Raw genomic sequence first — 57,317 nt, forward strand, 5'->3', positions numbered from 1 at the left:
GCCGGGCATGGCCACAGCCAGGGAGCCGCCTGTATGCCGGGTGGCGGCTACGCCTTACCCGGCCTACAAACTAAGCACAGCGCAAGCCGGGGAATTTCCCAGGTCGCGGCGTTCCGCCTTACCCGGGCTACCGGACAGTGTAAACAGTAGCCCGGCTAAGCGCAGCGCAAGCCGGGGAGTTTCCCGGATAGCGTAAACCGCGAATAGCGCTTAGTCCGGCAGCGAACCGGCGAGGTTGCGCGCCGAAACGCTCTCGCTGACCGGCGCGGGCGGCTCCGGCGCCTTAGCCGGGGCGGCCGCTGGTGCGGCTGTCGGGGCGGAAGAGGCCGGCTGGATCTCAAGGAACGAGGCCAGCATCTTGCGCAGCGTTTCCGGTTTAGTGTCTTCCGCCAGCAGCGCCGCCAGCATCGACGGTAAGCGGCTGTCGACTTCCCCTAACGCCAGCCCCGCCAGCAGCGCCGTGCGCGACATATCGCCGCGGTCGCCGCGATGGTGGGCCTCAATTTTTGCGTCCGCGAAGCGCTCGCTGGCGCTGATATCCGGGCGCAGGTAAATCAGCACTTTTCTGCGTTCCAGAGTCATAGACGCTCCTTAGCCAATAATTTTCAGACCACGCACCAGGGCGAACTGCGGCTCTTCAGCCACCACGAAACGGTCCTGACGCAGGCCCATACGTTCACGAATAGCATCGGCAACCAGCGGCGCGCCACCGCCAATCACGATGGCATGCGAGTAGCCTTTAAAGCTATCGATAGCCGTCAGGACGCGGGTGGTCAGACGTTCGATGCTGTTAGTGATCACCTTTTTCACCTCAGAAACCGCATCCGGATCGTTGATGTTATCGGTCAGGTACGCTTCGTCATGGCGATTGATAATGATCTGGTCGACGTTATAGCTTGAGGTATCGGTGTTAGCCCGCGCCAGCGCCAGCTTAACGGCGTCGGTCACCAGCGATACGCCCAGCTTCGGGTCGCCGTAAATGCGCGAAACCGAGGTCATCTGCCCGGCGACCATCGAAATATCGAGCGTGGTGCCGCCGAGGTCGATAATCAACACCGAATGGGAGGGCTTGAGTTCATCGCACAGGCTAATGCCCGCCGGAATCGATTCCGGGCGCACGGTGACTTTGGTGATGTTGAACACCACGCCTTTATTCAGCTTAACTTCGCGCAGCAGGCTCTTTTTCTTACGCTCAATGTTGTCGAGGCGATATTGCGCATCCTCGTCATAAAATTCAGTCAGCGGCAGCGTCACGACTATTTCGACGTCCTGTGGCTCAAGACCGCTGGTCAGCAGCGCGTGATGGACAGCGATGGAGTTCAACGGGCTGTACTGCCAGTCAATATTATTGGTCGGGAGCGCATCGGGAGTGATCAGGTCGAATGAGTACTTTTCATCATCCACGGTGTAGTTAAAGGGCTTCCCGGAACCGAAGGTGGCAGACCAGCCGCGTTTAAAACTATTGGGGCTGATATGGGTGAAAGTTTCGCCATCTTGCTCCCACAGCATTTTGATATTGGTTGAACCATCATCGATAAAAATGCGCATCGCATTGCTCCATCACTGAGACAAATAAGAGAAAAATGTAACACCCAAAAAGAGTAGCAAGAGTTAAAAAGCAGCGCAAGAGCACGAAAAAGAGACAATTCTGAGTTTTAATTGAGAACAATTGGATCAAATAACAACTTCACGAACCTAAAGAGAGAATATTTTGAGACATATTAGAGAAATGCGATTTCTCTTTTCGTCCGCTTTCAACGCTCATTTTTGTCCAAAAAAGAGAGCATCCCTCCCCTCTTTCGTCAGCTGTTTTCGAACGCTTTTTACACCTGGTTGGGTACCACAATGGGCCGTTCCGGCTCAGCCACATTTTCCGGTACCCGGCGATATTTATCCAGCAGGTGAATCTGAATGCGACGCAGCATATCGCCGTTGAGCTTGTAATAGCGGAAATAGAGAAACAGCGTCAGGGCAAAAAAGAGCGTCGGCAGCGCAATCATAATCGCCTGCATCCCCAGCAGCGTCTGGGACGACTGGGCCACATTCGGCACATAACCGATGATACCGAGCACGATGGCGATAAACCAGGCCGCGAACGCCGAGCCCGCTTTCACCACCAGCGTCTGCACCGAATAGGCGATACTTTCGCAGCGGATGTTCATCGTATATTCGCCGTAGTCGACGGTATCGGCCACCATAATAACCTGCAGCACCCAGAACAGCGCGGTGCCGATATTCAACAGCACGCCGGCCAGCGAAATCAGCGCGACGTTGTAGACCCCGCTCAGCGCCATCAGCAACAGCACGCCGCAGCCCAGCACCGGCATGATCGAAGCGCCCGCCCACAGAATGCGCCGCGACAGCCCCTTCACCAGCCGCGGAAACAGCACTAACGTCAGCAGGTTCGCCGCGCCGGCGTAGGACATGTAATATGGGAACATCTCCGCGCTGCCAATCACGTAGGTAAAGTAGTAAATCGCAAAGCCAGCGATAATATTCGCCGCCGTGTTATAGGCCAGCGCCATGCCCAACAGGCAGGCCAGCTGATCGTTTTTATAGATCAACGCCACCATCTGGCGCAGTGAAAGATGGCTGGCATCCTCGCTCACGCCGCTATCCGAGGAGTAAACCTCGTGGACGTTACGCAGCGTGACGAGGGTGGAAACCACGAAGAAGGCGATCAACACCAGGGTGAACATCTGGAAACCGAAACCGCGGTCGGCGCCGCCCACGGCGCTGACAAACGGCAGCGTGACGCCGGCGGTGACGAATCCCGCCAGGCTGGCGAAAAAGCGTGGATACGGCACCAGCTGTTCACGTTCGCGTTTATCAAGGGTAATGGTCGGCACCAGCGACCAGAACGGCACATCCATGATGGTGTAGGTGAACCCCCACAGCAGGTAGGTCAGCCACACCCATGCCAGCAGCGCCCCGCCGGAGAAGTGATGGGCGCTGAACAGCATATACAGCACCACCGAGTTGGTTATCGTGCCAATCAGGATCCACGGTTTGAATTTCCCCCATCGCGATCGCGTACAGTTGACGATCCAACCCATGATCGGATCGGCTATCGCATCGAGGATCCTCGCCACCAGAAACAAGGTGCCGACCACCCCAACCGACAGTCCAACAATATCGGTGTAGTAATACATCAGGTACATGTAGACGATACCGATAGCGAAATCTTTACCAAAGGCACCAAATCCGTAGCTGAGCTTTGTTGTCATTGAAATACTCATAGGGTACAGGTCGCTGTCGCCAGCGCCTCCTTCAGTGTTTGATAGAGCATGCAGGACGCCGCCGGGTCGTTGCCCCCGGCGGCATGAGAAGATTAACGATGCAGCCAGGACGGCAGCCAATCGCCGTGGCTGGCGATCAGATCGTCCACCAGCGCGTAGATCTCTTCGATCCCCAGCACCGCGGCGGTGTGCGGATCCATCATCGTGGCGTAATAGACGTAATCGCGATTTTCGGTGAGGATCGCCTCCGTGAGCAGCGTCTGCACGTTGATGTTGGTCTGCATCAGCGCCGCCAGATGCGCCGGCAGCGCGCCCACTTTGGTCGGCTGAATGCCGTTGGCGTCCACCAGGCAAGCCACTTCCACGCAGCAGCCCTGCGGCAGGTTGTCGATAAGGCCGTCATTGCGTACGTTGCCATACACCACGCTTGGCTCGCCGGTCCAGATGGCGTTCATGATGGTGCTGGCATACTCACGGGATGGCTTCACCTCGATGCGCTCGCCGCGCTGATAGCTCTCCAGCTCCTGATGCCAGTTGGCCAGTTGCTCGACGCAGCGTTTCGGGTATTCATCCAGCGGCACTTTATAGCGGGCGATAAGGTCCTCGCGGCCCGGCTTGATAAACCATGGCGTGTATTCGGCAAAATGCTCCGATGACTCGGTCACAAAGTAGCCGAGCTTTTTGAACATCTCATAGCGGACGATATTTTCGCAGCGCGGGTTACCGTGCAGGTTAGGCTTCGGCGCGCGCCCATCGGCGTAGGCCTGCAGCAGGTCGGGATAGAGGCTGACATAGCTGCCGTCGGCGAGCTTTTTCTCCAGCGAGAGATAGAACGCCATATGGTTAATCCCGGCGCAGCGGTAGCGTAAATCCGCCGGGTTGAGGTCAAGATCGCGCGCCAGTTCTTCCGCCGTTCCCTGCACCGAGTGGCACAGGCCAACCTGTTTAATATGCGGGTAGCGGGCGTACATGGCCCAGGTGTTCATCGCCATTGGGTTGACGTAGTTAAGCAGGGTGGCGTCCGGGCAGACCTCGGTCATGTCGTCGCAGATAGCCCACAGGTGAGGTATGGTACGCAGGGCGCGCATAATGCCCCCCGGACCCAGCGTATCGGCGATGGTCTGCTCCAGGCCATGGCGTTTACAGACCTCAAAATCGGTGACGGTACAGGGCTCATAGCCGCCAATCTGGAAGGCGACCACAACGAAATCAGCGCCCTGCAGGGCGGTTTTGCGATCGCGATGGCAGCTGATTTCGCCCTTCGCGCCGACGGAATCCATCAGCTTGCGCACCACGGTATGCGACTCTTCCAGCCGGGTGTCATCGATATCCATCAGCGCGACATGCGCCGATTTCAGCGCCGGGCGCTGGAAAACATCACCGAGAATATTTTTAACGAACACCGTCGAACCGGCGCCGATAAAGGTAATTTTTGGGGCGGTCATTACGCTCTCTCCATCTGGTCATTGAACCCTTGCAGAGTGGCACGCCGTTCAGCGTTGCGCTGCCCTGTTCCCACCGGAGCATTCCCGAAAGCTCAGATCGGCCATTAAGCGCCACAAAATCTGAGTTTTCGGGAACAGATTGCGCAAAAAGGAGAGAAAATGGGCCGATTCTTCCGCTAAGCTGTCGTCAGTTCTGGCGAAAAATGCAGCCACTCTGACAATTCAGGAATACGCTAACGATGGAATACCGCTTCACCTCCCTGCCCCCCGATCCCTTTATGTGCAGCAGCGATGAAAAGCAGAGCCGCAGCCCGCTGGCGCTCTACTCTGAGTATCAGCGTATGGATATCGAGCTGCGCCCGCCGCACGCCATGCCTACCAGCCACTGGCATGGCCAGGTGGAGGTCAACGTGCCGTTCGATGGCGACGTGGAATATTTGATTAATAACGAAGTAGTGCGCATAGAGAAAGGCTATATCACCCTGTTCTGGGCCTGTACGCCGCACCAGTTGACCCGCCCGGGGGATTGCCAGCAGATGGCGATCTTTAACCTGCCGATGCATCTGTTTCTCTCATGGCCGCTGGACCGGGAGCTGATCAACCACGTCACTCACGGGATGGTGATTAAATCCCTCGCCACCCAGCAGCTGAGCGCCTTCGAGGTGCGCCGCTGGCAGCAGGAGCTGAACCACGACAATGAACAGATTCGCCAGCTGGCGATCGATGAAATCGCCCTGATGCTGAAGCGGCTGAGCCTCGCCGGCTGGCAGCCGATTCTGGTCAACAAAACCTCGCGCACCCATAAGAACAGCGTCTCGCGCCATGCGCAGTTTTATGTCAGCCAGATGCTGGAGTTTATCGCCGCCCACTACGACCAGGCGCTGACCGTCAATGCCGTCGCCGAGCACGTTAAGCTCAACCCGAACTATGCGATGGGGGTATTCCAGAGAGTGATGCAGCAAACCATGAAGCAGTACATTACCGCCATGCGTATCAATCACGTGCGGGCGCTGCTGAGCGATACCGACAAGACCATCCTGGATATCGCCCTCACCGCCGGTTTCCGCTCCAGCAGCCGCTTCTACAGCACCTTTACCCGCTACGTGGGGATGCCGCCGCAGCAGTACCGTAAACTCAGCCAACAGCGTCGTCACGGTCTGGCCTTGCCGGAGGCATAAAAAATGCCGCCGGGGTTTCCCCAGGCGGCATGATTAGCAGTGAAAACAGTTAGTCGTTGATACGCGGATGCTGCTGCACCAGACGCGACCGTTTTGCCTGCAGATCGGCGATCTCCTGATCGATATCTTCGATTTTTTGCTCGATATTATCGTAGTGCTCGCCAAGGATTTCTTTCGCTTCCTGAATATCCGACGCCGCCGGGGTCGCCCCTTTGAGCGGACGGTTAGCGGTCTCTTTCATTGACAGGCCCGTCGCCATACCCACCACCGCGATCACCATCAGGTAGTATGCCGGCATCATCAGGTTCTGGGTGGTCTCCACCAGCCACGCCGCCAGGGTTGGCGTCAGACCGGCAATCAGCACCGAGATGTTAAAGGCGCTGGCCAGGGCGCTGAAGCGGATGTGCGTCGGGAACATCGCCGGCAGCGAGGAGGCCATCACCCCGATAAAGCAGTTCAGCACCACCGCCAGCAGCAGCAGACCGGCAAAGATCAGGCTCGTCACGTTGCTGTTGATCATAATGAAGGCCGGGATCGACAGGGCAAACAGCGCCACGCTACCAATCAGGATAAACGGACGGCGGCCGAAACGGTCGCTGAGCATACCGATAACCGGCTGTACAAACAGCATCCCGACCATGATAGCGATGATGATCAGCACCCCATGGTCTTCCGAGTAGTGCAGGTTATGCGACAGGTAGCTCGGCATGTAGGTCAGCAGCATGTAGTAGGTCACGTTGGTGGAAATCACCAGACCGATACAGGTCAGCAGGCTGCGCCAGTGCTTAGTGGCAATCTCTTTAAAAGAGACCTTCGGCCCGTCCTGCAGACCTTCACGGTCGCCCTGCTCCATAGTGTCCACATGCTGCTGGAACGCCGGGGTCTCTTCCAGCGCATGGCGCAGATAGAGGCCGATGATGCCTAACGGCAGCGCCAGGAAGAACGGGATACGCCAACCCCACTCAAGGAAGTTCTGTTCCCCCACTACGCTGGAGATCAGGACCACCACGCCGGCCCCCATCACAAACCCGGCGATGGAGCCAAAGTCCAGCCAGCTGCCCATAAACCCGCGTTTACGGTCAGGGGAGTATTCCGCGACGAAGATCGACGCCCCGGTATATTCACCACCGACCGAGAAGCCTTGCGCCATTTTACACAGCAGCAGCAGGATCGGCGCCCAGATACCTATCGTGGCATACGAAGGAATAAGGCCGATACAGAAAGTACTTATCGACATGATCACGATAGTTATCGCGAGAATTTTCTGCCGACCGTATTTATCGCCCAGCATCCCGAAGAACAGGCCGCCCAGCGGACGAATTAAAAATGGAACGGAGAAGGTACCGAGTGCGGCAATCATCTGCACGCTTGGGTTGGCATCGGGGAAGAAGACTTTACCTAAGGCGTAGGCCACAAAGCCGTAGACGCCGAAATCGAACCACTCCATCGCGTTGCCCAGAGAGGCCGCGGTGATCGCCTTTTTCAGTTTACCATCGTCGATGATGGTCACATCCTTAAGGGTGATGGGCTTTATTTTTTTCCTTTTAAGCATATTTTTCCTCTGCTACTCCGCCTTGAATGCACGTCTCTTCGCCGAATGGCAAAGCCATTCGCAACGTGCGTCAGGAGCGGTGAATTGCTGTGCTCCTCATTTCAAGCGTAGCAGGTTTGCCTGCACTGTCTGCTGACAGAATGTACAACCGAACCTGTTGACGCCTGCTGTGGCTACTGGTGAATAAATGGAGCGGCTCATCGTCATAATTGATGAAATTGACCTGCTCCCCTTTTTTACCCTAACAGTGTTTATATCTGCGATCAACTTCACATAAATTTACCGCCTAATTACAGAGTCCCAGAAAATAAATAAGTTCATTTCCTGCCGATCGCCCGGAAATTATTTCGTCGATGTTGTTCCATCGCCGGCGGTTAATTTCAGCAATTATTCGCTTCTTCCCGGAATAGCGCCCCGGCTATTTTTTAGCAAAAAAACACCCGACAAAAGTGGGTGATTGCGCTATAATCATAGCCACTTTCGGCTCTCAGCCGCTGTTTAAAGGACCAACGTCCTGTTTTTCGACGACATCACGAGGAACGTCATGCAACTGCCACACTGCCCAAAATGCGATTCGACTTACACTTATGAAGACAACGGCATGTACATCTGCCCGGAATGCGCCCATGAGTGGAACCCTGCCGAAGCCACGGAAGAAAACGACGTTCTGATCGTTAAAGATGCCAATGGCAATTTACTGGCCGATGGCGACAGCGTCACGGTAGTGAAAGATCTGAAGGTTAAAGGCAGCTCTTCGATGCTGAAAATCGGCACCAAAGTGAAGAATATCCGCCTGGTCGAAGGCGATCACAACATTGACTGCAAAATTGACGGTTTTGGCCCGATGAAGCTGAAATCTGAATTCGTCAAAAAGAACTGATTTATTTCCGGGCAGGCGACGCGATTATTTTCCCCTATCGCCGTCGCCGCTCCCGATATCCTCACTGCCCTTCGCCTCCCTGCGCATCAGGTTATTTATCCCGCCAGCCGCCGCTATTTACGCTGCCGCCTGCAGCACTATTCCCGCCCCATTTTCGCGCTGCCGTCTGGCTCAATCCCGCTGTGGGCGACTACGCTTTACGGGTTACGGTCACTGAGGTATTCACCATGTCCTTAAGTCCCTACCTTGCCTTTGCGGGCAACTGCGCCGAGGCGATCGCCTTCTATCAGCAGACGCTGGGCGCCGAGCTGATGTTTAAAATGACCTTTGGCGAAATGCCGCCTTCGGCGCAGGAAGCCTCTGACGGCTGCCCGTCTGGCCAGAAGATGGCGGATGACGCCATCGCCCACGCCAGCCTGCGCATCGGCAACGGCGAGCTGATGCTAAGCGACAGCGCCTTCGGGCCCGATGTGCATTACGCCGGCTTCACCCTCGTCCTCGATCCCAACGATGTCGCTGAAGGCCAGCGCTGGTTCGACGCGCTGGCGGTCGGCGGGCGCATTGAGATGGCCTGGCAGGAAACCTTCTGGGCCCACGGCTTCGGCAAAGTCGTCGATCGCTTTGGCGTCCCATGGATGATCAACGTGGTCAAACAAGGCTGACCCCGCCAGGGCGGCCTGGCCGCCCTGTCATCCGTCTGGCATTAACTCTTCATCCTTTAGTCATCATCACTTAACAGAACTGCAACATAAACCGGTCAGGATCGGCTCACAACGCGAGGAGGCTCCTCGCCTATGCTGTGTGAGGCTTGATGACCATGCACCTGTCCAGACATCCGACCAGTTATCCCACGCGCTATCAGGAAATCGCCGCCCGGCTTGAGCAGGAGCTGCGCCACCACTATCGCTGCGGCGACTATCTGCCCGCCGAGCAGCAGCTGGCGACGCGCTTCGATGTAAACCGCCATACCCTGCGTCGGGCTATCGACCAGCTGGTTGAGCGCGGCTGGGTACAACGCCGTCAGGGCGTCGGCGTGCTGGTGCTGATGCGGCCGATCGATTACCCGCTCAATGCCCAGGCGCGGTTCAGCCAGAACCTGCTGGAACAAGGCAGCGATCCCACCAGCGAAAAACTGCTGTCGGTACTGCGCCCCGCCAGCGCGCACGTTGCCGAGGCCTTTGGCATTAGCGAGGGCGAGAATGTCATCCACCTGCGCACCCTGCGCCGGGTCAATGGCGTCGCCCTGTGCCTGATTGACCACTACTTTGCCGACCTGCGCTTCTGGCCTGTGTTGCAGACCTTCAGCCACGGCTCGCTGCACAACCTGCTCCGCGATCGGCTTGACGTCGAACTGACCCGGGTGCGCACCAAAATCAGCGCCCGTCGCGCGCAGGCGAAAGAGAGCAAGCTGCTGGAGATCCCCAATATGGCGCCGCTGCTCTGCGTGCGCACTCTCAACAGCCGCCAGGGCGAGCAGGCCGTCACCGAATACTCCGTCAGCCTGACCCGCGCCGACATGATTGAATTCACCATGGAGCACTGAATGCACTTCGATACCGCCACCCGCCAGCGCTGGATGTCCGTGCTGGCCCACAGTGAACCGCAAGATCTTCTGGCACGCATGCACGCCCTGCAGCTGGCGCCGGAGTATGAGCTGATCCGCTCTCCCGAGACAGGCCTGGTGCAGCTTCAGGCCCGGATGGGCGGTATCGGCGACCGTTTCTTCGCCGGCGACGCCACGCTCACCCGGGCGGCGGTACGTCTGGCCGATGGTACGCTCGGCTACAGCTGGATCTTAGGCCGCGACCGCCCGCACGCCGAACGCTGCGCGGCCATCGACGCCCTGCTGCAGTCGCCCCACCATTTTCACAATTTGATGGAAACCCTGATAACCCCGCTGGAAGCGCTACGCAGCGCGCGCATTGAAGCCCGACGCGCCGAAGTCAACGCCAGCCGGGTCGACTTCTTTACCCTGGTTCGCGGAGATAACGCATGACCTTACAACCCGCTTTTACCCTGGCTGTGCAGGATGCCCAACACAGTTTTCGTCGCCTGCTGAAAGCGATGAGCGAGCCGGGGGTGATTGTCTCCCTGCAGCAGTTACAGCACGGCTGGCAGCCGCTGAACGTCGCCTCCACCAGCCTGCTGTTGACCCTTGCCGATCACGAAACGCCGGTCTGGCTCGCCAGCGCCCTGCATAACGATCTGGTGGGACAGAATCTGCGCTTCCATACCGGCGCGCCGCTGGTGGACCAGCCGCAGCAGGCGGTCTTTGCGGTCGCCAATGACGGCATCAGCGCCGAGCAGCTCAACGTCCTCTCCGCGGGCACCGTCACCGCCCCGGAGACCGGCGTCACGCTGATCGTCCAGCTCGCCAGCCTGAGCGGCGGGCGCATGCTGCGCCTGACCGGGGCAGGCATTGCCGAAGAGCGAATGATCGCCCCTCAGCTGCCGGACTGCATCATTGACGAACTGACGGAGCGCCCGCACCCGTTCCCGCTGGGCATTGACCTGATCCTCACCTGCGGCGAGCGCCTGCTGGCGATCCCGCGCACCACCCACGTGGAGGTTTGCTAAATGTACGTTGCCGTCAAGGGCGGCGAGAAGGCGATCCGCGCCGCTCACGCCTTACAGGAACAGAAACGACGGGGCGATGGACGGCTTCCCGAACTGAGCGTTGACCAGATAAGCGACCAGCTCAATCTGGCGGTGGACCGGGTGATGACCGAGGGCGGCATCGCCGATCGCGAACTGGCGGCGCTGGCGCTCAAGCAGGCCAGCGGCGATAACGTCGAAGCGATCTTCCTGCTGCGCGCCTACCGCACCACCCTGCCGCGGCTGGCGGTTAGCGAACCGATCGACACCGCCGGAATGCGTCTCGAACGCCGCATCTCGGCAGTGTACAAAGATATCCCCGGCGGTCAGCTGCTGGGCCCTACCTACGACTACACCCACCGCCTGCTCGATTTTACCCTGCTGGCGAACGGCGACGCGCCGTCTGTGCCGAAAGCCGATAGCGAAGCGCCGACCTCGCCGCATGTTTTCAGCCTGCTCACGCAGCAGGGGCTGGCGAAGGCCGAGGAAGATCGCGGCACACCGCCCGACGATATCACCCGCACCCCGCCGGTCTACCCCTGCTCGCGTTCTTCGCGCCTGCAGCAGCTGATGCGCGGCGATGAAGGCTACCTGCTGGCGCTGGCCTATTCGACTCAGCGCGGCTATGGCCGCAACCATCCGTTTGCCGGCGAGATCCGCAGCGGCTACGTGCAGGTGGAGATTGTCCCGGAAGAGCTGGGCTTTAGCGTCAATATTGGCGAGCTGCTGCTGACCGAATGCGAAATGGTCAACGGCTTCGTCGCCCCGCAGGATGAACCGCCGCACTTCACCCGCGGCTACGGTCTGACCTTCGGCATGAGCGAGCGCAAAGCGATGGCCATGGCCCTCGTCGACCGCGCCCTGCAGGCGGCGGACTATGACGAAGAGATTGCCGGTCCCGCCCAGGATGAAGAGTTTGTGCTGGCCCACGCCGATAACGTTGAAGCCGCCGGCTTCGTCTCGCATCTGAAGCTACCGCACTATGTCGATTTCCAGGCCGAACTGGCGCTGCTGAAACGCCTGCAACGGGAGAACGAACGTGGCTAACCCACTGACTGGCTATAACTTTGCTTATCTCGACGAGCAAACCAAGCGCATGATCCGCCGGGCTATTCTCAAAGCGGTAGCCATTCCCGGCTATCAGGTGCCGTTCGGCGGTCGCGAAATGCCGATGCCCTACGGCTGGGGCACTGGCGGCATCCAGCTGACCGCCAGCGTCATCGGCGAGAACGACGTGCTGAAGGTGATTGACCAGGGCGCCGATGACACCACCAACGCGGTGTCGATCCGCCAGTTCTTTAAGCGCGTGACCGGCGTCGCCACCACTGAGCGCACTGAAGACGCCACCCTGATCCAGACCCGCCACCGCATCCCGGAGACGCCGCTGGTGGAGGATCAGATCCTGATCTATCAGGTGCCGATCCCGGAGCCGCTGCGCTTTATCGAGCCGCGCGAAACCGAAACCCGCACTATGCACGCCCTGGAAGAGTACGGCGTGATGCAGGTGAAACTGTATGAAGATATCGCCCGCTTCGGCCATATCGCCACCACCTACGCCTACCCGGTGAAGGTCAATGGCCGCTACGTGATGGACCCCTCGCCGATCCCGAAATTCGATAACCCGAAAATGCACATGATGCCGGCGCTGCAGCTGTTCGGCGCCGGGCGCGAAAAGCGGATCTACGCCGTGCCGCCCTATACCCCGGTGGAAAGTCTCGATTTCGACGACCATCCGTTTACCGTCCAGGAGTGGGATGAGCCCTGCGCCATCTGCGGCTCGCGCCACAGCTACCTCGACGAAGTGGTGCTGGATGACAGCGGTCAGCGGATGTTTGTCTGCTCCGATACCGACTATTGCCGCCAGCAGAGCGAGGGACAGAAAAAATGAGCCATCCGTTACTTGCCGTCAATCACCTGACCCATCTCTATGCCCCGGATAAAGGCTTCCGCGACGTCTCCTTCGAACTGTGGCCGGGGGAAGTGCTCGGCATCGTTGGGGAGTCCGGATCCGGTAAAACCACCCTGCTGAAGGCGATTTCCGCCCGCCTGACGCCGCAGCGGGGCGAGGTGCTGTACCAGCAGCGCTCGCTGTACGCCATGAGCGAAGCCGAACGCCGCCGCCTGCTGCGCACCGAATGGGGAGTGGTGCATCAGCACCCGATGGACGGCCTGCGTCGCCAGGTCTCCGCCGGGGGCAACATCGGCGAACGGCTGATGGCCACCGGCGCCCGCCACTACGGCAACATTCGCGCCACCGCCGAAAAGTGGCTGCAGGAGGTGGAGATCCCGCCCTCGCGCATCGACGACCTGCCCACCACCTTTTCCGGCGGCATGCAGCAGCGTCTGCAGATCGCCCGCAATCTCGTCACCCAGCCGAAGCTGGTGTTTATGGATGAACCCACCGGCGGGCTGGATGTGTCCGTGCAGGCGCGGCTGCTTGATCTGCTGCGCGGCCTGGCGGTGGAGCTGAATCTGGCGGTGGTGATTGTCACCCACGATCTCGGCGTCGCCCGCCTGCTGGCGAACCGACTGCTGGTGATGAAGCAGGGCCAGGTGGTGGAGAGTGGCTTAACCGACCGGGTGCTCGACGATCCGCATCACCCTTACACCCAGCTGTTGGTGTCGTCGGTATTGCAGAACTGACGCTGTTTTGCCGGGCGGCGGTTGCGCCTGACCCGGCCTGCAGATGCGTTATTCGTAGGCCGGGTCAGCGAAGCGCCACCCGGCAACTCAACCCCGTGAGGGCTAACATGATCCGCGTTGAAAACATTCATAAAACCTTTGTTCTGCACCAGCAGCACGGCGTGCGTCTGCCGGTGCTGGCCGACGCCTCGCTGACCGTTAACGCCGGGGAGTGCGTGGTGCTCCATGGCCACTCCGGCAGCGGCAAATCGACCCTGCTGCGCTCGCTGTACGCCAACTATCTGCCGGACAGCGGCCATATTCATATCCGCCACGGCGACGAATGGGTCGATCTGGTCACCGCCACGCCGCGCAAGGTGCTGGAAGTGCGTCAAACCACCATCGGCTGGGTCAGCCAGTTTCTGCGGGTGATCCCGCGCATTTCGGCGCTGGAGGTGGTGATGCAGCCGCTGCTCGACCTCGGGACGCCGCGTGAAGCGAGCGCCGCCAAAGCCGCCCAGCTGCTGACCCGCCTCAACGTTCCCGAACGTCTGTGGCATCTTGCGCCGTCGACCTTTTCCGGCGGCGAACAGCAGCGGGTCAATATCGCCCGCGGTTTTGCGGTCGACTATCCGATCCTGCTCCTCGATGAACCCACCGCCTCACTGGATGCCAAAAACAGTGCTGCCGTGGTCGACCTGATCCACGATGCCAAAGCGCGCGGCGCGGCCATCGTCGGGATTTTCCATGACGAAGGGGTACGCCGCCAGGTCGCCGACCGGCTGCACCCCATGGGAATGACAGCATGATTATCAATAACGTAAAACTGGTTCTCGACGACGACGTGGTACACGGTTCGCTGGAAGTCCAGGGCGGTCGCATTCTCGCCTTCGCGGAAAGCCAAAGCCGGCTGCCGCAGGCGCTGGATGGCGAAGGCGGCTGGCTGCTGCCGGGCCTTATCGAACTGCATACCGATAACCTCGACAAATTCTTTACCCCGCGACCGAAGGTGGACTGGCCGGCCCACTCGGCGATGAGCAGCCACGATGCAATGATGGTCGCCAGCGGCATCACCACCGTGCTCGACGCCGTGGCGATTGGCGACGTGCGCGATGGCGGCGATCGTCTTGAGAATCTGGAGAAGATGGTCAATGCGGTGGAAGAGACGCAAAAGCGTGGTCTTAACCGCGCCGAGCACCGTCTGCACCTGCGCTGCGAGCTGCCGCATCACACCACGCTGCCGCTGTTTGAAAAGCTCATTGACCGCGAGTCAGTGAGCATGGTCTCGCTGATGGATCACTCCCCGGGCCAGCGCCAGTATGCCGATCGCAGCAAGTACCGCGATTACTATCAGGGAAAGTACCATCTGACGCATGACGAGATGGATCGGTTTGAAGCCGAGCAGATGGCCCTGGCCGCCACCTGGTCGCAGCCCAATCGCCAGACCATTGCCGCCATGTGCCGCGCCCGCCGTATCGCCCTCGCCAGCCACGACGACGCCACCGAGGCGCATGTGGCTGAATCCCACCAGTTGGGTAGCGTGATCGCCGAGTTTCCTACCACCCTGGCCGCGGCGCAGGCTTCACGTCAGCGCGGGATGCACGTCCTGATGGGGGCGCCGAATATCGTGCGCGGCGGTTCCCACTCCGGCAACGTCGCCGCCCACCAGCTGGCGAACCACGGTTTGCTCGACATTCTCTCTTCCGACTACTACCCCGCCAGCCTGCTGGATGCCGCATTCCGCATCGCCGACGCCGAGGATAACGCCTTCACCCTGGCGCAGGCGATCCGTCTGGTCAGCAAACATCCGGCGCAGGCGCTGGGCCTTGACGATCGCGGCGTCATCGCCGAGGGGAAACGCGCCGACCTGGTGCTGGCGCACCGTCGCGGCGAGCATGTCCACATCGACCATGTCTGGCGCCAGGGAAGGAGGGTCTTTTAATGCCGGGGAAACTGATTTGGCTGGTGGGGCCCTCCGGCTCCGGTAAAGACAGCCTGCTGGCGGCGCTGCGCCAGCGCGAGCACCCGCAGCTGCTGGTGGCGCATCGTTACATTACCCGGCCCTTTAACGCCGGTAACGAAAACCATATCGCCCTCAGCGAACATGAATTTTTTACCCGCGCCGAGCAGCATCTCTTTGCCCTCAGCTGGCACGCCAACCATACTTACTATGGCATTGGCGTGGAGATCGACCTCTGGCTGCACGCCGGCTTCGACGTGGTGGCCAATGGCTCCCGCGCCCATCTGGCGCTGGCGCGGGAACGCTACGGCGAGGTGCTGGTGCCGATCTGTCTCGCCGTCTCGCCGCCGGTGCTGCGCCAGCGGCTGGAGCAGCGCGGCCGGGAAAATGCGGTGGACATCGCCCAGCGTCTGGACCGCGCCGCGCGCTATAAGCCAGACGATTGCCTGACGCTGAATAACGACGGCAGTCTCCGACAATCGGTCGATGAATTTTTCCGCCTGCTGCGCAGCCACGCGGTGCGCGAAGCGGATCCGCTGGTATAAACACAAGGTGACACGATGAGCCTGACCCTCCGCTTAACCGGCACCGGCGGCGCTCAGCTGGTGCCGGTCTTCGGCTGCGATTGCGCGGCCTGCCGCCGCGCCCGCCGTGAGGAAAGCCATCGCCGCCGCCCCTGCAGCGGGGTGGTGACGTTCAACAGCGCAGTGACGCTGCTGGACGCCGGCAGGCCGGATCTAATGGAACATCATCCCGCCGGCAGCTTTCAGCAAGTGCTGCTAACCCACTATCACTTGGATCATGTGCAGGGGCTGTTTCCGCTGCGCTGGGGCGTGGGCGGGCCGATCCCGGTCTATGGCCCGCCGGACGACGCCGGCTGCGACGATCTGCTCAAGCACCCCGGCCTGCTCGACTTCAGCCATACCGTCACGCCGTTTGTGGTGTTTGAGCTGCAGGGCCTGCGGGTGACGCCCCTGCCGCTCAACCATTCGAAGCTCACCTTCGGTTATCTGCTGGAGTCGGCCCACAGTCGGGTGGCCTGGCTCTCGGATACCGCCGGGCTGCCGGACAAGACGCTGAAGTTTTTACTCAACAATCGCCCGCAGGCGATGATCATCGACTGCAGCCATGAGCCGCGCGCGCAGACCCCGCGTAACCACAACGATTTCACTACCGTTCGCGCCCTTAACCAGGCGATAGGCTGTCCGCGAGTGATCCTCACCCATATCAGCCATCAGTTTGACGTCTGGATGATGGATAACCCGCTACCGGAAGGTTTCGAAGCGGGCTATGACGGGATGGAAATAGTACTGGATTAAGCGTCGGTCTGCAGCGGGGCGATCAATAGTCATCGTCCAGACGACGCTGATCGCTTTCTAACTGGCGGCGATCGCGATCGAGCTGGCGCTGGCGTTCATCCAGCTGACGGCGGCGATCGTCCAGCTGGCGTTGCCGATCGTCATACTGACGCTGGCTGTCACGACTCTGCTGGCGGCTCCCTTGATAGCGCCCGTCATCATAACGGCCATCGTCGTTGTCTCTGTCGTCGTCGTCACTGGAACGGCTACTGCCCGGGTTATAGGCGTCGTTAATGGCTTGCTGAATATTGCCGATCGCGTCATCGATAATATCGGCGCGAGCGGCCAGGCTGGTCAGCGACAGAGTGCAAAAGAGCAGTGCGGTTGCGTAACGTTTCATCGGGGCCAATCTCATCAGAGTCCTGCCGCTACCTTAATCAACGGCATGCCGCCCGGGTAGCGGAGGAATCTCAAATCCTCGCGTACGCCGCGCTTAGCGCCTGCGCCAGCTGGGCGCGGGTAAAGGGCTTACGCAGCCACTCCACCTCCGGCAGGGCCGGGTTCTGCGCCGGGCGCAAATCCTGACCGCTGATCAGCAGCACCGGCAGCGCCGGAAAGCGGCGTCGGGCGGTATGAATCACATCGGCGCCGCTCAGCGCGCCGGGCAGCATCAAATCGCTGATCAACAGGGCGATATCCGGCGAGACCTCCAGCAGCTGCAGCGCCTCTTCCCCGCTGGCGGTTTCCAGCGTCAGCCAGCCCAGCTGATGCAGCTGTTCGCACAGCGTCTGGCGAACATCCTCTTCATCCTCCAGCACCAGCGCCAGCCGCTCTCCCGCCGGGATGGGTTCGTCTTCCACCGGCGCCACCGCCTTCCCGACCTCGGTCATCGCCCGGGGCAGCTGCAGCCGCACCGTCGTCCCCTGTCCCGGCGCGCTCTCCAGCGCCACCCGGCCGCCCGACTGGCGCACAAAGCCATACACCATCGACAGCCCCAGGCCGCTGCCGCTGCCGGTGGCTTTGGTGGTGAAGAAGGGTTCAAACACCCGGGCTTTCACCGCCTGCGACATGCCGCTGCCGTGATCGATCACCTCCAGGGCCACCATATCCTGCCGCTGGCCGCTGCTGCGAGTGACCCGCTGATTCCAGGTGCGAATTTTAATGACGCCCGTGCGCCCGGCCATGGCGTCGCGGGCGTTCATCACCAGGTTGATCAGGGCGTTTTCCAGCTGGCCGACGTCTATCCATGCCGGCCATGCCGGCGACTGCGCCTCAATCTCCAGGCTCAAGGTCGCCGGCAGGGAGTGGCGCATCAGCTCGCTGAGGTTCTCCAGCAGCGGCGCCATCGCCACCGCCTGGGGATGCAGCGCCTGCTTGCGCGAAAAGGCCAGCAGCCGCTGGGTCAGCAGCGCCCCGCGTTCCGCCGCCTTCAGCGCCCTGGTGAGGCGCGGCGCATCCTGCGCATTCGGCTCCACCAGCTCAAGGCTGCCGATGATCACCGCCAGCAGGTTGTTAAAATCATGCGCCAGGCCTCCGGTCAGCTGGCCGACGGCCTTCATCTTCTGGCTGTGCAGCAGCGCCTCCTCCAGCTCCTGGCGCTTAATCCGATCGATCTCCATCTGGGTGGTCTTCTCTTTCAGCAGCCGGGTGGTGTGCTCCAGCGACGCCGTATTGCGGGCGAAAACGTTAAAGGCGCGCGCCAGTTCGCCCAGCTCGTCGCGCCGCTGCAGGGCCGGCACCGAGACGTTCGGCTCTCCCTGAGCCAGCCGCGACATCGCCCGCGAGATAGCGGTCAGGTTAGAGCCCAGGTTACGGTAGATGTACCACCCGGCGCAGCCGGTGATCGCCAGCGCCAGCAGCGCGGAAAGCAGAATAAACATGCTGATGGAGCGCAGCTCCCGATGGCTCTGCGCCGCCCGCTGTTCGGAGGCTTCCGCCACCCGGGTCACGTACTGATTGATGTCGTCGTTAAGCAGCGCGACCAGCGCTTTGATGTGGTACATGTACCAGCTGATTGTCAGGTCGCTCTCCTCCAGCTGGGCCGACAGCGGGGCCAGCTTCGCCAGCTCCCGGGTGACGTCGGGGAGAACAAACGCCAGCGCGGGATCGGCGCTATGGGCCGGCAGGTCGCCGCGCAGCTGGTCGAGCTGCAGGACGATCGACCGCGGCGTGACGGTATGGATCGCGGCGACGATCAGCCGGTCCATCTCGGCCAGCCGGCGAGGATCGATCGCCCGCTCCCCGCCGCGATCGTTAAGATCGGCGAGATGGCGCAGGTTGCTCTGATTCTGGTAAAGCGAACTCAGCAGCGCATTGCGCTGCAGATGGCGGCGCTGGCCGCGCTCCAGCATCTCCGCCACGCTCTGCTGCAGCGCGTTGCTGCGGCGAATAATACTGGCCACCAGCGCCTGCTCCTGCTGCGCCAGCGGGGCCGCCGCCAGCTGGGCCAGCGAGTGCTTCAGCGCCTGCTGCGTCGCCAGCAGCCGTTCCGCTTCGCTTTTGTACTCCAGCGCGCCCACCACCTGCGACAGGCGCACCGCCGCCGTGGCGACATTCGCCGTGTCCCGCGCCAGATCCATACTGCCGCGCATATCGTTGAGGGTCTGGCGCTGCACCTGCTCCTGCAACTGGCTGGCGTGGTGAAAGCCGAACACCGCCACGCCGCTCACCAGCAGGGTGACGACCACCATCAGCAGATTAAAGGAGAGCAGGCGGCCACGGGCGCTGGTGAAAAACGGGTGTCGGCGAGCGGTCATAGCAACTCCGGTGAAGAAACGGTCGGCAGATAGGCGTGACGGTGCAGAAAATGACGCCGCGTAACTGTGATCGCGGTTAACTATTTATCACTATGACAAATATGAATGGATTCTGACATCCTGCATTTATTTTCCGGTGGTGGACTGCAGCTATTGTTCTCGCAGACAGGAGCGCCGTGATGACCGCCACCCCGGTACTGGAAATGCGCCATATCGCCAAAGCTTTTGGCAAATTCTACGCGCTGAAGGGCGTCGACCTGACGGTCTGGCCCGGCGAGATCCATGCCCTGATGGGGGAAAACGGCGCCGGAAAAAGCACGCTGATGAAGATCCTCGCCGGCGCCTATACCGCCACCAGCGGCGAGATCCTGATCGACGGGAAACCGCAAACGATCCGCGGCCCCAAGGACGCGCTGGCCGCCGGGATCACGTTGATCTACCAGGAGATGCAGCTGGCGCCGAACCTGACCGTCGCGGAAAACATTTTCCTCGGCAGCGAGCTGGCGCGCGGTGGCCTGGTGCAGCGCAAAGCGATGCTCAGCCAGGCGCAGGCGGTGATCGACCGTCTCGGCGCCCAGTTCAAGGCCAGCGACCGGGTGATGACCCTGACCATCGCCGAACAGCAGCAGGTGGAGATCGCCCGCGCTCTGCACCGTCAAAGCCGCATTCTGGTGATGGATGAACCCACCGCCGCCCTCTCCTCGCGGGAAACCCAGCGCCTGTTCGACCTCATCCTGCGCCTGCGTGACGAGGGCATGGCGATCATCTATATCAGCCACCGCATGGCGGAAGTGTATGAGCTCTCCGACCGGGTCAGCGTCCTGCGCGATGGGCAGTATGTCGGCAGCCTGGTGCGCGACAAGCTCAATGCGCCGGAGCTGGTGCGCATGATGGTCGGCCGTCCGCTCAGCGATCTGTTCAATAAAGAGCGCGATATTCCCCGCGGCCAGCCGCGCCTGCGGGTCGAGGATCTGACCGATGGCGGCAAGGTTAAGCCCAGCAGCCTGGTGGTGCATGCTGGCGAAATCGTCGGCCTCGCCGGGCTGGTCGGCGCCGGACGCTCCGAGCTGGCGCAGCTGATCTTTGGCGTGCGCAAAGCCACCGGCGGGGTGATCGAGATCGACGGCGAGCCGGTGGTGATCCACTCGCCGCGCGAAGCCATCGACCATGGAATCGGCTTTCTGACCGAAAATCGCAAAGAACAGGGCCTGTTTCTCGAACTGGCGGCCCAGGAAAACATCACCATGGCGACGCTGGAGCGCGACGCGACCTGGGGGATGCTCAATCGCCGTAAGGCGCAAACTATTTCCGATGACGCCATCCAGCTGCTGAACATCCGCGTGCCTCACGCCCAGGTGCGCGCCGGCGGACTGTCCGGCGGCAACCAGCAGAAGCTGTTAATTTCGCGCTGGGTGGCGATTGGCCCACGCATTCTGATCCTCGATGAACCCACCCGCGGCGTCGACGTCGGCGCGAAAAGCGAGATTTACCGCATCATGAACGACATGGCGCGCCAGGGCGTCGCTATTCTGATGATCTCCAGCGAACTGCCTGAAGTGGTGGGCATGAGCGACCGGGTCTATGTGATGCGCGAAGGGACTATCGCCGGCGAGCTGCAGTCCGGCGATATCAGCCAGGAACAGATCATGACGCTGGCCACCGGCGTGAACGATTCTCACCTTAAGGCAGGGCAACTATGAGCATACCGAAAGAGACCTCCGCGCCGGTCGCGACATCCGCTTCGGCGAAAAAAATGCTGATGGGCGACCTGATGCAGACCGTCGGCATTCTGCCGATCCTCATCCTGATCGTCGCCGTTTTCGGCTTTATCGCCCCCAACTTCTTCACGGAAAGCAATCTGCTGAATATTACCCGCCAGGCCTCGATCAACATTGTGCTGGCGGCGGGAATGACCTTCATCATCCTCACCGGCGGCATTGACCTCTCCGTCGGCTCCATTCTCGGCACCACCGCGGTGGCGGCAATGGTGGTCTCGCTGATCCCGGAGTTGGCGTTGCTGTCGATTCCGGCGGCGCTGATGCTCGGCCTGCTGCTTGGGCTGTTCAACGGCGCGCTGGTGGCCTTCGCCGGGCTACCGCCGTTTATCGTCACCCTCGGCACTTACACGGCGCTGCGCGGCGCCGCCTATCTGCTGGCCGACGGCACCACGGTAATCAACTCCGATATCAGCTTCGAGTGGATCGGCAATGACTACCTCGGCCCGGTGCCGTGGCTGGTGGTCATCGCCCTGGCGGTTATCGCGGTGTGCTGGTTTATCCTGCGCCGAACCACCCTTGGGGTGCATATCTACGCGGTGGGCGGCAACATGCAGGCGGCGCGGCTGACCGGCATCAAAGTCTGGCTGGTGCTGCTGTTTGTCTATGGCATGAGCGGCCTGCTCTCCGGCCTTGGCGGGGTGATGAGTGCCTCCCGGCTGTACAGCGCCAACGGCAACCTCGGGGTCGGCTACGAGCTGGACGCCATCGCCGCGGTCATTCTCGGCGGCACCAGCTTCGTCGGCGGCATCGGCACCATCACCGGTACGCTGGTGGGGGCGCTGATTATCGCCACCCTCAATAACGGTATGACCCTGATGGGGGTCTCCTACTTCTGGCAACTGGTGATCAAAGGGGCGGTGATCATCATTGCGGTGCTGATCGACAAATACCGTACCCGACACCATCAAAGTGCATAACAACACCATCTTACCTGCGAGGAAAAGCGAATGCGTTTAAAACCGATAGTCACCGCGCTGTGTGCTGGCGCGCTGCTGGCCGCCTCCCCCTTTGCGTCGGCCAAAGAGCTGAAAGCGATAGGCGTGACGGTGGGCGACCTTGCCAACCCGTTTTTTGTGCAGATCACCAAGGGCGCGGAGCTGGAAGCCCGCAAGCTGGCGGGGGATAACGTCAAAGTGACGCTGGTCTCCAGCGGCTACGACCTGGGCCAGCAGGTGGCGCAGATCGACAACTTTATCGCCGCCAGGGTCGATATGATTATCCTCAACGCCGCCGATTCGAAAGGCATTGGCCCGGCGGTGAAGCGGGCCAAAGAGGCCGGGATCGTGGTGGTGGCGGTTGACGTTGCCGCCGAAGGGGCCGACGCCACCATCACCTCCGATAACACCCAGGCGGGCGAGCTGGCCTGTAAATACATTAGCGACCGTCTGAACAACAAAGGCAACGTGGTGATCATCAACGGGCCGCCGGTCTCCGCCGTACAAAACCGCGTCGAAGGCTGCGAAACGGAGTTCAAAAAACACCCGGATATTAAAATTTTGTCCTCCAACCAGAACGCGAAAGGCAGCCGGGAAGGCGGACTGGAGGTGATGACCTCCCTGCTGGCGGCCAATCCGAAGATTGACGGCGTGTTCGCGATCAACGATCCGACGGCGATTGGCGCCGATCTGGCGGCGAAACAGGCGCAGCGCAGCGAGTTCTTCATCGTCGGCGTCGACGGCAGCCCGGACGGCGAAGAGGCGCTGAAGCGTAAGAACTCGCTGTTCGTCGCGACGCCGGCGCAGGATCCGCAGGTGATGGCGGCGAAGGCGGTGGAAATTGGCTACAACATCCTGCAGGGCAAACCGGCCCCAACCGCGCCGGTGCTGATCCCGGTGACCATGATCGACAAAAACAACGTCAGCTCTTACAAAGGCTGGACCGTGAAATAAGCGTAACCCGGCGCACAATCGTTCCGCCGATTGTGCGCTACGCTTAACGAGTATGACGGCGCGGAGTAGCGATCATGGAACGTAAAGGGATTATTGCCGCAGGCAACATGCTGGTCGATCATGTCCATCAGATCAGACAGTGGCCGGAGCGCGGCTGGCTGGTGGAAATTATTCACAGCGAACGCGCCACCGGCGGCGCGCCGCTGAATGTCCTGCTGACCCTGGCCAAAATGCACGCCGGACTGCCGCTGCAGGCGGTCGGCCTGATTGGCGAGGATAACGATGGCGACTACATTACCGCCATGCTCGATCAGTACCATATCAATCGCCAGCTTGTGCAGCGCACCAGCTCCGCTCCCACCTCGATGACTCAGGTGATGACCGACGCCGAAGGCCAGCGCACCTTCTTTCACTCTCCCGGCGCCAACCGCCTGCTTGACCTTCCGGCCTTTGAGCCGCTGGATGCGCCGCTGAAAATTTTCCATCTCGGCTATCTGCTGCTGCTTGAAAGTCTCGATCGCCCCGACGAAGAGTACGGCACCCGCAGCGCGCGGTTGCTGGCGCAGATGCGCGAGCGAGGCTATGAGGTTTCCCTCGATCTGGTGTCGCGCAAGGGCGACCCGCGCTACCGCCCGCTGGTCCTGCCGGCGCTGGCGCATCTTGACTACCTGACCATCAATGAGCTGGAAGCCAGCGAGTTTAGCGGGCTGGAGATTCGTCTACCCAACGGCGAGCCGCACGTCGCCCATATCGCCCGCGCCGCCAGCGCATTGCTTGACGCAGGCGTGCGCCAGCGAGTGGTGATCCACTGTCCGGAGGGGGCATGGGGCGTCTCCCGTACCGAAGCCGGGCGCTGGGTACCGTCATGGCGGCTGCCGCCGGAGGAGATTGTCGGCAGCGTCGGCGCCGGAGATGCCTTCTGCGCCGGCCTGCTGTACGGCAGCCACGAACGCTGGCCGTTAACCGACAGTCTGCAGCTGGCTCATGCCTGCGCCCGCGCCAGCCTGCAGGCCGCCAATGCGATCGACGGCGCCAAAACGCTCTCTGAGCTGCAGGCGTTTATTCAGTTGCAGAATAGTGAGAGGGGTTAACACCGCCAGCAATGGGCAGGCCGGTTAGACAGCCCCCGCCCTACGCCGCCTTCTCGCTGTGGGTCACGTCGGCGGAAAAGACATAGCCCAGGCCGCGCAGCGTTTTAATCAGCGTCGGCTGATGCGGGTTCAATTCGATTTTGCGCCGCAGGCGCATGATCAGCACATCGATGGTGCGATCGAACACCTCGGTGCTTTCGGTATGGGTTAGCGCCAGCAGCTGTTCACGGTTCAGCACCCGGCGGGCGTTCTGCGCCAGCGCCAGCAGCAAACCGTATTCTCCCTGGGTCAGCGGGATCGCCTGCTGCTGTGGGTTATACAGCTCACAGCGGGTGGTATCCAGACGCCAGCCGTTGAACGTCAGGCCAGCGACGCCGCCCGGCGCCTCGCTGGCCAGCGCCCCGCTGCGCCGCAGCACCGCCTTCACCCGGGCGACCACCACCCGCGAACTGAACGGTTTGGCGATGTAATCATCGGCGCCCATCTCCAGGCCCACCACCACATCGGACTCGCTGCCCAGGCCGGAGAGCATCACCACCGGCAGCTCAGGCCGCGTGCGCTGCAGCTGCTGGAGCACCTGCAGACCATGGGTATCCGGCAGGATCATATCCAGCAAAACCAGCGCGATGTCCGCCCGCTGCGCCACCGTCGCCAGCGCGTCGCCGCCGGTCTGGCAGACCAGCACCTCAAACGCGTGCGCGCCGAGCACATCGCTGAGCAGCTCGCCCATCGCTATGTCGTCATCAACCACTAAAATGACCGGTTTCATCTTTGCCTCTGCCCGCGGGGAGTTAGTGTCAGTCTGATCGATTCTGCAAGGCTGCGCCGACAAATTCCTCTTCCGGTGACATTTTTTCAAGCGCCGTCACATCTCCAGGGTATCGACACGTCAAATCTGTCGACAGGCTGTTTTTCGTCAGCATTTCGCCCAAAAAAGCCACGTATCATCAAGGAATACCCACAATGAAAATATGGCATAGAAGATGCATAGTGACGGCGCGATAGCGCAAACGCGCCCATTGAATAACTGGAGCAAGACCGATGAAAAAAGTCGTCACGGTTTGCCCGTATTGCGCATCAGGTTGCAAAATCAACCTGGTGGTCGATAACGGCAAAATCGTTCGGGCTGAAGCGGCGCAGGGGAAAACCAACCAGGGAACCCTGTGCCTGAAGGGCTATTATGGCTGGGACTTTATTAACGATACCCAGATCCTGACGCCGCGCCTGAAAACCCCCATGATCCGTCGTCAACGCGGCGGCAAGCTGGAAGCTGTCTCCTGGGATGAGGCGCTGGATTACGTCGCCACTCGCCTCAGCGCCATTAAAGCCAAATATGGCCCGGATGCGATCCAAACCACCGGCTCCTCCCGCGGTACCGGTAATGAAACCAACTATGTGATGCAAAAATTCGCGCGCGCCGTTATTGGTACCAATAACGTCGACTGCTGCGCTCGCGTCTGACACGGCCCTTCGGTTGCAGGTCTGCACCAGTCGGTCGGTAATGGCGCCATGAGTAATGCCATCACGGAGATTGATAACACCGATCTGGTGTTTATCTTCGGTTACAACCCGGCGGATTCCCACCCTATCGTGGCGAATCACGTCATTAACGCTAAACGCAACGGGGCGAAAATTATCGTCTGCGACCCGCGCAAAATTGAAACCGCGCGCATCGCCGATATGCACATTGCGCTGAAGAACGGCTCGAATATCGCGCTGCTCAACGCCATTGGCCACGTGATTATTGAAGAGGATCTGTACGATAAATCCTTCGTCGCCAGCCGTTCCGAAGGCTTCGAGGAGTATCGCAAAATCGTTGAAGGCTATACGCCGGAGTCGGTGGAGGAGATCACCGGGGTCAGCGCCAAGGAGATCCGCGCCTGCGCCCGGATGTACGCCAGCGCTAAATCCGCCGCCATTCTGTGGGGCATGGGCGTGACCCAGTTCTACCAGGGCGTGGAGACCGTGCGTTCCCTGACCAGCCTGGCGATCCTCACCGGCAACCTCGGCAAACCGAGCGTCGGCGTCAACCCGGTGCGTGGCCAGAACAACGTCCAGGGCGCCTGCGATATGGGGGCGCTGCCGGATACCTATCCGGGCTATCAGTACGTTAAGTTCCCGGAAAACCGCGAGAAGTTCGCCAAAGCCTGGGGCGTCGACAGCCTGCCGGCACATACCGGCTATCGCATCAGCGAGCTGCCGCACCGCGCGGCGCACGGCGAAGTGCGGGCGGCGTACATTATGGGTGAAGATCCGCTGCAGACCGATGCCGAACTCTCGGCGGTGCGCAAAGCGTTCGACGATCTGGAGCTGGTTATCGTCCAGGACATTTTCATGACCAAAACCGCCTCCGCGGCCGACGTCATCCTGCCGTCCACCTCGTGGGGCGAGCACGAAGGCGTGTATACCGCAGCGGACCGCGGCTTCCAGCGCTTCTTTAAAGCGGTAGAGCCGAAGTGGGATCTGAAAACCGACTGGCAGATCATCAGCGAAATCGCCACCCGGATGGGTTATCCGATGCACTACAACAACACCCAGGAGATCTGGGACGAGTTGCGGCATCTGTGCCCGGACTTCTACGGCGCCACCTACGAGAAAATGGGTGAGCTTGGCTACGTCATGTGGCCGTGCCGCGATGAGTCCGACGCCGATCAGGGGACGTCGTATCTGTTTAAAGAGAAGTTCGATACCCCGAACGGGCTGGCGCAGTTCTTCACCTGCGACTGGGTCGCGCCGATCGATAAGCTCACCGACGAGTACCCGATGGTGCTGTCGACGGTGCGCGAAGTCGGCCACTACTCGTGCCGTTCAATGACCGGTAACTGCGCGGCGCTGGCGGCGCTGGCGGATGAGCCTGGCTATGCGCAGATCAACACCGCCGACGCCGAACGGTTAGGCATTGAGGATGAAGCGCTGGTGTGGGTGAATTCGCGCAAGGGTCGGATCATCACCCGCGCGCAGGTCAGCGACCGGCCGAACAAAGGGGCGGTGTATATGACCTACCAGTGGTGGATTGGCGCCTGTAACGAGCTGGTGTCGGAGAACCTGAGCCCGATAACCAAAACGCCGGAGTACAAGTACTGCGCGGTCAACGTTGAGCGGATTGCCGATCAGCGCGCGGCGGAACAGTACGTGATCGACGAGTACAATAAGCTGAAATCCCGCCTGCGCGAAAGCGCGATGGGTTAAGGTTCGGCGGCCTGATCCGGCTCGCGCGATGCGTAGGCCGGATCTGGCATAGCCGCCACTCGGCATACAAGCGGCGCCGTGCCCGTAGACTGTCGCCCGGCGGCGCTGCGCTTGCGCGGGCCTACGGTTGGCAGGCGCATCTCCCTCCCCAGGCCGGGTCAGGCGCAGCCGCCACCCGGCTTACAAGCGGCGCCGTGTCCGTAGTCTGTCGCCCGCCGGCGCTGCGCTTGCGCGGGCCTACGGTTGGCAGGCGCGCCTCCCTCCCCAGGCCGGGTCAGGCGCAGCCGCCACCCGGCATACAAGCGGCGCCGTGCCCGCGTACCTGCGGTAGGTAGAGAGAATCCGCTCTACCTACCGATCCCTGTCATTTTCTTCTTTTTCGCCTCCCTTTATACTGCGCGCTATGTTCCTTGCTGATAATAAATACAAATGAAATACCTCTTTTTATTTTTACTGGTCATTACCAGCGGCGCAGCGGTGGCCACCGAACCGGGTAGCCGGTATCAACAGCAGGCGGAAGCCGGCGATCGACGCGCGCAATATTACCTTGCGGATACCTGGGTTAGCTCCGGCGATTATCAGAAAGCCGAATTCTGGGCACAGAAAGCAGCGGCGCAGGGCGATGGCGACGCGCTGGCCCTGCTGGCGCAGCTAAAAATTCGCAATCCGCAGCAGGCGGACTATCCGCAGGCTCGCCAGCTGGCGGAAAAAGCCGTCGAGGCCGGCAGTAAATCCGGGGAGATCGTCCTCGCGCGAGTGCTGGTGAACCGTCAGGCTGGCCCCACCGACGTGGCGCACGCCATCACGCTTCTGCAGGATGCCGCCCGGGACAGCGAAAGCGATGCGGCGGTAGACGCCCAGATGCTGCTGGGGCTGATCTACGCCAGCGGCGTGCACGGCCCGGAAGATGAAGTGAAAGCGAGCGCCTACTTTAAAGGCAGCTCGGCGCTCTCGCGGACCGGCTATGCCGAATACTGGGCCGGGATGATGTTCCAGCAGGGAGAGAAAGGCTTTATCGAACCGAATAAGCAGAAGGCGCTGCACTGGCTTAACGTCAGTTGCCTGGAGGGGTTTGATACCGGCTGCGAAGAGTTTGACAGGATCAGTAAAGGATAAGAAAAAGCCCGGCGCTCGCGCCGGGCTTTGTGTTTTATTGCGCGGTTTTATCAAACTTGCCCAGCACTTCGCGTTCATACGCCAGCGCTTTTTTGCGGTCGAACTTATGCTCCCACTTGGCGATAACCAGCACCGCCAGCGCATTGCCCACCACGTTCAGCGCGGTACGCGCCATGTCGAGGATACGGTCGACGCCGGCGATAAAGGCAAGGCCCTCCAGCGGGATCCCGACGCTGCCCAGGGTGGCCAGCAGCACCACAAAAGAGACGCCCGGCACGCCGGCGATCCCTTTCGAGGTCACCATCAGGGTCAGTACCAGGGTGATCTCCTGCCAGATGGAGAGGTCGATGCCGTACAGCTGGGCGATAAAGATCGCCGCGATGCTCTGATACAGCGTTGAGCCATCGAGGTTAAAGGAGTAGCCGGTCGGCACCACGAAGCTGGTGATCGACGCCGGCGCGCCATAGGCTTCCATTTTCTCGATAATACGCGGCAGCACGCTCTCGGAGCTGGCGGTGGAGTAAGCCAGAATCAGCTCATCTTTCAGGATGCGGATCAGGATCCAGATGCTCAGGCCGCACAGGCGGGCGACAATCCCCAGCACCACCAGCGCGAAAAACAGGATCGCGAAGTAAACCAGCAGCACCAGCTTGGCCAGCGGCCACAGCGAGGCGAAACCAAAGGTGGCGACGGTCACTGAAATCAGGGCGAACACCCCGATCGGCGCATAGCGCATCACCATATGGGTGACTTTGAACATGGTTTCGGAGATGGAGCGGAAGACCGTCACCAGCGGCTCACGGTGCGTCGCCGGCAGCGAGGAGAGCCCCAGACCAAACAGCACCGAGAAGAAAATAATCGGCAGCATATCGCCTTTCGCCATCGACGCCACGATGTTGGTCGGCACCAGCGACAGGATGGTGCCCATCAGGCCATGCGCATGGCTCTGCACCTCAGCGGTGGTGTTCTGGTATTTCGAAATATCAACCGCCGCCAGCTGCGACATATCAATGCCCGTTCCCGGCTGGAAGACGTTGGCCAGGGTGATACCCAGCACGATCGCCACCGTGGTGATCACTTCGAAATAGATAATGGTTTTGGCGCCGATCCGGCCTAACTGTTTGGCATCGCCCACGCCGGCAATCCCGACCACCAGGGTCGAAATAACAATCGGGACCACGATCATTTTAATCAGATGGATAAAGATATCGCCCGCCGGCGTCAGCAAATTGCTAATCAACCAATCGCGACTTTCGGCGTGGTAATGCAGATAACTGCCCAAAAGGATACCCAGCACCAGAGCTAGCAAAATTTGCCAGGCCAGACTGACTTTTTTTGTTTTCTTCACTACAGACTTCCTCAATGAAAGGCACCATTCCTTTTCGTCATGGTACCCACTGCAGGGGGTATGAATTGTGTTGCGTTGCTTTGTGGGGTTATTTAACGCGCAATATCAGTATCATTTGCACGGCATGCTGCGCAAGCCTTTAAGAATAGGGCTTTCTTCTGGTTTTCTGCATAAAGTCACGAATTTTCCCCAGTTACAATGCATAAGTATTTGTAATAAAAAATATTTCACATCTTCCGTTTCTATAAATTCATTTGCGTAATTATTTCACTTCAAAGTTTCATTTGACGAAATTTCACTCAGTTGAATCATTGCGTGATCTGCCCCCCAATTAACAAACAAAGCTGCCAAAACCCCTACTCTTAACGTTTGTTTGACATATATTTAACAAGTTCAAAGGAGAAAAAAAGCCATGAGCCAAATACACAAACACCCTATTCCCGCTAACATTGCGGAACGTTGCCTGATTAACCCGGATCAGTACAAGGCGCAGTATCAACAATCCATAACCGACCCTGATACATTCTGGGGCGAGCAGGGCAAAATCCTTGACTGGATGCGCCCCTACACCCGCGTGAAAAATACCTCCTTTGCGCCGGGTAACATTTCCATCAAATGGTATGAAGACGGCACCCTGAACCTCGCCGCCAACTGCCTCGACCGCCATCTCGCCGAGCGCGGCGATCAAACCGCCATCATCTGGGAAGGCGACGACGCCAGCCAGAGCAAGCACATCACCTACCGTGAACTGCATGCGGACGTCTGCCGCTTCGCCAATGTGCTGCTCGGCCTCGGGATTAAAAAAGGCGACGTGGTCGCCATCTATATGCCGATGGTGCCGGAAGCCGCGGTGGCGATGCTGGCCTGCGCCCGCATCGGCGCCATCCACTCGGTGATTTTCGGTGGCTTCTCGCCGGAGGCGGTGGCCGGACGCATTATCGACTCCAGCTCGCGCCTGGTGATCACCGCGGATGAAGGGCTGCGCGCCGGTCGCGCCATCCCGCTGAAGAAAAACGTCGATGACGCGCTGAAAAACCCGAACGTCAACAGCATTGAACACGTCGTGGTCCTGAAACGTACCGGCGGTAAAATCGACTGGCAGGAAGGCCGCGATCTGTGGTGGAGCGATCTGATGGCGAACGCCAGCGCCGAACACCGCCCCGTCGAGATGAACGCCGAAGATCCGCTGTTCATCCTCTATACCTCTGGCTCCACCGGTAAACCGAAAGGGGTGTTGCACACCACCGGCGGCTATCTGGTCTACGCGGCCACCACCTTTAAATACGTTTTCGATTACCACCCGGGCGATATTTACTGGTGCACCGCCGATGTCGGCTGGGTCACCGGCCACAGCTATCTGCTGTACGGCCCGCTGGCCTGCGGCGCCACCACTCTGATGTTCGAAGGGGTGCCGAACTGGCCAACCCCGGCGCGTATGTGCCAGGTCGTCGATAAGCATAAGGTCAGCATTCTGTATACCGCTCCGACGGCGATCCGTGCCCTGATGGCGGAAGGCGACAAGGCTATCGAAGGCACGGACCGCTCCTCACTGCGCATTCTCGGCTCGGTCGGCGAACCCATTAACCCGGAAGCCTGGGAGTGGTACTGGAAGAAGATCGGTAACGAGAAGTGCCCGGTGATGGACACCTGGTGGCAGACCGAAACCGGCGGCTTTATGATCACCCCGCTGCCGGGGGCGATTGAGCTGAAGGCTGGCTCCGCTACCCGCCCGTTCTTCGGCGTTCAGCCGGTGCTGGTGGATAACGAAGGGCTGCCGCTGGATGGCGCCACCGAGGGCAATCTTGCTATCGCCGACTCCTGGCCCGGCCAGGCGCGAACCCTGTTCGGGGATCATGAGCGCTTTGAGCAAACCTACTTCTCCACCTTCAAAAATATGTACTTTAGCGGCGACGGCGCGCGCCGAGATGAAGATGGCTATTACTGGATCACCGGCCGCGTGGATGACGTTCTGAACGTCTCCGGCCACCGTCTGGGTACTGCCGAGATCGAATCGGCGCTGGTGTCGCACCCGAAAATCGCCGAAGCGGCAGTGGTCGGTATTCCGCACAACATCAAGGGCCAGGCTATCTACGCCTACGTGACGCTCAATCACGGTGAAGAACCGACGCCGGAGCTGTATGCGGAAGTGCGTAACTGGGTGCGTAAAGAGATTGGCCCGCTGGCGACGCCGGATGTTCTGCACTGGACCGATTCGTTGCCAAAAACCCGCTCGGGCAAAATTATGCGCCGCATTCTGCGCAAGATCGCCGCGGGCGACACCAGCAACCTCGGCGATACCTCGACTCTCGCCGATCCTGGCGTAGTGGAAAAACTGCTCGAAGAGAAGCAGGCCATTACCATGCCTTCTTAAGTAAGGACCGATTCCCTACACCCTCTCCCCCACCGGGGAGAGGATAAAAATAAGTCCCTCCCCCAGGATTTCACTCGCAGGAACGCCGTCAGCGAACCGTATCCCGGCCTTTAACGCCGGAGGGGTTGCTGTCGCCAGCGTCCGCTGCGTGGATGACGAAAGGGAGACCTCTGGAGACGCTAAGATGAATGAACAACTTTGTCAGCGGATAGAAAATAGTGCGCATTTCAGGGAGCTGGTAGCATCACGGCAACGGTTTGCCGCCATTCTGTCAGTGATTATGTTAGTGATCTATGTGGGCTTTATTCTGCTTATCGCCTTCGCGCCAGGCTGGCTCGGCACGCCGCTGCACGCCGGGACCAGCGTCACCCGCGGGATCCCGCTGGGCATCGGGGTGATCGTCATTTCGTTTGTTCTCACCGGTATTTATGTCTGGCGGGCCAACGGTGAATTTGACCGTTTGACCAAGAGCGTTCTCAACGAGGTAAAAGCATGATCAAGAGAGTCCTGACGGCGCTCGCCGCCACGCTGCTGCCCCTCGGCGTTCAGGCCGCAGACGCCATTACCGGCGCGGTACAGCGCCAGCCGACCAACTGGCAAGCGATTGTCATGTTCCTGATTTTCGTCGCCCTGACCCTGTACATCACTTACTGGGCGTCAAAACGGGTGCGTTCGCGCAGCGATTACTACACCGCCGGCGGCAATATCACCGGTTTCCAGAACGGGCTGGCGATTGCCGGCGACTTTATGTCGGCAGCGTCGTTCCTTGGTATCTCCGCGCTGGTGTATACCTCCGGTTACGACGGTCTGATCTACTCGCTGGGCTTCCTTGTCGGCTGGCCGATTATCCTGTTTCTGATTGCCGAACGTCTGCGTAACCTTGGCCGCTACACCTTTGCCGACGTGGCGTCCTATCGTCTCAAACAGGGACCGATCCGCACCCTCTCCGCCTGCGGCTCGCTGGTGGTGGTGGCCCTCTATCTGATCGCCCAAATGGTCGGCGCCGGCAAGCTGATCCAGCTGCTGTTCGGTCTTAACTATCACGTTGCGGTGGTGCTGGTGGGCGTCCTGATGGTGCTCTATGTCCTGTTCGGCGGCATGCTGGCGACCACCTGGGTGCAGATTATCAAAGCGGTTCTGCTGCTGTTCGGCGCCAGCTTTATGGCCTTTATGGTGATGAAGCACGTCGGCTTCAGCTTCAATAATCTGTTTACCGAAGCGATGGCCGTCCACCCGAAAGGCGCGGCGATTATGAGCCCGGGTGGGCTGGTGAAAGATCCGATATCCGCGCTCTCCCTTGGCCTCGGTCTGATGTTTGGTACCGCCGGCCTGCCGCATATCCTGATGCGTTTCTTCACCGTGAGCGACGCCAAAGAAGCGCGTAAAAGCGTGTTCTACGCCACCGGTTTTATGGGCTACTTCTATATTCTGACCTTTATCATCGGCTTCGGCGCCATCATGCTGGTCGGCGCGAACCCAGTGTTCAAAGACGCGGCCGGGCAGCTTATCGGCGGCAATAATATGGCGGCGGTGCATCTGGCGGATGCGGTGGGCGGCAACCTGTTCCTCGGCTTTATCTCCGCGGTCGCCTTCGCCACCATTCTGGCGGTGGTCGCTGGCTTGACGCTGGCGGGCGCCTCAGCGGTGTCGCACGACCTGTACGCCAACGTCTTCCGTAAAGGGGCGACCGAGCGTCAGGAGCTGAAGGTCTCCAAAATTACGGTGCTGATCCTCGGCGTGGTGGCCATTCTGCTGGGCATCCTGTTCGAAAATCAGAATATCGCTTTCATGGTCGGCCTGGCGTTCTCTATTGCCGCCAGCTGTAATTTCCCGATCATTCTGCTGTCGATGTACTGGTCGAAGCTGACCACCCGCGGGGCGATGATCGGCGGCTGGCTGGGTCTGCTGACGGCGGTGATTCTGATGATCCTCGGCCCGACCATTTGGGTGCAGATCCTCGGTCATGAGAAAGCGCTGTTCCCGTATGAATACCCGGCGCTGTTCTCCATCGCTATCGCGTTCATCGGTATCTGGCTCTTCTCCGCGACCGATAACTCACCGGAAGGAATGCGCGAGCGCGAGCAGTTCCGCGCCCAGTTCATTCGTTCACAAACCGGGATTGGTATCGAACGCGGCCAGGCGCATTAATCTTCTCCCCCTTCCCCGGCATCGTCCGGGGAAGGGGCTTATTCTGCCCCCGTCAGTTGTAGGTGAAGGTGATCACCCCTGCTGCGTTTGCTGAACCTGCTGTCACTATACTTCCCGTCTTATAATAGTTTGTGGAAAAAGCGAGCGACTGCTGAGCGGCTGCCCCGCCAGGACTGTCGGGATGGGTGAAATAGCTATAGCTGGCATCTGCGCCGTCGTTCGTTACCGTCGTACGGCTCGAGGTATAGAGGCTGATGTCGGTATTCAGCGGCAGCGCTTCGCCATCCAGATTCAACTGGACCCCCACCCCGGTGGCAACATTCTCTTCTGCCGTTAAGGCCATTACGGTGTTATCAGGATTATTCCCACTCGCTTCCGCCGCCACCACCCGCATCGAAACATTGGTTCCCGGCTCGCAAAAGAGATTCATGGACTGCCGCGCTGATCCTACCTTCGTCGCGCTATTAAACTCGCCGGTATTGATGCTGCCCATGGCAAAACTAAGATTATTGCTACTGACATCGCACCCCATCGGGATCATCTGGATGCTGGTGGTTCCGCTGATATGCAGTTGGGAAATCGCTACCGAGCCTGACTTATCCTTTGCCGATACCGTCGCCACCGGGTCGTTAAAGGATAATGTACTATTGCTGGCAATCGCGCCGCCAGTCGCTACCAGCTGCAGCTGATACGCCGGGGTGTAATGTGTGGAAGCGTAGAAATCCAAAAAGCCATTAGGTTCACCGAGTTTAAAGTTGGCATCGCCGATATAATGCACCTGCGAGTCGGGAGTGAAATCATCTGTATCGTTCTCATATTCACCACTGATATTAAGCCACACTTTAACGCGTATCCCGATCCCCTGCACCGAGGTGGTATAGATGTTATCGCCGACCAACGCCCCGGCATTGCTCGAAGACCAGGCAAACACCGCGTAAATTTGCCCCTGGCAATTGAGCATAAACGTTTGCGCGTGATTCATTTTCCCGGAATCGTACAGCACCGTACCCGCGGTATAATTTCCGGCGTTGATCAGTATTTTTTCCGGCAGGTTAGTCATCGAGATATCGCCATAATTTTTCCCCTCACATAACGCCCAGCTGTAGGAGGGGATCAGCACCACAATGAAAAATAAAATAAGCTTTTTCATAAACTTCCCTGTCGAAATCATTATTTATAAGCCACATCAAACGTGGCGGTAAAACCGACAATGCCGGGACTCACCTGGCCATAAGGTGAGTACATCCGTGCCGCCATGGTGAACGTGTGGATGTCCGCTTCGCTATCAAAGGTGAAGAGATACTGGTTACCGGGGCCCAGCGGCTGCTGGTCGGCCATGCTGAGCAGTTGCAAACCTACGCCGCTGGCCCCGCTATTGCCTGTCATATAGCTTTTATAGATCGAAGCATGGGCTTCATCGAAACCGGACCCACTGAATGTGATCGTCACTGCCGACGCATAGGCGGAACAGTTGGAAAAGAGCAGCTTAACCGGCACGCTGGCGCTGCTCGATCCCGCTTTTCCGGAGAACGTCTGATAAGGAACGGTGCCTAAATCAATACGATTCGACGGCTCCACGGCCACCTCACAGGAGGGCGCTTCGATCGTGCCCGTAACCTTAAAATTGACCGTGCTGTTGCTCTCGTAAGCCAACCCGGGAGCGGAGAGCAGTAAAAGGCTAGCCAGTACACAGCCCCCTGCTCCGCAGTCTTTAATGCTCATATCAGCCCTTTTTTCCTGTTGCGAACGTGCGGCCATTATCGGCAGATGGCCTGATAAAACTGAATATTGTCGCTCAGCGTGGTGCTGGAGAAATCATAATGAGCGGTGCACTGCTCACTGCTTTTGTCCCCCCAGCGTGCTAGCAGCTGGCCTTTTTTCTGCAACCCCGTCAGGTAAACCTGCCCCTCATCGCCAACGATATTGCTGCGCGAGACGCTGGTGTTAGGCCGGGCGTTATCGAGGGTCACCAGCGCGCCGAAGGGCACCACCCCGCTGCGGGTGCGCAGTGTGAGCATCGCCTTATAGCCAATTCGCGTGTCATACTGCACTTTGACGATCGCGTTGCGCGTCGGTACCACCGTTCTGGCAACGTTATCCACTTCAGCGCCGGGTATTTCCTGTTCATCCAGCGCCAGGCTATTACGATGGTATGGACGGACGTAGGGCACCACGGCATATCCGGTGGCATCCGTCGTCACGTTTGTCTGGCCGCGCACCGTCACATCGCTGACGCCGGGGGTCTCGACCAGCGCCGAACTCTCCCCCAGAAAGCGTGACAGCGTGAGCCCACCTGAATGGGCGACCATGCCGCCGCGCAGCGAATAGTTGTAGTGATTGCTGTAGCGGTCGTAGCCATAGCCGCCCGCCGCGTCGCCTTTTGCCCCCTGGTAGTTGACGCTGAGGTTGCCGGAAGTGCTCTTATCCTGGGTGTTGTACCCTTCCAGCACGCTCCAGTTCAGGGAGCGATCCTCGAACGCTGAACCGTTAAGTCCCACGCTGTGCGTGGTGTCGTTATGGCGGCCATGGTTCATGGTGTAATTCGCGGAGAGTGAGTCTCCCAGCGGAATGCTTAACGTCAGGGAGACGACCGTATCGCTGGCCGGCCGGTTATGACCGCTGTCATCGGTGTTCTGCACGTTGCGGTTATAGGAATAGTTAATAAAGTAGGAGGCTTTGCCGATTGCTCCGCTATAGCCCACCCCGACCGACGCCATGCGCGAGTTGTCCCAGTAGGTTTCATTGATCAGCGACAGCGAAAGTGAGCCATAGCCAAACAGCGTCTGTGACACCGAGGCGTCAAAACGGCCTTTCGTTCTGCCGTTGCTGGTACAGCAGTCATACTGAGTGGAAGCGTTATCGACAAAATCCTGAAACGAATAGTATCCCGCGGTGGAATAGCGATAACCGGCCACGGAAAAGTTGGTCCCGGTCTGGAGAAAACTTTTGCTAAAGCGGACGCGATAAGATTGCCCCTGTTCTTTACTGGTCGATGTGGCCGCAGCGTTGGCGTTGACATCAGCCCATGACTGAGAACCATCAAATGAGAGGGCGCCGATAGTCCCAAGATTAAAACCGGCGCCTAACAGCAAGTTGGTGTATTTATCTTCCGCCTGCTGAAAGCCGCTATAAAGAGTAACGTTGCTGGTCACGCCATAAACCAGAGAGGACTGAATAAAGTTATATTCTTTATCGTCGGAGCTACCTGAGCGCGTTCTGCCGCTGCTCAGCGCATAGTCCAGCTGGCCCTCGCGCTGCAGGATCGCCAGCGAGGCGAATGGCACCACAAAGTTTTGCTCGCTGCCGTCAGACTCTTTAATGCTGACGTACAGATCGCCGGCGCTGCCGGTGGCGTAAAGATCTTTTATTTCAAAGGCGCCGGGTGCAACGGTGGTTTTATAAATGCTATAGCCATTCTGATAGACCGAGACCTCAGCGGTGGTACGCGCAATACCCTTGATCGTCGGCGCAAACCCGTGAAGGCTATCCGGCAGCATCTCTTTATCTGAGCTGAGCTGTAGGCCGGTAAAGCTCATGCTGTCGAAGATGCCGGACGACGTATAGGTGTTGCCCACCACCAGTTGACTGCGCAGGGTTTGGATATCGCGGGTGATATAGGAGTATACCGACTCCCAGCGACTGCTATTGTCGCTGTGGCTATAGGTGCTGTAGTTGCGCAGGCGCCACGGCCCCAGGTTCACGCCAGGCTGCAGGCTGATAAACTGGCTGTCGATAGTCGCGCCGTTATGTCGCGGGGTATTGCGCTGCCCGGAAATGCTGTAGTTGAGAATAGCGGCGTTAATCCCCTGCTGCCACTGGCTCTCCGGCACATAGTCCCTGGGACGGTTCAGCATGGCGGCTTGTGGGACGGTAAAATCTATCCGCTGTTGGGCAAGTGAAACCGTAAACGTCACGCCCGGGATCGCCGACAGCTGAGCACAGGTTTTTCCTGCCTCGAACAGCTTCGGATAGGCGGCGGTATTGATGAGCCATGAATGAAGAAACTCCGTAGAAAGACAGGGAGTCACCGTTGCGTTTGCACCAGCGTCAGGGTTATTTACCTGAAACAGGAGCGATTCAGAACCGACATACTTATCATTGATGAAAACATCCAGGTAATAAGTACCCGGCGGTACGCCATCTTGCGAAAAATAAGACAGATCAACTGAAGTCGCACTATTAGCGGTGACTTCGAGTAGGTTTGGGTTGAAATATTCGCCGGCCTCAGCGCAAGTAGGTAGGGTACTCAGGCACAGAAAAATAGCGACGCAGAGACTTTTAGTTGGAAATAGCGGCTCAACGCTACTGAATAAGAGCGGTATATTTCTTCCCTGACATACCATAATCATTAATCACGCTCCATGTGATTTCTTTTTTTCCTGCCGAGGACAGGTTACTCCTGACGGGTATTTTTAAAGTCGAAAACGGGGCTGCAAACCATGCACCAGAAATATTTTTACCGTTAACACTAACCTGCGAGAAATTCATATACACTGGTGAACTATTTTTTACCGTTAGGGTCGCCCCTTCTTTACCCCATTGTAATTTGTCGGCATAGCTTTCTGGTGTATTACCTTTTAACGCGGCAGGCCGGTAAATTAATTTTATTTTCGAGTTGATAGCAAACTGCACGACATTTTTATCAGGAATATATTCCGTCGCCGGGATCCCTTTAATATTTAGCCAAAACATGGATTCGCGGTCGTCTGGTAACATCTTTCCTGAACGGACAATACGCACAAATCCTTTTTCTCTGGCTTTAAGACGAAATAGCGGTGGTGTAATAATAAATGCATCTTTTGCTGGTGAAGCAGCATCAACCACAGAGAGCCAGGACTGCACGATATTGCTGTTCTGATCTTTATTCTCAACGCTAATAACGGCGTTATTCTTCGTACCATCAAAGACAAGGCGCGTACCGCCAACCACCACGCTGGCTTGCGCGATAGAAGACGACAGCACTAAACCAACCACAAAAAAAGGATATCTCATACGCTTAAATAAGGGGAATAACAGACGATCCCCCTTTCTCCCTTCAATAAAATGCAGAATTAATGATAGGTCACGTTATAAGTTACCGTTGTCTGAACGGCACCCTTTGTCGGTTCACCAGAGCCCGATTTCACCATCTTAACGGTGAACGGAATCGTTGCGGCACCGGAAGAGATATCGACATCGGAACCTTCTTCGTTATTTTTCATCAGGCTACCGGCTTCGTCATACAGCGCCACAGCGACGCCCGTTGCTGCGTCTTCCGTAGCCTGGTTTTTAAAGTAATCGCTATTCGCGGTATCGGAAACCCCGCCGAAAGTCACGCGGGCGGAGTTATTTCCCCCCTCTTCCACCGTCGGGCAATCCGCTAAGCTAAAAGAGAAATTTTTGGCTGCGCCGAAGGTATACGCTTTCAGGTCCGCCACCGAGGTGGTACCCATATCAATGGCAGTCACACCGCCATCGATGGTCGCCGTACAGGTAGTATCTGAAACAATGCCATTAAAGGTAATGGTGTTATCAGCCTGGGCAACGGTAGACAGCGCGCTGCAGGCAGAGAAAATCAGGGCACCTGCCAGAAATTTTTTACTCATCTTCATATTTATTCCCATATCCATTATAAACGACAATCAGTCCGTCAATTGCTTTATGCAGCGATATTAGAGAATGAAATTCAATCAGCGCGGCGTCATGCCGGCATTTACATGCTATCGGCTTGATGACAGGCACTATTATGCAGAAATAAACGACCCACTATGAATCCATTCAATAATACAAGCTCGCGTAAAAAGAATAACTAACACATGGTTAAAATTCAATTATCAACAGATATGCTATTTTTTATACAACGCGTATTAAAAGATTAGCGGCGCGACATAAAAAACCTTAAAAATCACTTGGATAAGCAGTTATATAATTCGTGAAAATAATAAAAACACTGAATTATATTTAGATTGCAATTAAATAATCGACGCCTTTGAAATATTTTCTTACAAATTCAGGAGAAACATAAGAATCGACTTAATCTTTTATGATGAGTAATAACGGGTATAAACAAAAACAGGGGAAAATAGTCCATAACTATTCTCCCCCTCAATATTTCATAATATCCGGTTACGGGACCATGTTAAAACAGCAGCCAGCGCACGACCGGCGCAGCCAGCACGACGACCACACCTGAGAGCATCATCACCAGGCTGGCCACTACGCCCTCCTGCTGGCCCAGCTCATAGGAGCGCGCGGTTCCGGCACCGTGGGAGGCCGCCCCGAACCCGGCCCCTTTCGCCATCCCTTCCCGGATAGCAAGACGTAAAAACAGCATGTCCCCCACCGCCATACCAAAGACGCCGGTGATCACCACAAACAGCGCCACCAGATCGGGTTGACCGCCAAGCGGTTTCGCCGCCGCCAGGGCAAAAGGCGTGGTCACCGAACGCACCGCCAGGCTACGCTGTATTTCGTCAGACAACATCAATCCGCGCGCCAGCCACACGGAACTGGTCACCGCTACCACCACCGCCGTCACCACCCCTGCGCTGAGAGACATCCAGTGGCGTTTGATCACCGCGATATTTTCATAGACCGGGACGGCAAAGGCGATGGTCGCCGGGCCCAGCAGCCAGAGCAGCCAGTGGGTCTCTCCCATATAGCTCTGATAAGAGATATGGCCTGCCACCAGGATCAGCACCAGCAGGATCGGCGTAAATACCAGCGGCATCAACGGCAGTTTATGAAAACGGCGATACAGTTTTTTGTTAGCGTAATAGAGGCCCAGCGTCGCCACCAGACACAGGATACTTAGCGTGGCATCGCTCATTTTTTTATCCTGTTCACTTCGTAACGATAAACCTTGTCAACGACCCAGGCCGTAGCGCCGAGCACCATCAGCGTGCTTAACGCAATGACCAGGAAAATACGCCATCCGTCGACCATCAACAGCTGGGCATAATTGACCACCGCCACCACCGCCGGGACGAAAAACAGCAGCATCTCCGCCAACAGCCAGCGGGCGCCGGCGCGAACCCAGTTGAGGGGGATCACCCGGCAAACGATCATCAACAAGAGCATCACCATGCCCACTAAGTTGGCCGGTAAGGGTACCTGCCACCTGTTCACCAGATTTTGTGCGAAGATGAATAACCCGACGTAGAGCAGTACCTGTATCGGGATCTGAAGTCGCTGCGCCACAGCAGGGGCAACGCGAGCTGGCGCGAAGGCCATGAGCGATAGTCCTGAAAAAAGAAGTCAGGCATGCAGTATAGAGAGCCGCCGACGCGGACAGAAATGAATTAAAATCATCGCAGGTATAGTCTCAGGGAATAATTATGGATATCCGAACGCTGCGCTATTTCGTTGAAGTGGTTCGTCAGCAGAGTTTTACTCGCGCGGCGGAAAAGCTGTTTGTCACACAGCCCACCATCAGCAAGATGCTCAAAAATCTCGAAGATGAACTGAACTGCACGCTGTTGATCCGCGACGGCCGCAAACTGCTGCTTACCGATACCGGGCGCGTGGTTTTTGAACGCGGCCAGGCGATCCTCGGCGAGTTCAGCCAGCTGGAGTCAGAGCTGAGCGATATCAATCACCTGCATAAGGGGGTGCTGCGTCTTGGCATTCCGCCGATGGTCGGGATGCTGATGGCGGAGCCGATCAGCCGTTTCCGCCAGCGCTACCCGGGCGTCGAGCTGAAAATCGCCGAGTTTGGCGGCCTGACGGTCCAGCAGGCGGTCAGCAATGGCGAACTTGATATGGCGATGACCGCCCTGCCCATCGAAGAGGGCAGCAGCCTCACCACCCTGCCGTTGTTCAACCACCCACTGTGCGTCCTGACGCCCAGGACCGCGGCGTGGGAAGGCAAAACGTCGCTCTCGCCGGCGGAGCTGGCGGCGCATCCGCTGGTTATCTACAACGAGGAATTTGCCCTCAGCCAGCAGCTGATGCGCCTGTTTAGCGAGCACGACGTGAAGCCGCGGATCGCTGTGCGCAGCGGTCAGTGGGATTTTCTCGCCGCCATGGTGCAGGCCGGCATTGGCGTGGCGATCCTGCCGGAGCCGATTTGCCAGCGTCTCGACCCGCAGAACTTTTGCTGGATCCCATTGCAAAGCGAGCTGCGCTGGGAGCTGGGGATGATTTGGCGGGAAGGCGTGTATATGTCGCGCAGCGCTGAGGCCTGGCTGGCGTGCAGTAAAGCGTTCTGGCTGGAATAACGCCTGGCGGCGCCAGGCTGGTGCGCATCGGGTGGATACCGCGGAGGTTGTCGGCCCGGTAAGGCGTCAGCTGCCCGCGGGCACACTTGCGTTACGAGAGATCACCCGGTGGCGCTACGCCACCGGGTCTGACGATCACTGATCTTCGATCAACAGCGCTTCCAGCAGGTCGAGGTCGTGCAGCAGCTTCTGCAGCGTCTCGTTACTGATCTGCCGGGTGGCGCGCAGATGGTACAGCTCACCGCGCTCAGAGCGCAGCGCCGCCAGGCGGAAGCGCCGCTCCAGGCTCTCTTCGAGCATCGAGGTTTCCACATCGTTACGACCATCGGCGCGGCGGCGCAGGTTACCGATCACCCGCGAACTGACTTCGGTCAGCAGCTGGTTATCGATATTCTCTTTGGTATCCGCCGCCAGCCGCTCTTCCATCTTCTGGATCGCCACAATCGCCACGTCCGCCGTCGCCGCGCGCGCCAGACGCTCCTCTTTCCGCTGCTGCACATTATCGCTCGATTCAATGTGGCGCAGCAGGATTGGCAGCGCAATCACCCCAACGAACAACGAGAACAGGATCACCCCGGCGGCGAGGAAAATCAGCTCATAGCGCGCCGGAAAGACATTCCCGTCCGGCAGCAGCAGCGGAATAGAGAGCACACCAGCGAGGGTAATCGCCCCGCGCACCCCGGCAACGGAGGAGATCAGCAGCTCGCGCGTGGTCCAGGAGCCAAACTCCATCGGTTTCTTCTTCAGGAAGCGCTGGCTAAGCTTACGCATCGACCACAGCCAGCCAAAACGCACCAGCATCAGCGCGGCATAGATCAGGATGATGTCGGTAAACAGCATCCAGGTCTCGACATTGGGATCGGCTTCCGCCGCCACCAGCGAGCTGGAGAGGATATCCGGCAGCTGCAGGCCCAACAGCAGAAACACCATGCCGTTAAAGACAAACTCCAGCATCGCCCAGGTGCTGTTGGCGCGCAGGCGCATCGCCAGCGGCGCGGTACGCATCACGCCGGAACGGGTGATGGTCATCCCTGCCGCCACCGCCGCCAGAATGCCGGAGACGCCGATATGTTCGGCGATCAGATAGGAGGCAAACGGCAGCAGGAACAGCAGGACGATCTGCGTGGCGGGCTCGTCACCGCCCCAGCGGCTGAGGAAGCGCATCGAGCGGCCATACGACCAGCTCACCACAAACCCGGCCAGCACGCCGCCAATCGCCACTTTCAGAAACTCGACGGTGGCGCCGCCGACGGTAAAGACCATGGTGCCCATCGCCACCGCGACGGCAAACTTGAGCGAGACCAGGCCGGAGGCGTCGTTCATCAGCGCCTCACCCTGCAAAATACCCATGATTTTTTTCGGTATCCGCCCTTCCCCGACGATACCCGAGAGCGCCACGGCATCGGTCGGCGACAGCACGGCCGCCAGCGCGAACGCCGGGATCAGCGGAATGCCCGGCACAATCCAGTAAATCAGAAAGCCGATGCCGACCACCGTTACGACCACCAGCGCCAGCGCCAGGCCGAGGATCTCTCGACCGTGCTCAATGAATTCGCGAGTTGGCGTTTTCCAGCCGTCGGCGAACAACAGCGGCGGGATAAACAGGACTAGAAACAGCTCTGGATCAAATTCAACATGCAAACCAAAGGTCGGCCACGCCAGAAGCGCGCCAATGGCGATTTGCATCAGTGGGAGTGGAACCTGAAAGGGCAGTACGCGCGTCACTACCCCGGAGAGTGAGACCACAAGGGTCATGATGAGGATGGTAAAGAATATTTCCATGTGTTCCCTGTTTGCTGCGTTTTCTTTTATACCTGTGAGGCGTCTTGCCTTTGAATCATACGCTACCCAGATTAACGCAAATGGAAACAGGATGTGGCTTAAAAATAAAACGGGCGGCCTGAGCCGCCCGTGAGGAGCACAAAGGGTTTAAATCGCCCACCCGCCGGCGTAGAACACCACCAGCGCCACAGCGATAATCACCGTGCCGAGGTTCAGCTTGCGCCACTCGCCGGAGACCAGACGGCCGATCACCAGGGTCGCGAAACCGATCATGATGCCGGTCACGATGTTGCAGGTCAGCACGATAAACACCGCGGTGATCAGGCCAGCCATGGCGTCAACAAAGTCATTGAAATCGATCTTCGCCACGTTGCTCAGCATCAGCAGGCCGACGTACATCAGCGCCGGCGCGGTCGCGTAGGCCGGCACCAGATAAGAGAGCGGAGAGAGGAACAGGATCAGCAGGAACAGGACCCCTACCGTCACCGCGGTCAGGCCGGTTTTACCGCCGGCTGCTGTACCCGCCGCCGATTCGATATACACCGCCGCCGGCGCCGCCCCGACTAAGCCAGAGAAGACGCTGCTCAGGGAGTCGGTGGTCAGCGCTTTACCGCCGTTGATGATTTGTCCGTCTTTGTCCAGCAGGTTCGCCTGACCGGCCACCGCGCGGATGGTGCCGGTGGCGTCAAAGACCGCCGTCATCACCAGGGCCAGTACGCTGGGCAGCACGACCGGATTTAGCGCGCCGACGATATCCAGACTGCCAATCAGCGAGTTGCCCTGGTCATCGCTCAGGGATGGCATGGCGAAAATCCCGGAGAAATGGACGTTAGGATCGAAAATCAGGCCGACAATCGACACGCCGATAATGGTCAGCAGAATACCGCCCGGTACCTTCATTTTTTCCAGACCGATGATCACCGCAAGGCCAATCAGCGACATCACCACCGGGAAGCTGTCAAAGTTCCCCAACGCCACCGGCAGACCGTCCAGCGGGTTTTTGATCACCAGGCCAACGCCATTGGCGGCAATCAGCAACAGGAACAGACCGATCCCGATCCCGGTACCGTGGGCCACACCCTGCGGCAGGTTGCGCAAGATCCAGCTGCGGATGCCGGTTGCCGAGATCACCGTAAACAGGACGCCCATCAGGAATACCGCGCCGAGCGCCACCGGAATACTGATGTGCTGCCCCAGCACCAGGCTGAAGGCGGTGAAAGCGGTCAACGAGATAGCGCAGCCGATGGCCATCGGCAGGTTTGCCCATAATCCCATCGCCAGCGAGCCAACGCCCGCCACCAGACAGGTAGAAACAAACACCGCGGCCGGCGGGAAGCCCGCTTTTCCGAGCATGCCCGGCACCACGATGACGGAGTACACCATTGCCAGAAAGGTAGTAAGACCTGCAACAATCTCCTGACGCACGGTGCTACCGCGCGCCGAAATTTTAAACCAGGCGTCTAATGAACCGCCGGTACGCGCTGAAGGCGTAGACATAGAAAACTTCCCCTGAAAATTTTTATTGTTCGTTGATATGCGTGGTGGACCTTCCACTGCCAGTTAAACGCGATCTCCTTGTACCGAATCGCAGCGCCAGGGGGGCCGCAAAAAAGCAAACGTTTAACTCCGCGCATACACTACGGTGTGTCAACCTTATCAACTCCCCCCGGCTAGCAGAAAAAAGAGGGAGCAAAACAGAAAGGCAAACGATTATCCGGCCTTTAGATAACCCTTTTCAACCGATGTTTATCGTATTTCGCTAAATTTCGCTTATGACGAACAGAAAATAACCAGCCGATGCGCAAACGTTATCGTCCATGCGCAATCCGCTAACAATTTTTTAGTGAGTTGCTTTCATTTAGCCGCGTCATCGGATCCGCTGATACTTCAGGCGCCGGGTAAGGTGAAGGGGCCGCCGCGCTCGATAGCCCGCTGCCAGGCCGGGCGCTGCTCCACCCGCTGTCGCCAGGCCTCAATATGGCGAAGATCATGCATGCCGCCGCGGGCCAGCAGCGCCATCACCGGGAAGCTCATCTGGATATCGGCCATGCTCAGCCGATCGCCGGCAAACCATGGCCGTGTGGCAAGATCGTCGTCAATGAACCGCGCATGGGTGGCCAGCTGAGGATCGAGCCACGCTTTCTGTATACCTTTGCCCAGCAGCGAGCCCAGCGAGCGGACGCCAAAGGGCACCGGGGGTTTGCCGAGGCTGGCGAACACCAGCTTCATTAACAGCAGCGGCATCAGCGAGCCTTCGGCATAGTGCAGCCAGAAGCGGTACTGCAGTTTGTCATCCGCGCCCTGTGGCTTCAGCAGCCCATCGCTGTCCCAGCTCTCCTGCAAATACTCAAGGATCGCGCCGGACTCCGCCAGCACATAGCCGTTGTCTTCCAGCACTGGCGATTTCCCCAGCGGGTGGATTTTCTTCAATGCCGCTGGCGCCAGCATCGACTTTTCCCGCTGATAGCGGACTATCTGATAAGGCAGCTGTAGCTCCTCCAGCGCCCACAGTACGCGTTGCGATCGTGACTGATTAAGATGATGTACCGTCAGCATGGGCCTCTCCCGTGGTTTGTTCAAATTAACTATAGGAACAGGCGCGGATTGCCGGGAAAATTTCGGCAAAATAGTGAGGAAAAAACGGCGGCGGATGCCATAGTTAAAGTGTCGACGCAAACCGGAACCTCCATCAACAGATTGCGCAATATTGAGGGACGTCGACGTCGGGGGAAACCCTCTCGTGAACCAACGAGATAATGCTAAAGACCAAGACCGGAAAACAACTAAAGCGCCCAGTTGTGGCGCTTTAGTTTTATCACTCCTCCTCCAGCAGCCGGGCGCCGGTCCCCTCTTCCCCCAGCTTATCGCCCGGGTTGCGTAGCGGGCAGTCGCGCCGCGATAAACAGCCGCAGCCGATGCAGCCGTCGAGCTGGTCGCGCAGCGCCGTCAGGGTGTGGATACGCCGGTCCAGCTCCTCGCGCCACTGGGATGACAGCATTTTCCACTCTTTTGCGCTGAGATTGTGCCCTTCCGGCAGCACGCCAAACGCGTCGCCGATGGTGGCCAGCGGGATGCCGATACGTTGCGCAATTTTGATAATCGCCACCGCGCGCAGGACATCGCGCCGGTAGCGCCGCTGATTGCCGGCATTCCGCTGGCTGTGGATCAGCCCTTTACTCTCATAAAAATGGAGGGCCGAGACCGCCACGCCGGTTCGTTTTGCCACTTCCCCGGGCGTCAGCAGCATTTTGATGCGGGGTGATTTCTTTTCCATAAAGCGCTTTACCTCAAGTTAACTTGAGGAATTATACTCGCCCGCAGACAAAACGACGAATCGAGAATTGAGAGAGGCCGCTTTATGTCCCATCAGGATATTATTCAAACACTGATTGAATGGATTGATGAACATATCGATCAACCACTTAACATTGATGTAGTCGCCAGAAAGTCAGGATACTCGAAGTGGTACCTGCAGCGGATGTTCCGCACCGTGATGCATCAGACGCTGGGGGATTATATTCGTCAGCGCCGTCTGCTGCTGGCGGCGGAGGCGTTGCGAACCACCCAGCGGCCAATCTTTGATATCGCCATGGATCTGGGCTACGTCTCGCAGCAAACCTTCTCGCGGGTCTTCCGCCGGGAGTTCGACCGCACCCCCAGCGACTACCGCCATCAGATCTCCGCGTGACGCGACGGCTGAGGCACGTTCACGGGCGCGGGCGCATTGGCTAACCACTGCATAAACTCCCGCGCCGGCATCGCTTTCGCAAACAGCCAGCCCTGGCAATACTGCACGCCGCGCTTGTAGAGCCAGCTTACCTGCTCAGGCGTCTCCACGCCTTCCGCGATAGTCTTTAGACGCAACCCGCGCGCCATCTCGATGATGTGTTCGGCAATCAGGTGGCTGGTGTTGTTGGTGGTCAGCGTATCAACGAAGGTTTTATCGATTTTAAGGATATCGACGTTCAGGGCGTGCAGATTATGCAGATTCGAATAGCCGGTACCGAAATCATCGATGGCAATTTCATAGCCCGCTTCGCGGAACGCCTGAATCACCGGCGTAGTCTTCGGTACGTCGATAAACCCCCGCTCGGTTACTTCGATTTTGATCTGCCCGATACAGACCGCATAGCTGCGCGCTTTCTCACTGATCTGTGAAATCAGCCGCGCCGAGTGGAAATCCGACGCAGAGAGATTGATCGCCACGTACAGCTGCGGATGGCTGGCAAGAAACTCTCCCATTTCGTAAAACAGCTCATCCACCACGTAGTCCGTCACCTGGGCAATCATGCCTTCATTTTCCGCCAGCGGAATAAACTCCGCCGGGTTCATCACCGGACCGTCAAACCCTGGCCAGCGCAGCAGCGCTTCCGCCCCGACGCAGCGGTTATTTTTAATATCGATAATCGGCTGGTAGTGCAGGCGCAGCTGGCGGCAGCTCAGAGCCCGCTGCAGCATATTGCGCGGCGAGTGATACTGCCGGCGGGTACGCGACCACACCAGCACCAGTAAAATACTGCAGATGATTCCCAGCGGCAGCGTCAGGCTGGCCTGGTCACAAAAGTTGTGATAATAGCTGGCCCGCGAGGTGGACATAATGACGGCGATCGGCCGGATAGCGGAGCGGGCTATCGTATACACCCGGCCATTCTGATTAAAAAAGGTATCGCCTTCGCGAATTAACGCATGGAGCTCCGCGGGCTCGACATTGTTACTAACCGAGAAAAAGAGGTTGGTTTTGGTATCGAACACGCCATAGGCTAAATCGCGATCGCTGGCGATCACTGAGCTGAACGAGAAGGGATTGACCACCACCACATAGGGCCCCTTCTGCATATAATTCATAGCAAAGCCGGGATAAAACGGCGTGTCCCGGTAATAGTAAATCGCGACATCCGGCTTTTTGGTGTAATTGGCCGCCGGCATCCGCCAGCCGGTTTGCTGATGAACGGACGTTGAACAGATAAAGCGCTGACCGTTAGCGTAGATCAGATCTTCCACATACAGCAGGCCGCGAACGATATGCAATAAATAACGCTGATGGTCCGCTGAGCACAGCTCCCCGCGATACTGGCTGGCTTTCGCCCGGGCCTGATCCGCTTCGCGGATGACCATTTCCGTTTTTTGCAGCGCCAGCTGCGAAAATGAGTGTAATTGATCAATGGTTTCGGCTTTTGCCCGCAGTTGGGCAAACCACAATGCCAGTACCACTGGCAATAAAATAACCAAACCCGTTCCGATGAGCCTTAGCGCCTTATGCGGCGTACTGTCACCCATTTACGCTTACATCCATGCGATATGCCTTAATTAAGGTAGCCCAAACACGTTAGCAATCGCGACTGCGATAGACATCAGCCGATTTCCGCCAGCCCTCACGGGCGTCAGCTTTACCACTGACAGGGAAGAATAATACTTATTTATCAGGTATTCGGAAGATATTCCGCCAAGATTAAGAATAGACGCGCTTCTGACTCGGTTTCTCCGTGTATTAAACAAGAACAAGTAATAAAACCCGCAGAATAATAATCATTAGCAAGAGAATGAAAATAAGATCATCAGGGGTTACTTACTAATATCCACATAAATAGCAGTGTTATTAAGCGCAGCGAAAGCTCATTTTTTGACTGGTGAATAAAGCGCCAAATGTGATATAGTTCACACAAGTTGATGAAACAGAAATGGCGTTTCATCACTCTCTAGTACGCCAGTTGAGACCAGAGCGCTATGCCATCGTCAGTCGCGCCAGGTCGTCCATGGCTCCCCGACTTTCTTTGAGGACAGGTTAATGGCTTCCATTACTACCAGTGTTGTGTTGTTGCGCTGGCCCCTGGTGAGCGCGGTACTGATGTTTCTTGCCAGTTCACTGAATATCCAACTTCGCAAAAGCGATTATGCCGGTCTGGCGGTGATCTGCAGCTGCCTCGGCCTTGCCGCCGCCTGCTGGTTCGCCACCGGTTTGCTCGGCATCACCCTGCTCGATATTGCCAAAATCTGGGGCAATATCAAAGATGTGATGATTGAAGTCATGAGTCAGACACCGCCAGAATGGCCAATGATGATGACCTGAGGTTAAAAAGCTTCCCACCGGGAAGCTTTTTCGTTTTCTGCAGCCCTTATTTCCCCAGCTTCGCCATCATCTCCGGACGCATACATTTATGGATCGCCACCATAAAGAGCAGCGATGGCGCCAGCAAAATCAGCGCGGTAATCGACGAGACCTGATAGTTACCCGACATGCTGGCGTTATTGAGCAGCAGCGGTAGCGTAGTGACATCCGGCGCCCCGACGAAAAAGGTGCCGGTAAACTCATCCAGCGACTCCAGAAAAACAAAGATGCTGGCGGCAACGATCCCCCGGGGTGGATTATGTCTGCTCTGATAACGCCGCCGGCGCCGAACTGGCCGCTAACCAGCTGTTGCGCAGCGGCTGGCTCAATACTCTCCCTTCCACCTGGGCCATCACCCCCCTGCTCGACGCCGGCCTGGAATATCGCCGCTTCGGCGCGGGCGCCCTGATGCTGGCGCATGTCGCCGCCGGCCAGCTCCATGCCTATTATGAAGCGCATATGAACAGCTGGGACGCGCTGGCAGGCATGCTGTTGATTGAGGAGGCGGGCGGAACGTGCAATGCGTTTCTCGCCAATGAGGGGCTGCGGCGAGGTAACCGCGTGCTGGCCGGCTGCGCAGGCGTCCAGCCACGACTGGCCGCCCTGCTGGAGAAATGACGCTACACCGCCCCCGGCGTGGCCTGACTAACGCCAGGTTTCGCTGCGGGGAATATTATTCGGGCAGCGCTTAATCGCGCAAAAGGACTGGTAAAAACAGGAGTCAGACCGCTCGCCGCCGGCATGGTACGGGCACGATGGCCGCTCGCGTAATATTTCCCACTGCGCCTCGTCGTACACCGCAATATTGTAGATTTTTAATGAATGATACTGGTCATTAATTAAAACTCTTGAGGAATAGAGCTTCATTGTCTCGCCGGGCAGCAGGATCACATCGGCCTCGTACCACATAATAAATTTTAAGAAACGCAGGCTGGATATCGCCGAAAAGGCGATGCCGGATTGCGGGCAGATCAGAGTATTAAGAATAGTCCATTTCATATTCCTTCCTTATATAAATGCTACAAATTGTTACCGTATATAGTGATAGCATTCATTAATATAAACTGCAAGCATCCCTGACAATTATGTGACTTAAGACAATTCCTAACAACATACTCCATTATTAGTAACGTTTACTTTTCGTCGAGAGATTAATGATTAGACCCTATAAAAACAGAAACAAATCAACCTAAAAAAAGAAAATACAATAAAAAATAAGATTAAATAAAAATAATTGACAATATGTATTAGTCCCTTTGGATGAGCCTTCATCCATTCGTATCAGACGATGTGGCGCTGAGCGTCGCCAAAGCTTCCGCCGGCAGAGAGGACGACGGCAGCCAGCTATTTATTGCGCGGTTGCCTCGGCGTACGACAACAGACCCGCGCAGCCATCAGGCCGCGCTCGGGTAAATGTCTTTGGTATACCGCCATAGCGAATATCTTCGCGATAATATCGCCATGGCGATTGATCTTATTTAGCTCAATCCGTATGTCGGGGTACCGTCTACAGAATATTGCCACGCCGGTCTAATAAGCCCCGCTGGGGCCTTACCAGGTTTTGCCGATATTAAACTGAAACTGCTCTGCTTTATCGCCATCATACTTTTTAAATGGCTCTGCCCATGAGAAGACCAGTGGACCGAGAGGAGACATCCACTGCACGGCAATCCCAGCGGAGAGACGAATATGACTCGGATCGCCGTAGTCAGGGATCCCTGCCGCCTGCGTCTGCGCGGTGTTTTGCCAGGAGGTGCTCCAGACCGTCCCCGCATCAACAAACAGCGAGGTTCGCAGACTATCGGCATATTTGTCATTCACAAAGGGGGTTGGAATGATAAATTCGCTGTTCAGCACCGCCATGGCATTCCCGCCGACCGCATCAGATGAGGAGTCCAGCGGGCAGGCGCTATAGCTGCTTTCGCTGCCGTTACAACGGTAATAGGCCGCTTTAGGCCCGATGGTGTTAGATGAGAAGCCGCGCACTGTCGACGAACCGCCAGCATAAAAGTTATCGTAGAACGGCACACTTTTGCCGTCTAACCCGCCGGCATAGCCTGCGCGCAGGCGTTCCATCCAGATCCAGCGCTTATTCTCGTTCAGTGGCAGATACTGGGCAGTGTCAAAGGAGAGTTTGTAATAACTGTTATCCGAGCCGGGGAGGGTCAGTTTTCCGCTAAGGCTGCTTTTGTTTCCCGCTCGCGGGAAAAAGCCGCGGTCGAGGTCGTTGTAACCCCATCCAATACTCACAAAATAATCGTTGGCGCTATATTTCGCGCCGCTGTCGCCATCTTTCGTCACCACGCTGGGCTCGATTCCGCGAGAACTGAGGTAGCGCCAGGTCGACAGCTCCGGATCCATATTAGTCAGCCGATTATGAACATAATCCAGTCCCAGGTTCAGGGAGTTATTTTCGCTAATTGGAAACCCCAGCGTACTGCCTAAGCCGTAGCTCTGCTGGTTATAGCTCCCGGCGTCCGCATCGGAAGCATCATAGCTGTTATAAAAAATCTTTCCGCCCAGGCTAATGCCATCGACGGTAAACCACGGATTCGTCGCCCCCAGTTCAAGATAAGACTGATAGCTGTTGCGCGTCCCGTTGAAGCTAACGCTGTTGCCCGTTCCCAGCCAGTTATCCTGAGTCACGCCAAGCTGATAGCTCACGCCGCTGTCCGTTCCAAATCCCAGGCCCACGTTAAATGAGCCGGTGTTGCGCTCCTTCACCTTGTAGACCACATCGACCTGATCCGCCGTCCCACTAACCGGAACGATCTGCTGTTCAACGTTCTCAAAAAAACCCGTTCGGTCAAGACGTACTTTCCCTTGCTCGACTTTTTCGTTGTTGAGCCACGCCCCTTCCATTTGACGCATTTCACGACGCAGCACCGCGTCCCGGGAGGTGTCGTTACCGGAAAAGCGGATCTGGCGTACCGAGTAGCGGCGACCCGCGTCGACCTGAATATGCAGCGTCATACGGTGATGCGCATCATCGATTTCCGCCGTGGTCGTCACTTGCGGCCAGGCATAACCATACTTGCCGAAACGCTTTTTGATCTCATTTTCAATCGTGGTGACTTGCGCCCCGCTATACCATGCCCCCGCCAGCGGCTGGGCAAGGGCCTCGATCTCCGGTCCATGCTGCGCCAGGTCGCCTGTCACCTGAGTTCGGTCGACCCGATAACGTTCGCCTTCATTGAGGGTGATGGTGATATACAGGGATTTTTTATCTGGCGTCATACTGACCTGCGTGGACTGGATAGCAAAGCGCGCATAGCCGCGATCGAGATAAAAACTGCGCAGCGTTTCCAGATCGGCTTCCAGCTTCTGTTTCTGGTATTTTTTATCCGCTACCACGTTCCACCACGGCACATTATCGCGTAGCTGAAGCTGGTCCAGGAGCGTCTCTTCTCGAAACGCCTGATTACCGATAATGTTTATTTGTGCGATTTTCGCCGATACGCCTTCCTGAAAGACGAACGTTAAGTCAACGCGATTACGCGGTAACGGGGTCACCACAGCGTGAACCTGCGCACTGTATTTTCCCGCGCTGTAATAGAAATCCTGCAACCCCTTTTCTATTTCGCTGAGCGAATTTCTATCCAGTGCGCTACCTGCAAAAATACCTGTCGCGGTGAGATTCTCCTTTAACGCATCATCCTTCACCGACTTATTCCCGGAAAAACTGATGCTGGCAATAGTGGGCCTCTCCTTAACCTGCACCACCAGCGTTTTCCCATCGCGCAGGATCTGCACATTCTCGAAATTGCCGCTCGCATACAGCGCGCGCACCGCCTCGCTGACTTCCTCTGGCGTCACCGTTTCTCCCGCGTGCAACGGCATACTTAATAGCGCCGCCCCGACGGTCACGCGCTGCAACCCTTCAAAACGGATATCATCAACTTGATATGATGTTGCGGCGTACAACGTTAAAGGGGTAATCAATAATCCGCTGATGATATGAGTCTTTTTTAACATGAATGTGTCGTCTACGAGATAATGAGCAATAGCAGTTATCTGCTGGCGTTGAGCTTATTTGTTCAGGTTGCGTATCTAAGATATGCGACAGAATTAACCTGAGCGAGGCGCAGAATTACATGCAATTATGGCGACAAAATGGAGAAAAAAAGGATGTTAAATCATCTTTAAAAATATATTTAAGGATGGAACTTTTCCTGAACTCCGTGGTTCTAATGGCCAACACCAGAGCTATATTTAGATTTGCCTGAACGGTTTTTATTGAAAAAGCCCCCTTTCTTGCTAATGGAAAGGGGGAAGGATCTCGTTAGGAATGTTGTTCTCTGGAATCACCAGGAACAGGCACAATCATATTCTTAAAGCCAGCAGATATAATGAAGAGAAATTGAATAAATTATGCAATCGACATCACAACATTCTTTCATGTATTTACCGCCAGATGACAATGGAGAAAATCTCCATATTTTCCTCAAAATAGCAGAATACAGTAGGGACGCCTTATCAAGGCATCAAGGAAAGTCTATCGTTATCTACAATAGCCAAGCAGTGGCGCCTCGCCAGGGAAGGTGAGGCATAGGATTCACCATCCTGCCGCCTCCCACCATCAATCACAGGGAATTGCGTATGTCACGCTTACTTAAAACGATCTTACCCATCATTATCTGCACCCTCTTTGGGTTACCGTTCGCTTCGCCGGCGCAGGCTGCCTCCAGTCTGCAGATTGTTCTCCCCGCGCTGACATGCGATACGCTGAGCGCTACCGACTTCAGCGCCGCCGTTGGCGCAAAGGTCACTATCAACCACACTGAAATGCAAACCTCCGCGCAGGGAAGCTGGTGCAAGGTGAGCGCCACTATCGCCCCCCAGATTGGCGTGCAGATTGCCCTGCCGACCCAGAGCTGGAGTCAACGTTTCTTGCAGGTCGGCTGCGGCGGACTGTGCGGGAGCATTAACCTGAGTCTGTCGAATGCCAGCGGCTGCCTGCCGGCAATGAACGGCGAGTTCGTGGTGGCAGCAACCGATATGGGGCACCATGGCAGTATGATGGATGCTTCATGGGCCGAGGATCCGCAAAAGCGCATCGATTTTGCCTGGCGCGCCAACCACTTGACCGCAGTGCTGAGCAAAGCAGTGATTCAGATGCTTTACCGCCAGCCGCCAAAATACGCGTACTTTATGGGCTGCTCAGACGGCGGTCGCGAAGCATTGATGGAAGCACAGCGCTTTCCGCAGGATTTTGACGGTATCAGCGCTGGCGCGCCTGCGGCCTTTTTCCAGTTTCAGAATTCCTTCTTCCACGGCTGGAATGTGGCCGCCAATCAGCGTCCCGACGGTACCGCTGTCTTGTTGAAAGATCGCTTACCTTTGATTCACCAGGCCATACTGGCTCACTGCCCGACGCTTTCCGGCGTGCAGGACGGCATCCTGCAAAACCCGTATGCCTGTCAGTTCTCTGAGACTTGGCTCCCCCGCTGTCCTGCCAACGCTCAGGACCGTTCCGCCTGCCTGACACAGGAAGAGATTGAGGTAGTGAAAAAGCTCTACCGCGGCGCTTACGACAGCCACAGCGCCCAGTTCGTCGCTGGCGGTCTTCCGCTGGGCTCCGAGCTACGCTGGCCGGTGCCGGAGATGCCGACCGGCCACTCAATGTCGGAAATGATGGTACTACCGGCTCTGCAATCCGTGCTCCTGCCGGGAGGAAAACAGAAGATCCATTCGATGCGGGATTTCCCACTTAATCAGCAGAATTTTGACGCCGTCGCTCAACTGGCACCGCTCTATAACGCGGCAAATACCAATCTTCATGCCTATCAACAGCGCGGCGGCAAGCTTATCCTGTGGCACGGTCTGGCCGATGACTCCGTCAGCCCAGCCTTTTCTATCGCCTATTACCGCGGCGTAGAAGCAGAGATGGGCCATGCCGCAACGGATACCTTCCTGCGGTTATTCCTGCTGCCTGGGGTAGCACATTGCGGTAATGGCGAAGGTTACGATCAAATTGATCTCCTTACCCCGCTGATGCGCTGGACCGAGGAAGGCATCGCGCCGCAAGAGCTTATGGCCGGAAAACGGGCGTCAGCCGCCGCCAGGCTGCCGCCGATGACAGAAAAACCAGATGCGCAAACGCAGTTTCACGGCGTGCAGAAAATCAGTCAGCCTTACGCTGACGCCACTCCAGCCGTTATCGCAACGCGTCCGGTGTATCCCTTCCCAGCTATTGCCCGTTATAACGGGAGCGGCGACGTGAATGACGGCGAAAATTATCATGCAGAGCAATCAACCGCGTTTGGTCATCTGCAGGTGGCAAAACCCGCCAGCGACTATATTGGCCCTGATAACCAAAAAAATTATCAGGTTCGCCGTGGCGAGCTCACCGTTCAATAAACCCGGGGCTCCTCATTGAGGAGCCATTCGTTTTTGGGATTGGCCTCAATCATGCGTAGCAAAACGCTCCAGCAATCGGTACTAAACGACCTGATCCTTTGGATCGATAATAATCTGGATAAGAAACTAACCGTCGATGATCTGAGCGATATCTCTGGTTATTCTCCCTGGCATCTATTTCGGCTCTTCCGTTATTATTTTGATCGTTCGCCGATGGAATATATCCGTCAACAGCGTATGTCGCTCTGTCGCCGTTTATTGCTGACGACGCCTGGTTACCGTATTGTCGATATTTGTATTATGGTTGGTTATGACGATCTCAGTGCGTTTAATCGTACCTTCAAAAAATATCATGCGCTCACACCCACCCAATATCGTCACCGGGTCACGCGACAAAAATAAGGAAGGTCCCCCTC

The 57,317-nt window shown here is 57.8% G+C and carries 50 protein-coding genes and 4 pseudogenes; 29 read left to right on the forward strand and 25 right to left on the reverse strand.

The annotated features are described in order from the left end of the window. Window positions 1–210 precede the first annotated feature (210 nt). The 4 genes from ABLV04_RS05415 to ABLV04_RS05430 all read right to left on the reverse strand — a co-directional run bounded on the left by ABLV04_RS05415 (window position 211) and on the right by ABLV04_RS05430 (window position 4,684). Window positions 211–582 carry a plasmid partitioning/stability family protein gene (locus tag ABLV04_RS05415; protein ID WP_017900087.1) on the reverse strand — a complete coding sequence of 124 codons (372 nt, stop codon included), beginning with the start codon at window positions 580–582 and terminating at the stop codon, window positions 211–213. A gap of 9 nt (window positions 583–591) precedes the next feature. Beyond that, window positions 592–1,548, reverse strand: coding sequence for a plasmid segregation protein ParM domain-containing protein (parM, locus tag ABLV04_RS05420; RefSeq protein WP_147733914.1), 957 nt, complete (start codon window positions 1,546–1,548; stop codon window positions 592–594). Window positions 1,549–1,823: 275 nt separating this feature from the next. Beyond that, window positions 1,824–3,239, reverse strand: coding sequence for a melibiose:sodium transporter MelB (melB, locus tag ABLV04_RS05425; RefSeq protein ID WP_044525156.1), 1,416 nt, complete (start codon window positions 3,237–3,239; stop codon window positions 1,824–1,826). 92 nt (window positions 3,240–3,331) lie between these two features. Further along, window positions 3,332–4,684, reverse strand: coding sequence for an alpha-glucosidase/alpha-galactosidase (locus ABLV04_RS05430; protein ID WP_023291675.1), 1,353 nt, complete (start codon window positions 4,682–4,684; stop codon window positions 3,332–3,334). 239 nt (window positions 4,685–4,923) lie between these two features. On the opposite strand from ABLV04_RS05430, the gene melR reads away from it, so the two are divergent. Next, the gene (gene melR, locus ABLV04_RS05435; RefSeq protein WP_023291674.1) at window positions 4,924–5,862 is read left to right on the forward strand and encodes a transcriptional regulator MelR; all 939 of its coding nucleotides are present in this window, start codon (window positions 4,924–4,926) and stop codon (window positions 5,860–5,862) included. A 49-nt stretch (window positions 5,863–5,911) separates the two neighbouring features. Here melR and proP read toward each other — a convergent pair whose 3' ends face one another. Beyond that, window positions 5,912–7,414, reverse strand: coding sequence for a glycine betaine/L-proline transporter ProP (gene proP, locus ABLV04_RS05440; RefSeq protein WP_023291673.1), 1,503 nt, complete (start codon window positions 7,412–7,414; stop codon window positions 5,912–5,914). Between the two features lie 544 nt (window positions 7,415–7,958). Between proP and ABLV04_RS05445 the strand changes: the two genes are divergently transcribed. From ABLV04_RS05445 to phnP, 12 genes are all read left to right on the forward strand, one after another. Further along, window positions 7,959–8,294 (forward strand): zinc ribbon domain-containing protein YjdM, encoded by a 336-nt coding sequence (locus ABLV04_RS05445; protein ID WP_023291672.1) that lies wholly within the window; start codon window positions 7,959–7,961, stop codon window positions 8,292–8,294. A 227-nt stretch (window positions 8,295–8,521) separates the two neighbouring features. Then, window positions 8,522–8,956 carry a VOC family metalloprotein YjdN gene (gene yjdN, locus ABLV04_RS05450; protein WP_023291671.1) on the forward strand — a complete coding sequence of 145 codons (435 nt, stop codon included), beginning with the start codon at window positions 8,522–8,524 and terminating at the stop codon, window positions 8,954–8,956. A gap of 155 nt (window positions 8,957–9,111) precedes the next feature. Next, on the forward strand, window positions 9,112–9,837 hold the full coding sequence (gene phnF, locus ABLV04_RS05455; protein ID WP_023291670.1) for a phosphonate metabolism transcriptional regulator PhnF: 726 nt from the start codon (window positions 9,112–9,114) through the stop codon (window positions 9,835–9,837). Continuing rightward, entirely contained in the window at window positions 9,838–10,290 is a 453-nt protein-coding gene (phnG, locus tag ABLV04_RS05460) for a phosphonate C-P lyase system protein PhnG (protein WP_072413988.1), read from the forward strand. After that, a complete protein-coding gene (phnH, locus tag ABLV04_RS05465) occupies window positions 10,287–10,871 on the forward strand; it encodes a phosphonate C-P lyase system protein PhnH (RefSeq protein WP_008807244.1) in 585 nt (194 codons plus the stop codon). Before phnG ends, phnH begins: the two co-directional genes overlap by 4 nt. Then, complete coding sequence (locus ABLV04_RS05470) at window positions 10,872–11,936, forward strand: carbon-phosphorus lyase complex subunit PhnI (RefSeq protein ID WP_023291667.1); 1,065 nt, start codon at window positions 10,872–10,874, stop codon at window positions 11,934–11,936. Beyond that, window positions 11,929–12,777, forward strand: a complete 849-nt coding sequence (locus tag ABLV04_RS05475; protein ID WP_002885202.1) for an alpha-D-ribose 1-methylphosphonate 5-phosphate C-P-lyase PhnJ — start codon at window positions 11,929–11,931, stop codon at window positions 12,775–12,777. Before ABLV04_RS05470 ends, ABLV04_RS05475 begins: the two co-directional genes overlap by 8 nt. Continuing rightward, window positions 12,774–13,532 carry a phosphonate C-P lyase system protein PhnK gene (phnK, locus tag ABLV04_RS05480; protein WP_101995498.1) on the forward strand — a complete coding sequence of 253 codons (759 nt, stop codon included), beginning with the start codon at window positions 12,774–12,776 and terminating at the stop codon, window positions 13,530–13,532. Before ABLV04_RS05475 ends, phnK begins: the two co-directional genes overlap by 4 nt. A gap of 107 nt (window positions 13,533–13,639) precedes the next feature. Continuing rightward, window positions 13,640–14,320, forward strand: coding sequence for a phosphonate C-P lyase system protein PhnL (gene phnL, locus ABLV04_RS05485; RefSeq protein ID WP_023291665.1), 681 nt, complete (start codon window positions 13,640–13,642; stop codon window positions 14,318–14,320). Continuing rightward, window positions 14,317–15,453, forward strand: a complete 1,137-nt coding sequence (phnM, locus tag ABLV04_RS05490) for an alpha-D-ribose 1-methylphosphonate 5-triphosphate diphosphatase (RefSeq protein ID WP_117136754.1) — start codon at window positions 14,317–14,319, stop codon at window positions 15,451–15,453. Before phnL ends, phnM begins: the two co-directional genes overlap by 4 nt. Next, entirely contained in the window at window positions 15,453–16,016 is a 564-nt protein-coding gene (gene phnN, locus ABLV04_RS05495; RefSeq protein WP_004206368.1) for a ribose 1,5-bisphosphokinase, read from the forward strand. The genes phnM and phnN overlap by 1 nt, the downstream gene beginning before the upstream one ends. 15 nt (window positions 16,017–16,031) lie before the next feature. Beyond that, window positions 16,032–16,790 (forward strand): phosphonate metabolism protein PhnP, encoded by a 759-nt coding sequence (gene phnP / locus ABLV04_RS05500; protein WP_023291662.1) that lies wholly within the window; start codon window positions 16,032–16,034, stop codon window positions 16,788–16,790. A 22-nt stretch (window positions 16,791–16,812) separates the two neighbouring features. On the opposite strand, the gene yjdP is transcribed toward phnP, so the two are convergent. Together yjdP and ABLV04_RS05510 are read right to left on the reverse strand one after the other, a co-directional pair. Next, window positions 16,813–17,169: a DDRRRQL repeat protein YjdP gene (gene yjdP, locus ABLV04_RS05505; RefSeq protein WP_032429059.1), complete on the reverse strand. Its 357-nt coding sequence runs from the start codon at window positions 17,167–17,169 to the stop codon at window positions 16,813–16,815. Window positions 17,170–17,239: 70 nt separating this feature from the next. After that, window positions 17,240–19,525: an ATP-binding protein gene (locus ABLV04_RS05510; RefSeq protein WP_348815459.1), complete on the reverse strand. Its 2,286-nt coding sequence runs from the start codon at window positions 19,523–19,525 to the stop codon at window positions 17,240–17,242. A gap of 179 nt (window positions 19,526–19,704) precedes the next feature. Between ABLV04_RS05510 and ABLV04_RS05515 the strand changes: the two genes are divergently transcribed. The 4 genes from ABLV04_RS05515 (at window position 19,705) to ABLV04_RS05530 (ending at window position 24,283) form a co-directional block, all read left to right on the forward strand. Beyond that, the gene (locus tag ABLV04_RS05515; protein ID WP_048296446.1) at window positions 19,705–21,225 is read left to right on the forward strand and encodes a sugar ABC transporter ATP-binding protein; all 1,521 of its coding nucleotides are present in this window, start codon (window positions 19,705–19,707) and stop codon (window positions 21,223–21,225) included. Beyond that, window positions 21,222–22,220: a ribose ABC transporter permease gene (locus ABLV04_RS05520; RefSeq protein ID WP_023291658.1), complete on the forward strand. Its 999-nt coding sequence runs from the start codon at window positions 21,222–21,224 to the stop codon at window positions 22,218–22,220. Before ABLV04_RS05515 ends, ABLV04_RS05520 begins: the two co-directional genes overlap by 4 nt. Window positions 22,221–22,250: 30 nt before the next feature. Then, window positions 22,251–23,192 (forward strand): ABC transporter substrate-binding protein, encoded by a 942-nt coding sequence (locus ABLV04_RS05525; protein ID WP_032454582.1) that lies wholly within the window; start codon window positions 22,251–22,253, stop codon window positions 23,190–23,192. A gap of 74 nt (window positions 23,193–23,266) precedes the next feature. Beyond that, the gene (locus ABLV04_RS05530; protein WP_032454581.1) at window positions 23,267–24,283 is read left to right on the forward strand and encodes a carbohydrate kinase family protein; all 1,017 of its coding nucleotides are present in this window, start codon (window positions 23,267–23,269) and stop codon (window positions 24,281–24,283) included. Window positions 24,284–24,323: 40 nt separating this feature from the next. Here the strand turns inward: ABLV04_RS05530 and ABLV04_RS05535 are convergent, their stop codons facing one another. Further along, the gene (locus ABLV04_RS05535) at window positions 24,324–25,052 is read right to left on the reverse strand and encodes a response regulator transcription factor (protein ID WP_044525150.1); all 729 of its coding nucleotides are present in this window, start codon (window positions 25,050–25,052) and stop codon (window positions 24,324–24,326) included. Between the two features lie 272 nt (window positions 25,053–25,324). Between ABLV04_RS05535 and fdhF the strand changes: the two genes are divergently transcribed. After that, window positions 25,325–27,472 carry a formate dehydrogenase subunit alpha gene (gene fdhF / locus ABLV04_RS05540; protein WP_180266241.1) on the forward strand — a complete coding sequence of 716 codons (2,148 nt, stop codon included), beginning with the start codon at window positions 25,325–25,327 and terminating at the stop codon, window positions 27,470–27,472. 429 nt (window positions 27,473–27,901) lie between these two features. Beyond that, entirely contained in the window at window positions 27,902–28,588 is a 687-nt protein-coding gene (locus ABLV04_RS05545) for a tetratricopeptide repeat protein (RefSeq protein WP_178944984.1), read from the forward strand. A 34-nt stretch (window positions 28,589–28,622) separates the two neighbouring features. Here the strand turns inward: ABLV04_RS05545 and gltP are convergent, their stop codons facing one another. Both gltP and ABLV04_RS05555 read right to left on the reverse strand, forming a co-directional pair. After that, entirely contained in the window at window positions 28,623–29,936 is a 1,314-nt protein-coding gene (gltP, locus tag ABLV04_RS05550; protein ID WP_004206354.1) for a glutamate/aspartate:proton symporter GltP, read from the reverse strand. A 111-nt stretch (window positions 29,937–30,047) separates the two neighbouring features. Continuing rightward, window positions 30,048–30,248 (reverse strand): annotated as a pseudogene (locus tag ABLV04_RS05555) (hypothetical protein). Between the two features lie 100 nt (window positions 30,249–30,348). Here ABLV04_RS05555 and acs point away from each other — a divergent pair. The 3 genes from acs (at window position 30,349) to actP (ending at window position 34,455) form a co-directional block, all read left to right on the forward strand. Continuing rightward, a complete protein-coding gene (gene acs, locus ABLV04_RS05560; protein ID WP_004206352.1) occupies window positions 30,349–32,307 on the forward strand; it encodes an acetate--CoA ligase in 1,959 nt (652 codons plus the stop codon). A gap of 184 nt (window positions 32,308–32,491) precedes the next feature. After that, complete coding sequence (locus tag ABLV04_RS05565) at window positions 32,492–32,803, forward strand: DUF485 domain-containing protein (protein ID WP_004206350.1); 312 nt, start codon at window positions 32,492–32,494, stop codon at window positions 32,801–32,803. Beyond that, window positions 32,803–34,455 carry a cation/acetate symporter ActP gene (gene actP / locus ABLV04_RS05570; RefSeq protein ID WP_032429245.1) on the forward strand — a complete coding sequence of 551 codons (1,653 nt, stop codon included), beginning with the start codon at window positions 32,803–32,805 and terminating at the stop codon, window positions 34,453–34,455. The genes ABLV04_RS05565 and actP overlap by 1 nt, the downstream gene beginning before the upstream one ends. 52 nt (window positions 34,456–34,507) lie before the next feature. Here the strand turns inward: actP and ABLV04_RS05575 are convergent, their stop codons facing one another. The 7 genes from ABLV04_RS05575 to ABLV04_RS05605 form a co-directional block, all read right to left on the reverse strand. Further along, entirely contained in the window at window positions 34,508–35,605 is a 1,098-nt protein-coding gene (locus tag ABLV04_RS05575; protein ID WP_023291652.1) for a type 1 fimbrial protein, read from the reverse strand. Between the two features lie 20 nt (window positions 35,606–35,625). Next, on the reverse strand, window positions 35,626–36,177 hold the full coding sequence (locus tag ABLV04_RS05580) for a fimbrial protein (protein WP_048336460.1): 552 nt from the start codon (window positions 36,175–36,177) through the stop codon (window positions 35,626–35,628). Between the two features lie 35 nt (window positions 36,178–36,212). Further along, window positions 36,213–38,804, reverse strand: coding sequence for a fimbria/pilus outer membrane usher protein (locus ABLV04_RS05585; RefSeq protein WP_023291650.1), 2,592 nt, complete (start codon window positions 38,802–38,804; stop codon window positions 36,213–36,215). Beyond that, window positions 38,758–39,447 carry a fimbrial assembly chaperone gene (locus ABLV04_RS05590; protein ID WP_048336458.1) on the reverse strand — a complete coding sequence of 230 codons (690 nt, stop codon included), beginning with the start codon at window positions 39,445–39,447 and terminating at the stop codon, window positions 38,758–38,760. Before ABLV04_RS05590 ends, ABLV04_RS05585 begins: the two co-directional genes overlap by 47 nt. A gap of 59 nt (window positions 39,448–39,506) precedes the next feature. Then, complete coding sequence (locus ABLV04_RS05595) at window positions 39,507–40,064, reverse strand: fimbrial protein (RefSeq protein ID WP_072096590.1); 558 nt, start codon at window positions 40,062–40,064, stop codon at window positions 39,507–39,509. Window positions 40,065–40,573: 509 nt separating this feature from the next. Continuing rightward, window positions 40,574–41,263 (reverse strand): LrgB family protein, encoded by a 690-nt coding sequence (locus ABLV04_RS05600; protein WP_023291649.1) that lies wholly within the window; start codon window positions 41,261–41,263, stop codon window positions 40,574–40,576. Then, window positions 41,260–41,667 (reverse strand): CidA/LrgA family protein, encoded by a 408-nt coding sequence (locus ABLV04_RS05605; protein WP_023291648.1) that lies wholly within the window; start codon window positions 41,665–41,667, stop codon window positions 41,260–41,262. Before ABLV04_RS05605 ends, ABLV04_RS05600 begins: the two co-directional genes overlap by 4 nt. 104 nt (window positions 41,668–41,771) lie before the next feature. On the opposite strand from ABLV04_RS05605, the gene ABLV04_RS05610 reads away from it, so the two are divergent. Further along, complete coding sequence (locus tag ABLV04_RS05610; RefSeq protein WP_017900105.1) at window positions 41,772–42,653, forward strand: LysR family transcriptional regulator; 882 nt, start codon at window positions 41,772–41,774, stop codon at window positions 42,651–42,653. Window positions 42,654–42,788: 135 nt separating this feature from the next. Here ABLV04_RS05610 and ABLV04_RS05615 read toward each other — a convergent pair whose 3' ends face one another. The 4 genes from ABLV04_RS05615 to soxR form a co-directional block, all read right to left on the reverse strand. Beyond that, a complete protein-coding gene (locus ABLV04_RS05615; RefSeq protein ID WP_004206334.1) occupies window positions 42,789–44,435 on the reverse strand; it encodes a Na+/H+ antiporter in 1,647 nt (548 codons plus the stop codon). 147 nt (window positions 44,436–44,582) lie between these two features. Beyond that, the gene (locus ABLV04_RS05620; RefSeq protein WP_004206333.1) at window positions 44,583–45,932 is read right to left on the reverse strand and encodes an NCS2 family permease; all 1,350 of its coding nucleotides are present in this window, start codon (window positions 45,930–45,932) and stop codon (window positions 44,583–44,585) included. Window positions 45,933–46,322: 390 nt separating this feature from the next. After that, window positions 46,323–46,991, reverse strand: coding sequence for a glutathione S-transferase (locus tag ABLV04_RS05625; protein ID WP_348815465.1), 669 nt, complete (start codon window positions 46,989–46,991; stop codon window positions 46,323–46,325). A gap of 259 nt (window positions 46,992–47,250) precedes the next feature. Then, entirely contained in the window at window positions 47,251–47,709 is a 459-nt protein-coding gene (soxR, locus tag ABLV04_RS05630; protein ID WP_004206331.1) for a redox-sensitive transcriptional activator SoxR, read from the reverse strand. 84 nt (window positions 47,710–47,793) lie between these two features. Between soxR and soxS the strand changes: the two genes are divergently transcribed. Then, the gene (gene soxS, locus ABLV04_RS05635) at window positions 47,794–48,123 is read left to right on the forward strand and encodes a superoxide response transcriptional regulator SoxS (protein ID WP_023291646.1); all 330 of its coding nucleotides are present in this window, start codon (window positions 47,794–47,796) and stop codon (window positions 48,121–48,123) included. Here the strand turns inward: soxS and ABLV04_RS05640 are convergent. After that, window positions 48,108–49,712, reverse strand: coding sequence for an EAL domain-containing protein (locus ABLV04_RS05640; protein WP_023291645.1), 1,605 nt, complete (start codon window positions 49,710–49,712; stop codon window positions 48,108–48,110). The two genes, soxS and ABLV04_RS05640, sit on opposite strands and share 16 nt — an antisense overlap. 508 nt (window positions 49,713–50,220) lie before the next feature. Between ABLV04_RS05640 and ABLV04_RS05645 the strand changes: the two genes are divergently transcribed. Further along, on the forward strand, window positions 50,221–50,502 hold the full coding sequence (locus ABLV04_RS05645; RefSeq protein WP_002885064.1) for a YjcB family protein: 282 nt from the start codon (window positions 50,221–50,223) through the stop codon (window positions 50,500–50,502). A gap of 46 nt (window positions 50,503–50,548) precedes the next feature. Here ABLV04_RS05645 and ABLV04_RS05650 read toward each other — a convergent pair. After that, window positions 50,549–50,788 (reverse strand): annotated as a pseudogene (locus tag ABLV04_RS05650) (ABC transporter permease); the annotation flags it as partial. Between ABLV04_RS05650 and ABLV04_RS05655 the strand changes: the two are divergent. After that, window positions 50,788–50,892 (forward strand): annotated as a pseudogene (locus tag ABLV04_RS05655) (LacI family transcriptional regulator); the annotation flags it as partial. The pseudogenes ABLV04_RS05650 and ABLV04_RS05655 overlap by 1 nt on opposite strands. A 9-nt stretch (window positions 50,893–50,901) precedes the next feature. Next, window positions 50,902–51,159 (forward strand): annotated as a pseudogene (locus ABLV04_RS05660) (inositol monophosphatase family protein); the annotation flags it as partial. Window positions 51,160–51,186: 27 nt separating this feature from the next. On the opposite strand, the gene iraM reads toward ABLV04_RS05660, so the two are convergent. Next, window positions 51,187–51,540: an anti-adapter protein IraM gene (gene iraM, locus ABLV04_RS05665; protein WP_023291644.1), complete on the reverse strand. Its 354-nt coding sequence runs from the start codon at window positions 51,538–51,540 to the stop codon at window positions 51,187–51,189. A gap of 552 nt (window positions 51,541–52,092) precedes the next feature. After that, complete coding sequence (bamA, locus tag ABLV04_RS05670) at window positions 52,093–54,516, reverse strand: outer membrane protein assembly factor BamA (protein WP_180266240.1); 2,424 nt, start codon at window positions 54,514–54,516, stop codon at window positions 52,093–52,095. Window positions 54,517–55,140: 624 nt separating this feature from the next. Between bamA and ABLV04_RS05675 the strand changes: the two genes are divergently transcribed. Continuing rightward, window positions 55,141–56,901: a tannase/feruloyl esterase family alpha/beta hydrolase gene (locus tag ABLV04_RS05675; protein ID WP_180266239.1), complete on the forward strand. Its 1,761-nt coding sequence runs from the start codon at window positions 55,141–55,143 to the stop codon at window positions 56,899–56,901. Between the two features lie 33 nt (window positions 56,902–56,934). Next, window positions 56,935–57,303 (forward strand): helix-turn-helix transcriptional regulator, encoded by a 369-nt coding sequence (locus ABLV04_RS05680; RefSeq protein ID WP_048296437.1) that lies wholly within the window; start codon window positions 56,935–56,937, stop codon window positions 57,301–57,303. Window positions 57,304–57,317 lie beyond the last annotated feature (14 nt).

Source organism: Klebsiella sp. JN_Kp127 (genome assembly GCF_040062505.1).
Lineage (GTDB): Bacteria > Pseudomonadota > Gammaproteobacteria > Enterobacterales > Enterobacteriaceae > Klebsiella > Klebsiella quasipneumoniae.

Bases quoted from the DNA above. Each gene is read 5' to 3' on its own strand.
- ABLV04_RS05640 (WP_023291645.1), bottom strand. From the start codon at position 49,712: ATGGGTGACAGTACGCCGCATAAGGCGCTAAGGCTCATCGGAACGGGT.
- ABLV04_RS05625 (WP_348815465.1), bottom strand. From the start codon at position 46,991: ATGCTGACGGTACATCATCTTAATCAGTCACGATCGCAACGCGTACTG.
- ABLV04_RS05535 (WP_044525150.1), bottom strand. From the start codon at position 25,052: ATGAAACCGGTCATTTTAGTGGTTGATGACGACATAGCGATGGGCGAG.
- ABLV04_RS05530 (WP_032454581.1), top strand. From the start codon at position 23,267: ATGGAACGTAAAGGGATTATTGCCGCAGGCAACATGCTGGTCGATCAT.
- ABLV04_RS05525 (WP_032454582.1), top strand. From the start codon at position 22,251: ATGCGTTTAAAACCGATAGTCACCGCGCTGTGTGCTGGCGCGCTGCTG.
- phnF (WP_023291670.1), top strand. From the start codon at position 9,112: ATGCACCTGTCCAGACATCCGACCAGTTATCCCACGCGCTATCAGGAA.
- soxR (WP_004206331.1), bottom strand. From the start codon at position 47,709: ATGGAAAAGAAATCACCCCGCATCAAAATGCTGCTGACGCCCGGGGAA.
- proP (WP_023291673.1), bottom strand. From the start codon at position 7,414: ATGCTTAAAAGGAAAAAAATAAAGCCCATCACCCTTAAGGATGTGACC.
- bamA (WP_180266240.1), bottom strand. From the start codon at position 54,516: ATGTTAAAAAAGACTCATATCATCAGCGGATTATTGATTACCCCTTTA.
- ABLV04_RS05430 (WP_023291675.1), bottom strand. From the start codon at position 4,684: ATGACCGCCCCAAAAATTACCTTTATCGGCGCCGGTTCGACGGTGTTC.
- yjdN (WP_023291671.1), top strand. From the start codon at position 8,522: ATGTCCTTAAGTCCCTACCTTGCCTTTGCGGGCAACTGCGCCGAGGCG.
- phnH (WP_008807244.1), top strand. From the start codon at position 10,287: ATGACCTTACAACCCGCTTTTACCCTGGCTGTGCAGGATGCCCAACAC.
- phnP (WP_023291662.1), top strand. From the start codon at position 16,032: ATGAGCCTGACCCTCCGCTTAACCGGCACCGGCGGCGCTCAGCTGGTG.
- ABLV04_RS05615 (WP_004206334.1), bottom strand. From the start codon at position 44,435: ATGGAAATATTCTTTACCATCCTCATCATGACCCTTGTGGTCTCACTC.
- ABLV04_RS05645 (WP_002885064.1), top strand. From the start codon at position 50,221: ATGGCTTCCATTACTACCAGTGTTGTGTTGTTGCGCTGGCCCCTGGTG.
- acs (WP_004206352.1), top strand. From the start codon at position 30,349: ATGAGCCAAATACACAAACACCCTATTCCCGCTAACATTGCGGAACGT.
- ABLV04_RS05590 (WP_048336458.1), bottom strand. From the start codon at position 39,447: ATGAGATATCCTTTTTTTGTGGTTGGTTTAGTGCTGTCGTCTTCTATC.
- ABLV04_RS05415 (WP_017900087.1), bottom strand. From the start codon at position 582: ATGACTCTGGAACGCAGAAAAGTGCTGATTTACCTGCGCCCGGATATC.
- ABLV04_RS05600 (WP_023291649.1), bottom strand. From the start codon at position 41,263: ATGAGCGATGCCACGCTAAGTATCCTGTGTCTGGTGGCGACGCTGGGC.
- ABLV04_RS05565 (WP_004206350.1), top strand. From the start codon at position 32,492: ATGAATGAACAACTTTGTCAGCGGATAGAAAATAGTGCGCATTTCAGG.
- melB (WP_044525156.1), bottom strand. From the start codon at position 3,239: ATGAGTATTTCAATGACAACAAAGCTCAGCTACGGATTTGGTGCCTTT.
- yjdP (WP_032429059.1), bottom strand. From the start codon at position 17,169: ATGAAACGTTACGCAACCGCACTGCTCTTTTGCACTCTGTCGCTGACC.
- parM (WP_147733914.1), bottom strand. From the start codon at position 1,548: ATGCGCATTTTTATCGATGATGGTTCAACCAATATCAAAATGCTGTGG.
- soxS (WP_023291646.1), top strand. From the start codon at position 47,794: ATGTCCCATCAGGATATTATTCAAACACTGATTGAATGGATTGATGAA.
- melR (WP_023291674.1), top strand. From the start codon at position 4,924: ATGGAATACCGCTTCACCTCCCTGCCCCCCGATCCCTTTATGTGCAGC.
- ABLV04_RS05585 (WP_023291650.1), bottom strand. From the start codon at position 38,804: ATGATTATGGTATGTCAGGGAAGAAATATACCGCTCTTATTCAGTAGC.
- ABLV04_RS05510 (WP_348815459.1), bottom strand. From the start codon at position 19,525: ATGACCGCTCGCCGACACCCGTTTTTCACCAGCGCCCGTGGCCGCCTG.
- ABLV04_RS05520 (WP_023291658.1), top strand. From the start codon at position 21,222: ATGAGCATACCGAAAGAGACCTCCGCGCCGGTCGCGACATCCGCTTCG.
- ABLV04_RS05515 (WP_048296446.1), top strand. From the start codon at position 19,705: ATGACCGCCACCCCGGTACTGGAAATGCGCCATATCGCCAAAGCTTTT.
- phnM (WP_117136754.1), top strand. From the start codon at position 14,317: ATGATTATCAATAACGTAAAACTGGTTCTCGACGACGACGTGGTACAC.
- ABLV04_RS05595 (WP_072096590.1), bottom strand. From the start codon at position 40,064: ATGGATATGGGAATAAATATGAAGATGAGTAAAAAATTTCTGGCAGGT.
- iraM (WP_023291644.1), bottom strand. From the start codon at position 51,540: ATGAAATGGACTATTCTTAATACTCTGATCTGCCCGCAATCCGGCATC.
- ABLV04_RS05620 (WP_004206333.1), bottom strand. From the start codon at position 45,932: ATGTCTACGCCTTCAGCGCGTACCGGCGGTTCATTAGACGCCTGGTTT.
- phnG (WP_072413988.1), top strand. From the start codon at position 9,838: ATGCACTTCGATACCGCCACCCGCCAGCGCTGGATGTCCGTGCTGGCC.
- ABLV04_RS05580 (WP_048336460.1), bottom strand. From the start codon at position 36,177: ATGAGCATTAAAGACTGCGGAGCAGGGGGCTGTGTACTGGCTAGCCTT.
- ABLV04_RS05470 (WP_023291667.1), top strand. From the start codon at position 10,872: ATGTACGTTGCCGTCAAGGGCGGCGAGAAGGCGATCCGCGCCGCTCAC.
- phnL (WP_023291665.1), top strand. From the start codon at position 13,640: ATGATCCGCGTTGAAAACATTCATAAAACCTTTGTTCTGCACCAGCAG.
- ABLV04_RS05605 (WP_023291648.1), bottom strand. From the start codon at position 41,667: ATGGCCTTCGCGCCAGCTCGCGTTGCCCCTGCTGTGGCGCAGCGACTT.
- ABLV04_RS05610 (WP_017900105.1), top strand. From the start codon at position 41,772: ATGGATATCCGAACGCTGCGCTATTTCGTTGAAGTGGTTCGTCAGCAG.
- ABLV04_RS05545 (WP_178944984.1), top strand. From the start codon at position 27,902: ATGAAATACCTCTTTTTATTTTTACTGGTCATTACCAGCGGCGCAGCG.
- ABLV04_RS05445 (WP_023291672.1), top strand. From the start codon at position 7,959: ATGCAACTGCCACACTGCCCAAAATGCGATTCGACTTACACTTATGAA.
- ABLV04_RS05675 (WP_180266239.1), top strand. From the start codon at position 55,141: ATGTCACGCTTACTTAAAACGATCTTACCCATCATTATCTGCACCCTC.
- phnK (WP_101995498.1), top strand. From the start codon at position 12,774: ATGAGCCATCCGTTACTTGCCGTCAATCACCTGACCCATCTCTATGCC.
- phnN (WP_004206368.1), top strand. From the start codon at position 15,453: ATGCCGGGGAAACTGATTTGGCTGGTGGGGCCCTCCGGCTCCGGTAAA.
- ABLV04_RS05575 (WP_023291652.1), bottom strand. From the start codon at position 35,605: ATGAAAAAGCTTATTTTATTTTTCATTGTGGTGCTGATCCCCTCCTAC.